Raw genomic sequence first — 57,671 nt, 5'->3', positions numbered from 1 at the left:
AGTTGGGCTCGGTATGGCGGCGCCTGGGTGCTCAGGTGACGGTGGTCGAATTTCTCGATCGGATCTGCCCCGGTGTAGATGGCGAAGCGGGCAAGGCCCTTCAGCGCTCATTGAGCAAGCAAGGCATCAGCTTCAAGTTGAGTTCCAAAGTCACCAGCGCCACGACATCGGCGAGCGGTGTTCAGCTCAGCGTCGAACCGGCCGCGGGTGGCACCGCCGAGTTACTTGAAGCCGATTACGTGTTGGTGGCCATTGGTCGACGCCCTTATACCCAAGGCTTGGGGTTGGAAAACGTCGGTCTCGCCACGGACAAACGCGGGATGCTCGCCAATAAGGGCCACCGCACCGAGGCCGCTGGCGTCTGGGTTATCGGTGATGTGACGTCGGGGCCAATGCTCGCCCACAAGGCCGAAGACGAAGCCATGGCCTGCATAGAACAGATCGTCGGCAAGGCCGGGGAGGTCAATTACGACCTGATCCCCAGCGTGATCTACACCAAACCGGAGTTGGCCAGCGTCGGTAAGACCGAAGAACAGCTGAAGGCCGAAGGTCGCGCCTATAAGGTCGGCAAATTTCCCTTCACCGCCAACAGCCGGGCGAAGATCAACCATGAAACCGAAGGCTTCGCCAAAGTATTGGCCGATGAGCGCACCGACGAAGTCCTCGGCGTGCACCTTGTGGGCCCCAGCGTCAGTGAAATGATTAGCGAATATTGCGTGGCCATGGAGTTCAGCGCCTCGGCCGAAGACATCGCCCTGACCTGTCATCCCCACCCGACCCGCTCCGAAGCCTTGCGCCAGGCGGCAATGGATGTGGAGGGGATGGCGACGCAGATGTAGGGCCGGAGATTGGCGGCAGCTGGTCTACCGCTTGATCGTTCCCACGCAGAGCATGGGAACGATCCTGACTCGGTCTAAAGCGGCAAATGCTCCAACGGCAATGCCCCTGGCGTCTTCACCGTGTGAATCGCAAAGTTGCTGCGGATGTCGCTCACACCCGGCAACTTCAGCAGTCGCCCGGTGAGAAAACGGTCATAGGCGCGCAAATCCGGCACCACCACTTGCAGCAGAAAATCCGACTCTCCTGACACCAGGAACGCCGAAACCACCTCAGGCAATGCCGTCACGGCCAGGCGAAAGGCTTCGGCCTGTTCATCGTTGTGTCGTTCGACTTTGACCCCGACAAACACTGTCAGCCCAAGGCCCACTTCATCTCGATCCAGATTGGCCTGATAGCCGCGAATCACTCCCGCCTCTTCCAGCATCCGTACCCGACGCAAACAAGGCGAGGCAGACAAACCGATTTCGTCAGCCAATTGCACGTTGCTCAGGCGTCCGTCCCGTTGCAGCGCCGCGAGAATCTTGCGGTCGTAGGCGTCCAGTTTCATGGTTTGGCAGATCCCGATGGTTAGATCATCATAAAGTGGCAGGTTATGCCAAATATGGAAGCTTTAGAAGCTGACTACGCAACCACCTGCCCTGCTCTTCAGCCATAGACTGATCCCACCAAATCGACAACGAATGGGGTGCAACATGGCAGGACTCTGGCTGTTTTTCATGGCACTGGCGGTGGTGTACCTGTTGCCCGGCCCGGACATGATTCTGCTGCTGCAGACCGGCGCACGTCAGGGCAAAGGCGCGGCGCTGGCCACGGCGTTGGGGCTGGGCGTGGCGCGTGGTTGTCATGTGGCCTTGGCGGCGTTGGGTTTGGCGGCGCTGTTCAAGACGGCGCCCTGGACTTTTGACGTGGTGCGCCTGGTCGGGGCCGCGTACCTGCTGTGGATCGGCATTCAGTGCCTGCGCACCACGATGCTGCCTGGCTTGAGCGGTTCCGACGCAACCACCGAAAAACCGCATTGGCGCGAGGCGATCCAGCGCGGTTTGCTGACCAACCTGCTTAACCCCAAGGCGCTGCTGTTCTGTTCGGTGCTGTTGCCCCAGTTCATTGAGCCGCATGCCGGGCCAGTGCTCGCGCAATTTGCGACACTGGGCGTGATGCTGGTCGGTGTCGGGTTGTTGTTCGACAGCGCCTACGCGCTGGTCGGCGCCGCACTGGGCCGCTGGCTGCAACGCAGTCCCTCGGCCCAGCGGGTGCAGCAGTGGTTGTTCGGTAGCCTGCTGATTGGCTTCGCGGTGCGGCTGACCTTTGTGCAGCAGGCTTGAGGCTTGAGGGTTATCGCGCTCTACGGCGGCGGCGACTGATCAGCAGCAAAGCCGCCGCCGTGATCGCCACAATAGCGCCTACCTGCACCGGTTTCTTGTAGGGCCGCAGCATCGAACGCGTAGCATCGGTGGCCTGGGTGACATAACGTTTGCTGGCGTTTTCAAAGTCGGGATAAGGGCATTGGTGACCGAAGTTCTCCGCCCAATCCACGTACGGGCCTTCTTTCACATAGCGTTGATAGAAGGCACTTTCCTCTTCAAGGCTGGTGTTCCACCCCGCCGCCGCACACAACACCGCCGCAAAAGCCTGGCTGGTATGGGGCAGATTATCGGCAGCACGACTGGCCAAAGCCGTTGCAACATAACGATAGTGGTAGCGCTCATCGGGTTGAGCAGCGCTGGCTTGCTGACGCAGGACTTCATCTTCAGCCACTAACGGGCCGACCTTTAGCTCACGGCTCTCAAGGCTGTAATTACCACCAAATGTGGCGTAATCCGGCGCCATTTCGTAGCCGAGAAGCTCCATTCCCCATCGGCGTGCCATCCCAGCGGCATTGAACAACGCCGCGGCACGTTTGGTCGGCCACCAGGCAGCGTCCGCCTCCTGACGCAACTGCCCATACGCCTTGGCCTTGTTCTGCAGATCGACGTTGTCGAAGTAAGCCGGGGCTTCGTCGTAACGTTCTTCACGCAGCAGGCGCCGCCCGAGCAAATTGCGCAGGTTCGCAGCCACCGGCAATGGCACATAATTATCGCGATCCTGCTGGCTGAGCGGCGGCGGTACCGGCACCTGAGTGTCGACGTATTGCTTGAGTTCATCGAGGGTCAGCACCCGCTCGGCCACGGTGGCTGCGTCGTACCAGTAAATGCTTTGGCTGCGATAGAGCTGATCAAAGGCTTGCAGATAATCCCCACGCTGCAGGGCCAGGATCGCGCTTTCGCCGTCGACCCGGCACTTGGGCTGCACTGTTTCGTAATCCCAGTCCGGGGTCCGTCGTTCGCCCCAAGACTCGTTCTGCGGGAAGGCCTGGGCTGCCTTGGCATAGGCCGCAGCGGCAGCGTTTTTGTCGCCATCACGCAACGCCAGTTTGGCCCGCAGCCACCACGCGAGGCCGCCGTCACCGGCCAGCTCAAGGAAGGCTTTGGCGCTGGCGTAATCGCCTTGTTGATAATTCATCGCCGCCAGGCGATCAGCGTTATCCAGGCTGCCACGGGTGCTGTTTTGCAGCAGCTTGATCAGTTTCTGTTCGTTCGGCGGCTGATCACCGAATGACCAGCCCAGTCGACTGATCAACGACGCTGTCACCAGTTGCTGCACCGCTTTGCCCTTGAGCAAACCGGCCAATTGATCGTCAGGCATCGCCGCCAGATCGGCCATCAACAGCTTCAGCGAGCTATAACCCACTGCCGAACCGTGGAGGTTCTGCGTGGCGTAGAGTTCAATGGCGCTGTCCCAATCACCCGCAGTGCGGGCTACTCGCGCTTCTTCGCCGAGGCTGGCGACACCCAGCTCCAACGGGTCGCTGAAGCCGTCGATACTCAATTGACGAGTCTGCTCGAAAGCCTTTCGAGATTGAGCCAACAGGTCGGGACCCGCGCCCGCCTCTGAACTCATGGCAAACAGTGCCCGCCCCAACGAGTAAGCCGCCCAGGTACTGCGCAACGCACGTTGATCCGCCGGCAGCGCCAGCACCTTCTGAAAGTATTCGGCGGCCAAACCATGGTCACCGGCGTTGAACGCCACAGCACCCGCCAGATAGAACATGTGCTCGGTCGGCAGATTCGAGCCTTGCTCTTCAACCTGACGGGCATCGGTCAGGCTGCGCAGCTGTTGCACCAGCGCTTGCTGTTCAGGCGTCAGACCGACCTGTTCGGCGGTGTTGCGCTGACCCGCGTAATCCGGCGCATCGCCGTAACCGTCCCCCGGAATGTTGGTGGCTGCGGTGGCATTTTTCAGTCCCGCGATGGGATGCCCGAGGCGGTTGATCTCGACGTTGAAGTTGCCTTCCGGCAGTTCCGCCAGCGACTGGCCACGGTTGTCCAGCAGGCGCATGGGGAAGTCCGGCCCGCAGGCCAGCGCCGAACCCAACGGCAGGCTGAGGCTCAGGCAAAGCACATGGCGGGGCCAGTTACGGGTGAACATTCGAACCTCCTTGATCAATATGTGCGCAGCGTGCCCAACCGATGGCGCGCTGCCCGCCGGCCGGGATTCGACCCTCGCGCAGGCGGGTGAAGGTAAGCAGATCGGGGCGCTGTTGCAACGCATAACCGGCCAATGCATCGGCGCCCTCGCAGCCCTGCACCGCCAGCGTCAGGCGTTCGGGCCAGGCGCTGTCGAGGTTGCCTTGGTTGCTGACGCTAATGTCGTAGAGGCCGTCCTGCGTCGAGAGCTTCAGCCCCACACGAGTGTCGAGCGTATCGCCACGCACCACCGCAATTAGCGTCGTCAGGCTCCAGGCCCTGCGATCATTGGCCAGCGGCAGACGAAACCAGATCAGCCCGGCCAGATGAGCCGGCGGATCGGCGCGTAACTCGGCGCCCAGCTTGCTCAACTGGAGCGGATCCGCCAGTAACTCACGGCGCTTGCCACCCCGCTCGATCGGCACTTCGCTTTCCACGACCGGCGCGCCACCGGCCCCCGGCAACAGCGCCACGCCATAAGCCGGCAGCGCCAGATAAAATGGTTTCGAGGTAATTCGGCTCCAGGCCTTGGCCCACTGCCGCGCCCGATCCGGGTCGAACAGCCCACGCCGTGGATCGCTCACCGCGTGCACCTGCAAGACGCTGCTGTCGACCGTCGCCAGCAGCGCCGGCAATTCAGGGCTGTGGAGCCAGGCCGGCAACGCGGTGATGCTCAGTGGCAATGAAGCCGGCAGAACAGCGCGTAAATGCGTGAGGAATTCGCGGTAGGCCGGTAGCCGGGCGTTACCCGCATCGTGGTCGATTTCCACGCCGGAGACGATCAGCCCCTGCCCTTGCCAATCGCTGAGTACTTGCTGGATTTGCGCGGTGACCTCGTCCTGATCCAGCCCCTTGAGCTGGCCATCCAGACGAATCACTGCAATCAGCGGCCGACCATCACGCTTGAGCAGCGCCGGATCGATCCACGCCCGGCTCCAGCCGGCCTGCGGAAACACCTGCAAAGCCAGCACGCGCAAGGTCGAGAAATCGGCACGGCTGTCGCGCAGCGCAGCGTCATGGGCCGGCGTCCATTGTCGTTGCCAGACATAGAGTTGCTGATCGAGCGGCGGCGCGTCCTGTCGCTCGCAACCGTTGAGCAGCAGCAATGCGGCGAGCAAGGCCGACAGACGAATGAAAAACACAATGACCCCTCATCCTCTGTGGCGAGGGAGCTTGCTCCCGCCGGCCGGTCCGCGTTCGGGCGCAGCAGTCACAAATGCTGCCACGGTGGCGTGTCTGATGAAATGCGGGGCTGCTTCGCAGCCCAGCGGGAGCAAGCTCCCTCGCCACAATTGATCTCTTACGAATTCCCGGCAGCCTACTCAGCCATTGGCTTGCGGGCAATGATCACCTGACTTTTCGCCACCACCGCATCCAGCGCCTGTTTGATCTGCGCGCCCCGCGGCGAGGACAGAACGGCTTGCCAGGTGTTGGCCCAATGGTTGAGCAACGGATGGTCAGCGTTGCTGAGATCAACCTTGGCCTCCCAGAACAACAGCATCCACATCGACCAATAGAACCCGTACTGGCTGTGGCTGATGACTTCCAGGCCGGCGTCGCTGACCATCGCCTTGAACTGCTCTTCGCTGATGATGCGAATGTGGTTGGGCTTCTGGAAATACTCTGGCGCGGCGATGTCTTTTTGCAGGTCTTCGGAGCTCGGGTGCGGAACGCTGAGCAAATACAGCGCCCCGGGCTTGCCGACCCGCACCAGTTCGGCGAGGAACTGCGCCGGATCGTCGACGTGTTCAATGACTTCGGTGGACACCACCCGGGTTGCGGTCGCGTCAGCAATCGGCAGCGGGTTGCAGTCCGTGACGTGGCACTCGATGCCCCGCGCCGGCGTGTCGCTCAAGCGCTTATGAGTCGCTTCAACCTTGGCCGCATCGATGTCGGCGATGATGATCTTCGCCCCGCGCATGCCGCAGAAATGCACGTTGCCACCGTCACCGCAGCCCACGTCCAGCAGGGTGTCCTCAGGGCTGACCGGGAAACCGGTGAATAGCTCACCGGTTTGCTGGTTGAACCAGCCGCTGAGCATCGCGTCGTGCAAGCCGAGCATGTACGGGTCGACTTTGTCCGGGACCGAGGGTACTGGCGTCAGCGGCTGGGTGGCAGCGGGCATGCCCGTGAGTTTCTTCAAAAGGCTCAGCATGAGGTGGCTCCAGAGGATGGGATGGCGGTTCGGGACGTGCCCAAACGTTGCACCAGCGAGGCGCCGCGATTACGCAGGGGCATTTCAATGAAGCGGTAGTTGAACTCACTCAACAGGGCGATCAGCCCGCAAGCGATCAGCAACGTCAGGATCGGCTGGCCGGCCGGGTTGGGCAGACCGACCGCCTGCAAGCGTAAGGTGAATTCACGGACCAGAAAGTAGGCCGGGATGTGGATCAGATAAATCCCGTAGGAACGGCTGCCGACCCAAGTCATCAGATTTTTCAGCAGTCCACGTGGTATCAGGTAGTCGCGGTTGTAGGACGCCACCCAAACCAGCACCGCGCTGAGCATGGCAATCACGCCGACACGGTACTGGGTAGGCTGAAATCGATCGGCCGCCAGCATACTCAGCAGCACGACGATGACCACCAGCACCGAGACGCCAGCCCATGGCCGGCGCAAGAATGTCGGTTCCCAGCGCAGATAACCAGGTCGCACACTCCACATGGCCAACAGCACGCCGAGGGCCAGTGCATCGGTTCGCACCACCATCAGCATCGGCGTGCGTGACGTCAATAGCTGCACCGCCACCAGCGCCAACAGCGCCCAAGCCAGGTACTTGCGGCAGAGCAGAATCATCAACGGAAACAACAGGTAGAACTGCTCCTCCAGAGACAGGCTCCAGTAGACGAAACTGGCACCGTATTCGTAGTGAAGGAAGCTGTCGGCGAAACGGAAATTAGCGTATTGCGCCAGCCCGGCCAGGGTGGCTTGCACATTGGCATGGAGCGAACCGAACGCGCCGGCGCGGTTGAGAAACACACAGGCCAGCAGCGTCAACGTCAACCACAACCACGCTGAAGGCAACAAACGAAAAGCTCGGCGTAGCCAGAAGTTGCGAATCTGCTGCCAGCATTCCTGGCGTGTACTGCAGCCTTGCAATGCCGGTATCAGACTGCGCGCGATGACAAATCCAGAGATGGCAAAAAACAGATCGACGCCCCACCAGAATTGCCCATAGACACTGATGGTCTGCAGCAGTGGCGACGCAAACAAGTTGATGTGCAGGTGATGGAACAGCACACCGAGCACCGCAATGCCCCGCAACAACTCGATATCCATGATCCGTTTGTTGCTCATGCTGTCCTCCTGGACGTCGCCTCAGCCTCCGTCGGTTTGCGGGCGATGATCACCTGACTCTTGGGCATGAACTGATCGAGCATCTGCTTGATCGCCAGCCCATTGGGTTGCGCCAGCAGGTCTTGCCAGGTTCTCGCCCAGCTCTCCATCAGAGGGGGGTATGGCGCGTGAATCCGGTCACGAACGGCACCACTGAGATCGTTGCCCCCGGCGCGTTCGCTGGCCCAGAAAAAAATCATGCCCATGACCCAGAAAAAGCCGCTGGATTGACGGTGCTCGATGACCAGTCCTGCGTTCTCGACAAGCTCGGTAAAGCGTTCACGGGAAAAGATCTGGATATGGTTGGGGGACTGATAGTAGCTCGGCGGCGCGATGCCTTTTTGCAAGTGCTCACCGACCGGATCCGGCACGCTGATCAAATATTGCGCACCCGGGCGCCCCATGCGCACCAGCTCAGCCATGAACTGTTCAGGCTCATCGACATGCTCAAGCACTTCCGTGCACACAATCTTGCTCGCGCAGCCATCGCGCAATGGTAGCGGCAGGCTGTTACTGACCAATCCGAGGCTGGCTACGCCAGATTCCGCCACAACGCGTCGGGCAAGGTCCTGCACCTTGTCCAGCTCGCTGTCGGTGAATATCACTGAAGCACCCTGGCGCACGGCAAACAGCGTTGAACCACCCTCGCCGCATCCCACATCCAGGAACGTGTCCTCTGCCGTGATAGCGAAGCCCTTGAGCAGTTCACCGCTGTCGTTGAGAAACCAGCCATCCAGTACTGCATCGCGCAGGCCACAGTCGCGAGGCGAGGTAGCGCCTTCGAAGACGTTCGCCGCTTGCACGGCTTCCTCCTCCTTGCGCTGGAGCTGGGCCGCCACGCGATCTACAGGTTTGCCGTGCACTTTGTGTTGTTCAAGCACATCGGCGATGAACACTTTCAACCGCGTGCAGGTACGGTCCTGGCTGCAGAATGCCTCCAGGCGGTCTATGGCATGGGCCGACATGATCGCGTAGCGCTCGCTCTCGTGTCGGGCCACTTCATAACTGGCCTGATAGGCCTGGCACAGCGACTCCCAATTGGCGGTATAGCGCAACGTGCGGTAGGCAGAGCGTGGATCATGAGGCCAGTTGGTCAGCTCTTCTGTCGACTCGACGATGAAGGTGTTATCGGCATCGACGTAGTCGCCCATCGCCGTGTTCGACGGTGCCACCGCGGGTTTGCCGCAGGACATGAACTCCATCAGCGGCAGACACTGACCTTCACCGTGGGACGTGTTCACCACGTAACTGGTTGCCTGCACCAACTGCTCGTAATCCACGTCCGCCAGATACCCGTAGATCAATACGATCCGGCAACGATAGGGCTGATTCTGGTACAGCTTGGGCAGCAGATCGCTCAGCGCCTGCCTGGCATCGAAATGGGTCAACTTCAAAACCAGCGTCGCGTCTTCCACATCACGGAATGTGGAGCAAAAAGCGCTGAGCATATCCTCCCAGTTTTTACGGCCATCGCAGGGATTGAACACCGACGTGTAGACAACGCCGTCGAGCGTCAGCTCTCGCTCACCAGCCGGTGCCTTAAAGTCAATGCCTGAGCCTGTGCGCAACGGCGCTGGAGCATAAGCCCGCAGGTCGACTGCCCGGCTATCGACCAACAGCCCCTTGAGCTTGAGTTTGACCTGGCGAGCCAGCGGCCGCCGTTCCAATTGCCGTCCCCGTGCACAGAATCGGTCCCACACCGGAGAAGGTATCGCGGTGATGGGGTAATCGGCGCCCATGGCATTGCGCACCGCATTGACCGTGTAGCTGGAATGGGTAATCGCCGCACCTGTCGAAGCCAGAACATTGCGCCAATCGTTGCGCGGATCGTCGTACCAGCTTTCGTCTGGAATGGTGCTGAATTCCCATGCAAACACCGGAACGGTCGGGCACGCATAGTGAGTGGCAGTGCGGTGGGGAGGCGAGAACGACAGAAACACGCAGGCTTCATCCCGGGCCAGGCATTCACCGTAAAGGCGGTCGACCTCCTCATCGGGGTTGGTGACTTCCAGCACCGTGCCCAGTCGTTCGAGTACCGGGCGAAATTCCTTGAGTACGAAGTAGTAACTGTATTCAGCACGGCCAAGATTCTGGGTGATGGTGCTCTGATTGGTTTCCGAATAAATCAGGATCAGCATGATGCGTTATCCGCCACGTTGACGGCCGAGGCCGTTTCCACCTCGCCCGCCATCGGTTGTCCGAGAAACGCCAGCAGGCGCGGTTGCCAGGAAGTGACCAGGCAGTAATCGTGCATGCGCGCCATGGCAGCACCCGACATGGCCTCGTAGGTCTGCGGGTGTTCCTTGACCATCGCGTAACTTTGCTGGAACGCGATTTTCAGCGAGCCCCAATCCGGCCGATATTGCCGGGTGCGATAAAGCGTGCGGACATCCTGAGGCCAAGCCGCGGGCTCGGCGCTGGACTTGACCACGAACGCCACGGTTTCGTCGATGTAGTCCTCCATGGCACTGTGATTTGGCGCGATGGCCGGCGTGCCGCGGGCCATGAACTCCATCAATGGAAGACACAGTCCTTCGCAATGTGAGGCGTTCACGTAGAAGCTCGCAGCCTGGTAAAGCCGAGCCGATTGCGGCTCATCCAGTTCGCCATGCAACACAACCACTCGACAGGCAAACGGTGAAAGCTGTCTAAGCACGGTGAGCACTTCGACGTAATAAGTCGCAAGATCGGCCTGGGTGATTCTCAACACCAGCGTGGCGTCGGGCGTGTCACGAAACGCCCAACAAAACGCCGAGATCAGTCGCGGCCAATTACTGCGGCCATCCTTGGGGTCGAACGCACTGACATACACCACGCCATCGACCCGGGTTTCGGCCCGCTGGCCGAGGTCCGGCAAATCGAGTGGTGGCGCTGCAGGTATGGGTAACGGACCCGCCACGCCCGGCAGGTACCTGGCCAGCCGCGAACGCAAGGTGTCCGATAAAAGATCTTGAACGCCTTCCCAATACCACTGCTTCAGATACTGGATTCGATGGCCACCCTCCGGCAGTGACGAGCCACGAACAATGTCCCGAACCCAGGCCCGCAGATAGTGCTTGGCAATAATGAAGCGTCGATGTGGCGTCAGGGGTGGAGGCTTCAGCGCCTCAATGCGCGCCAGCTCTTCAGCGGTAGGCACCGGTGGAAGCAGATCGTCGGCGCGCAGCCCAAGCACCCGCGTATCGAGAATGCAGCCGGTGATATCAACGGTGGTCCCGGGGTTAATCGGCACCTGCTGCACGGGTTCGCCAGAGATGGCGAAATCTTGCCAAAGCGGCACGGGCAGGACCAGCACCGGGAAGTCCTCGCCCAACGCTTTACGGATCGCCCGCGCGGCATGGCTCGAGAGCGTGATGACTCGACCGTGAATACCAAGGATACGACGCCAGTCTTGCTGCGGGTCGCTGCTCTCTTGTTCAGCGGGAATCGAGTCGAACTCCCAGGCCACCACGCACACGGTCGGGCAGCTCAGGTCAGTGGGAGTGTCATGTGGCGCGGCGAACGAGAGGAAAAGACTTTCCTGATGCTCTTGCGACAGTCGCCGGGCAAGGGGGTCGACCTCGGCGATCGACGCCACGATATGAACGCTTCCAAAGCTTTCGAGCACCCGTCGGTAAGCCTGGAGGATAAACGCATAATCGTATTGAGGACGACCGACTGTTTGACGAGTCAGGCTATCGTTCACGGCCGAGTAAAGAATGAAATTCATAGCATTCCACAGTGAAACTGCCATCCCGGCAGTCCCACTTCAGGACGGTAGAGCAACGGATAGAGCCAGGTATCGCCTGTGCCCTTCCATCATCTTTTGCCCGTCTACGTTCTTGTTTTAGTGGTCAGTTTCGCGGAGTTTCAGAACAACCCTGCCGAACCCTGGGCGATCGTGACGAGGGGCATTCTAAACACATCCGTTAAGGGTTCGTGAACCGCCCGACGAGAAAAACAGGGCTACGCTAACGAGAACTGACCGGTCACGGCGGGACCTGTTGAAATTGCTTCGTAATTGGCACAGATTGGCTACCAAACAACTACAACAACGACTTCGCCTGTCTTTCGACCCTGTAATCCACCCGGTCTGTAAGACATCTCCATCAAGCCTGTGGGGAATGGACGAGGTTTTATGATCAAGGGAGTCGCTGCTTGAAAAAGCGTCTGTTCGTGACGGGTCTGAGTGGATTCGTAGGACAACACATCCAATCCCGACTGAAGGCTGATACCTCGGAGTGGGAGCTGCTGCCTGCCCCTTCCCGGTACGATCTCGCACAGCCAGAAAGCCTTGAAGGCCTGTGGCCAGAGATGCCCGACGCGGTCATTCACCTGGCCGGCCAGACCTTCGTTCCCGAAGCCTTTCGTGATCCGGCACGTACGCTCAATATCAACCTGCTGGGCACCCTCAACCTGCTTCAAGCCCTCAAGGCCCGCGGCTTCAACGGTACCTTCCTGTACGTCAGCTCCGGTGACGTCTATGGCCAGGTCAACGAAACCGATTTGCCCATCACCGAGCACCAGCCACCCTGCCCGCGCAACCCTTATGCCGTGAGCAAACTGTCGGCGGAGTTTCTGAGCCTGCAATGGGGCCTGAGCGAAAGCTGGCCGGTGCTGGTCGCTCGTCCGTTCAACCACATCGGCACCGGGCAGAAGGACAACTTCGTCATCGCCAGCGCGGCGCGGCAGATCAGCCGGATCAAACAAGGCCTGCAAGCACCGCAACTGGAAGTCGGCGACATCGATGTCACTCGCGACTTCCTCGATGTGGGGGACGTGGTATCGGCCTACCTGGCGTTGTTGGAAAAAGGCGCGCCGGGGCAGGTCTACAACATTTGCTCGGGGCGCGAGCAGAGCATTCGCAGTTTGATCGAACAGCTGGGGGACCTCGCCCAGGTCGATATGCAACTGATTCAGGATCCGGCGCGTCTTCGCCGTGCGGATCAGCGTCGCGTTTGTGGCAGCCACGCCAAGCTTGCCCAGACCACAGGATGGACGCCTGAAATCACAACACAACAATCCCTGCGGGCGATCCTGTCCGACTGGGAGAAGCGAGTACGACAAGAATGACAAAAAGTGCATTGATCACAGGGATCACCGGTCAGGACGGCGCGTATCTGGCCAAACTGCTGCTCGACAAGGGTTACAAAGTCTTCGGCCTGGTGGCGCGGCGCAGCAGCGATTCGCGTTGGCGGCTGCGCGAGACGGGGATCGAGAACGATATCGTCTATCTGGACGGCGACATGGCCGATGCCTGCTCGGTGCAGCGCGCGGTGATCAAGTCGGCGCCGGACGAGGTCTATAACCTGGCGGCACAAAGCTTTGTCGCCGCTTCCTGGGATCAACCGGTGACCACCGGCATCGTCGACGGCCTGGGCGTGACTCATCTGCTCGAAGCGATCCGCCAGTTCAGTCCGCACACCCGCTTCTATCAGGCGTCCACCAGCGAAATGTTCGGCTTGATTCAGGCCGAGCAGCAGGACGAAAACACGCCGTTTTATCCGCGCAGCCCTTACGGCGTGGCCAAACTCTATGGCCACTGGATCACCGTGAACTATCGCGAAAGCTTCAACCTGCACGCCAGCAGCGGAATCCTGTTCAACCACGAATCACCACTGCGCGGCATCGAGTTCGTAACCCGTAAGGTCACCGACGCCGCCGCTCGTATCAAACAGGGCAAACAGCAGGAGCTGCGCCTGGGCAACATTGATGCGAAACGGGATTGGGGATTTGCTGGCGACTATGTCGAAGCCATGTGGCTGATGCTGCAACAGGACAAGCCTGACGATTATGTGGTTGCCACCGGGGTGACCACCACCGTGCGCGAAATGTGCCGCATCGCCTTTGATCACATCGGCCTCAATTACCGCGACTACGTGAAAATCGACCCGGCGTTTTTCCGCCCGGCCGAGGTAGAAGCGCTGCTTGGCAACCCGGCCAAGGCCCAGCGCGTGTTGGGCTGGAAACCAAAAACCGATCTGGACACCTTGATCCGCATGATGATGGATGCGGACATGAAACGCGTTGCCAAGGAGTAGGCCATGCTGATTCCCGTGATTCTCTCCGGCGGTGCCGGGACCCGTTTGTGGCCTGTGTCCCGTGAAGGCCATCCCAAGCCGTTCATGACCCTGCCCGACGGTCAGTCGCTGCTGAGTAAAACTTATCGGCGTGCGGCCGGTTTGCTCGATGGCTGGGGCGATATCGTCACGGTGACCAACCGCGACTATTACTTCCAGAGCAAGGATCACTATCAGGGTGCGCACCTGGAGCGTCATCGCGGGCATTTCCTGCTCGAGCCGACGGGCCGCAATACGGCCCCGGCCATCGCGGCGGCAGCCCTTTCGCTACAAGCCCTGCACGGCGACGAAGCAATCATGGTGGTGATGCCCGCCGATCATCTGATCCTCAACGAAGACGCGTTGAAAAGCGCGGTCGAGCACGCCGTGACGCTAGCCAAGGCCGGTCATCTGGTGACCTTCGGCGTAGTACCGACAGCCCCGGAAACCGGCTTCGGCTACATCGAAACCGGTGCCCCGCTGGATGATAAAGGCGCCGCCAAGGTGCAGCGCTTCGTCGAGAAACCCGACCTGCAAACCGCCACGCATTATCTGGAGAGCGGTAATTTCCTGTGGAATTCGGGGATGTTCTGCTTCTCGATCGCCACACTGCTGGCCGAGTTGCATCTTCATGCGCCCCAACTGCTTGAACAGGCTCGGGCCTGCATGGCCGCCAGTGCACCGGTGGAAACCGCAGGCTGCCTGCAACAGGAATTGTCGCCAACACACTTCGCCGAAATCACCGACATCGCCATCGACTACGCCTTGATGGAACGCTCCGACAAAGTGGTCGTGGTGCCGGCCAGTTTCGACTGGAGCGACATAGGTTCCTGGGGCGCCGTGGCGGCGCTGGTGCCGGCCGATGCACAGAACAATCGCGCCAGCGGCGACGCGATCTTCATCGACAGCCACAACAACTTCATCCAGAGCGAAGACCGGTTGGTCGCCGCAGTGGGTGTGGATAACCTGATCATCATCGACACCGCCGACGCGGTGCTGGTGGCCCACGCCGACCGCGCCCAGGATGTGCGCCGGGTAGCCCGGCAGCTCAAGGACGAAAAACACGAAGCCTATCGCCTGCATCGCACCGTCAGCCGACCTTGGGGCACCTACACCGTGCTCGAGGAAGGGCCGCGCTTCAAGATCAAACGCATCGTGGTCAAACCCGGCGCCAAGTTGTCGTTGCAGATGCACCACCACCGCAACGAACACTGGGTGGTGGTCGAAGGTATGGCCAAGGTCACCAACAACGGTTCCGGGTCGCACCTGGTGGCCAAGAACGAGTCGACGTTCATTGCCGCCGGGCACAGGCACCGCCTGGAAAACCCCGGCGTGATCGACCTGGTGATCATCGAAGTGCAAAGCGGTGAATACCTGGGAGAAGACGATATCGTTCGCTTCGAAGACCAATACGGCAGGACGGTTTGAATGCTGCTTTCCCTGTATCGTTCGCTGTGGAGCTATCGTGGTTTCATCCTCGGTAGCGTCAAGCGAGAGTTTCAAGCGCGTTATCGCAATTCGCTGTTCGGTGCCCTGTGGACCGTACTCAACCCACTGTCGATGATCATCGTCTACACGGTGATTTTCTCCCACATCATGCGCGCACGTTTGCCGGGTGTGGATGACGGCATGGCCTACAGCATCTATCTCTGTGCCGGGTTGCTGACCTGGGGTCTGTTCTCGGAAATCACCCTGCGCAGCCAGAACATGTTTCTGGAAAACGCCAACCTGCTGAAGAAAATCAGCTTCCCCAGAATCTGCCTGCCGGTGATCGTGCTGTTCAATGCCGGCATCAATTTCGCGATCATCATCGGGCTGTTCCTGGGCTTTCTGCTGATCACCGGGCGCCTGCCGGGCATGGCCCTGCTGGCGTTGCTACCGCTGATGGCGCTGCAGGTGATGTTCTGCGCCGGGCTGGGAATGATCCTCGGCGTGCTGAACGTGTTCTTTCGCGATGTCGGGCAACTCTTCGGCATCTGCCTGCAATTCTGGTTCTGGCTCACGCCGATCGTGTACCCGATGAGCATCCTGCCCGAGTGGGTCCAGCGGCTGTTGCAACTCAACCCGCTAACGAACCTGATTGGCAGTTACCAGAACCTGTTCCTCTACGGCCAATGGCCGGTCTGGAGTTCGCTGTTGCCGATCTTCGTGATCGGTCTGTTGTTCTGCGTGATCGGGCTGCGACTGTTTCGTCAGCGGGTCGGCGAAATGGTGGATGAACTCTGATGGGACACATACGCGTGACCGGCCTGGGCAAGGCCTACAAGCAATACGCCACGCGCTGGAGCCGACTGGCCGAGTGGCTGATCCCGTTTTCGCCGATCCGTCATCGCCAGCACTGGGTGCTGCAAGACGTGGCGTTCGAGATCGCTCCCGGTGAAGCGGTGGGCATCGTCGGGGTCAATGGCGCCGGTAAAAGTACCTTGCTGAAGATGATCACCGGCACCACCCAACCCACCTGTGGGCAGATCCAGCTCGAAGGCCGCGTCGCCGCCCTGCTGGAACTGGGCATGGGTTTTCACCCGGAATTCACCGGTCGGCAAAACGCGGTCATGGCCGGGCAATTGCTGGGCATGCAGGTCGAAGAAATCGAAGCCCTGATGCCGGAAATCGAACACTTCGCGGAAATCGGCGAAGCCATCGACCATCCGGTGCGCACCTACTCCAGCGGCATGCAGATGCGTCTGGCGTTCAGCGTGGCCACCGCCCGGCGCCCGGACATCCTGATCGTCGATGAAGCACTGTCGGTGGGCGATGCCTACTTCCAGCACAAGAGCTTCGAACGCATCCGCAGCTTCCGCAAGGCCGGCACCACGTTGCTGATCGTGTCCCACGATCGCTCGGCGATTCAGTCGATCTGCGACTCGGCGATCCTCCTGGAAAACGGTCGCATGGCCATGCACGGCAAACCCGAAGCCGTCATGGATTACTACAACGCCCTGCTCGCCGAGCGTGAAGGCCAGACAGTGCGTCAGGAAATCCTCGCGGACGGCCAGGTGCAAACCGTTTCCGGTACCGGTGAAGCCGGGATCCTCAGCGTACGCATGCTGGATGAGCGCGAACGCGCCATCGATGCCGCCGAAGTCGGCCAGCCGGTGGTGCTTGAGGTGCAAGTCGAAGTGCGCCAAGACATCGAACGCCTGGTACTGGGTTTCATGATCAAGGATCGCCTCGGCCAGGCCATGTACGGCATCAACACCCATCGTCAGGACCTCGCCCTCACCGATCTACAAGCCGGCGAGCGCCTGACCTACCGCTTTGCCTTCGTCATGGGCCTGGGCAAGGGCAACTATTCCGTGGCCCTGAGCCTGTCGCGGCTGGACTCGCACCTGGACCGCAATTTCGAGTGGCGCGACTACGGCCTGGTGTTCCACGTGATCAACAACCGACACGAAGACTTCGTCGGCTGCTCGTGGCTGGCGGCAAAAACCACCATTACTCGCGCGGCCGAATCGATTGTCTCGGAGAACACGCCATGACGCGTCTTCTGGTGGAATGCACGTACGTGTTCCAGCACCCCAAGGTCAATTCGGGCATTCAGCGGGTGGTGCGCAACGTCATCAATCAGTTGCCTGAGCGCGTCGATGGCGTTGAGTGCATCCCGGTGGTGATGCTCAGAGGCAAGCTCTACCGGGTGTTGAGCCTGGCCCCTTTGGACATACCGCTTTTCAATGGGCTGATGGAGTTCGGTGGGCGTCTGGAGCGTTTGGCTCATCGTTTCTGGCAATTGCACCAGCGCCTCGACAAACGCTGCACATCGCGATGGACCCGGCGCGCGCTGTACGCGGCTTACCGCCTCACGGCGCTGGCGGGTTTCAGCGTACCGCTGCGCCTGATCGATCAAATCAATCAATATCAACTGCCCAAACGTTGCTCGCCGCTGCAGCATCAACCGGGCGATCAGTTAGTGCTGCTGGATTCGTCCTGGCACGCCGATTTCTTCCCGTTGGCCGAACAACTCAAACGCGAAGGCGTGGGCATTGTCTCGGTGATCTACGACCTGATTCCCCTGACCCACCCGCAGTTCTACGACACGCGACTGGTGCAGATTTTCAACGAGTGGTTCGACTGGATCACCCAAACCGCCGATGGCTACGTGGCGATTTCCGCCACGGTACGCGATCAGTTACGCGATGAACTGCATCGTCGAGTGGGTCCTGCCAGGGCCGATGCCTTGTGGTTCGACTATTTCCACCTGGGCTCCGAGCTGGACCTGCACGAAAAAAACGCCGCCGTCGAAACACGCCTGACACGGCTGTTCGATACCCCGGAACCGGTGTTCCTGATGGTCAGCACCATCGAGCCGCGCAAGAACCACGACTACTTGCTGGATGCCTTCGAACTCGCCTGGGCCGCCGGCTCGAAAGCCCGGTTGTGCATCGCCGGGCGCATTGGCTGGAAGTGCGATGCCCTGCTCGCCCGGGTGCGCAATCACCCGGAGCTGAACAAACGCCTCTTCATGTTTAACGACCTGAGCGACACCAGCCTCGAACACGCCTATTCCCACGCCAGTGCGCTGGTGTTTCCCTCCTACGTCGAAGGCTTCGGCCTGCCACTGGTGGAAGCCATGCAGCGCGGCTTGCCGGCCATGGGCAGTGACATCCCGGTCTTCCGTGAAATAGGCGGCGAGTTCATGGCGTACTTCGACTTGACCGAACCACAAAGCCTGGCCGATCTGGTTGCTCGATTCGAGCGCAGCCAACAATTCCCGGCCGCCCGCAATGTGGCGGACTGGCGCTGGATCGGCTGGCGTGAAGCCAGTGCGCAACTGGCCGAACGAACCCTGCGCAACCTTGCGCAAACACCCGTGGTGCAAGAGAAGCAACATGCGAATTGCCCTTAACGCCCGAATTCTCCAGGCTCCGCGCACCGGTATCGGCCATTACGTCGCCGAACTGGTGAATGCCCTGGCCGGTGAGCCGGACATCGAGCTGTCGCTGTTCCATGGCTGGGGCTGGAGTTCTTCGTTACCCGATGCGGCCATGCCGGGTTATTCGCGACTGACACCGTTGCTGCGGCAGATACCCGGGGCGTATGAGGCGCGACGCTGGCTGACGCAGAAACGCTTCGATCAAGGACGCTCCCGGGCCATCGATCTTTATCACGAGCCCAGTCTGTGGCCGCTGTCATTCGACGGCCCGACGGTCATCACCCTGCATGACCTGACGCACTTGCACTATCCCGAAACGCAACCACCGGCACGCCTGCGAGAAATCGAGCGGCGACTGGCCGATGGCGTGCAGCAGGCGCAGCTGATTCTCACCGACTCGCAGTACATCGCCGACGAAGCTCAAGACTATTTCGCCCTGCCGGCCGAGCGTTTTGTGGTCGCCCCGCTAGGCGTGGCGGCACGTTTCCACCCACGTGAACCCGAGGCCATCGATGCGGTGCTCAAGGCTCATGGGGTTGAGATGCGGGAATACTTCCTCTGCGTTGGCACTCTGGAGCCACGCAAGAACCTGACCCTGGCCCTGCGCGCCCACGCCCAACTACCGGAAGCGTTGCGTCAGCGTTTTCCGCTGTTGATCGTCGGCATGGCCGGCTGGCAGCGCGAGCAATTCAGCGATGAGCTGCATCAGGCATTGGCAAAAGGTCATGTGTGTTTGCTCGGCTATCTGCCTGACGAGCAGGTCGCGCAGCTGTTGGCGGGCGCCCGGGCGCTGATTTTTCCGTCGCTCTATGAAGGCTTCGGCCTACCGGTGCTGGAGGCCATGGCCAGCGGCACGCCGGTCATCCTGACCCGACGCTCGGCCATGCCCGAAGTCGCAGGCGTTGCGGGCAACTATATTGAACCTGACGATCCCGACGGCTTGCGCGATGTCATGCGCCATCTGATCGACGATCAAACACTTTGGCAGGCATGCCGAAAAGCCGGATTACAGCAGGCAAGGCTTTTTTCCTGGGAGCGTTGCGCGAAGGTCACCGCCCGCGCCTACCGCCAGGCTATGGGAGGTTGAATGCGAGTTCTTCATTTTTTCAAGACGTACCTGCCTGACTCGGTCGGCGGGATCGAACAAGTCATCTTCCAGTTATGTGAAAGCGGCGCCCAGCACGGTATTGAAGGTCAGGTGCTGACCCTCAGTGCCGATCCGACACCGCCGGTGGTGCAGCTCGGGCAGCACGAGGTCCATCGGGCCAAACTCGACATTCAGTTCGCTTCCACAGGCTTTTCTTACAGCGTCTTCAAACAATTTCGCGAAATGGCCGCTGAGGCAGACGTGGTCAATTACCACTTCCCGTGGCCGTTCATGGACCTGGTGCATTTCCTCAGCAACATGAACAAGCCCAGTGTGGTGACCTACCACTCGGACATCATTCGCCAGAAACACCTGCTCAAACTTTACCGGCCACTGATGAACCGCTTCCTCGCCAGCGCTGACCGGATCGTCGCCGCCTCCCCCAACTACCTGCACACCAGTGATGTGTTGCAGCAGTTTCAGGACAAGACCCGGGTCATTCCCTATGGCCTGAACAAGGCCGGTTATCCACAGCCCGACAACGAACGCATGGACCATTGGCGGCAAACGCTTGGGGATAAGTTTTTCCTGTTTGTGGGCGTGATGCGCTATTACAAAGGCCTGCACATTCTGCTCGACGCCTTGAAAGACGTGGATTACCCGGTGGTCATCGTTGGCGCCGGGCCGCTGGAAGCCGAACTGCATGCTCAAGCCGCAGCATTGGGTTTACGCAATATTCACTTTCTTGGGCGTCTGGGGGACGAAGACAAAGTCGCACTGCTGCAACTGAGTTACGCCATCGTATTTCCGTCGCACTTGCGCTCCGAAGCGTTCGGCATCTCGCTGCTTGAAGGCGCGATGTACGGCAAACCGATGATCTCCAGCGAAATCGGCACCGGCACCAGCTACATCAACATCCACAACGAAACCGGGCTGGTGGTGCCGCCAAGTCATCCACAGGCGTTCCGTGAGGCCATGCGCACGCTGTGGGAAAACCCGACGCTTGCAGCCGAAATGGGCGTGAAGGCAGAAGCCCGTTATCGGCAGCTGTTCACGGCTGACGAAATGGGCCGCAAGTGGACGGAGTTGTATCAGGACCTACTGGAAGAGAAATCTCTGTCCTACGCCTAAACCTGCGGGACCGGACTTTTGTGGCGAGCGAGCTTGCTCGCGCTGGGCTGCGTAGCGGCCCCAGGATTCTGGCAATCTATTGCCGAATTTGTGAGTGCTGCGCACTCAAGCGGGAGCAAGCTCCCTCGCCACAAAAGCCATTCCCGCATTGGATCAGCTGTGCGGCGCAGGTTTTGGTACGCCCACGTTATCCAGCATCCGGTTCACCGCCAGTTCGGCCAGCATGACGATCTGTTGAATCGCCATGGCCGTATGCCGGTGCGGCCCTTCCAGATACCCCGCAAAATCACTCGCCATCACACTGGCCTGGGCCAACGATTCACAGGTGTGGGCCAACAGGTCTTCGTCTTTGATATCCGGCGCAATCATATACATCGTGCTCGGTTTGCGGGTCGCGGGTGATTTGAGGGCGGCTGGATTGAGGTAGTGATCGAGCGCGCGGTTAGCGGCATCGTGGAATCTTTTTGAATCGTTGGATTCGTAGGGGGAAACGTCTTCGGTTTCCGGGGGATTCGGTGTTGCTTTGAACATGATGAAACTCCATTCGAGGACTGGAGTTCGCCAACTCTGCGACCAAGCAGAAGGGTGGCGAACCATACGCGGGTTGGTCGACCAGGGAATGGAACCCGGCAGGGCCTAAGCCCTCCCACGCACAGCTCGCCATGAAGCAAGCATAAAAGTGCGCCATTCTAAACCTGGGCGACCAAACCCGATCACTGAATTTGCAGCGCCCCCCAAAGCCTATCCAGCGCATTTCCGACCGACAACCGTCAAAACTTGTCGGAAACCTCCCCCTAAAATCATCGTCTGTAGGACTGCCTGAAGATCAAAAGATCGCAGCCTTCGGCAGCTCCTACGCAGGATTTGTTTACACCCTGTAGGAGCTGCCGAAGGCTGCGATCTTTTTCTAAACCTGAGCTCGCAGACGAGCATTCGCCTGCGCCCAAGTACCGGTCAGCAAACTTTTGGGTGACACACCGTCAAAGCGCCAGCGCAAGGCCAGCGCCGCGGGCCGACGCACCACGCGCTCCACCTCGAATGTCCACAACCGCTCGGCCCCTTGAAAGGCTTCGACCTGAGGGCCTTCGAGGATGATTTGCGTACGACCGCTGAGGTGCAGCAAGTCACCCGAATCGAAATCGATGAATAGCAAACCGGCTCGAGGATTGGTCAGCAGGTTGCCCAAGGTATTGAAGAATAGGTTGCCGGCGAAGTCCGGGATGGTCAGGCGATTGCCCTCTACCTGGACGAAACCCGCCTGTCCACCCCGATGAGAAACGTCCACAGAGCGTTGGCCATCGACGTCCACATAACTGGCGACAAAGAAGGTATCAGCGCCGGCGATCATGGCTTTGGCCGCGTCATCCAGCCCATTGAGGTGCTGCGCGATACGGGTCGTCGGATCCGCCAAGGGAACCGAGCGAAACTGGCGCAATTGAATGTACTGCGGGCAATTGCCGAAAGATTGCTCCACCTTCACCTCGAAGCCGCTCGCCGTTACAGCGCCGATTCGACCATTGAGACGGTTGCGACGTCGGGTGTGCAGCTCGATACCGAGCAGACCGATCGCCGCCCCGTCTTGCAATTGCGCAGGGTCGTCGCGGCCAGGCAGGCTGCCGAACTGCAACAGCGCAGGCTCTGGAGAATGGGCAAAACCCGGCGCCCCTTCAAGAATGCTGGCCCAAGGATTGCCGTCAGCATCCACCGCGCCGTACAGCATGAACGGCAGTTGCTGATAGAACGTGCGGTGCTGATCCGGCATCTCGCTGCGAATCACCCTACGACCTAATTCGTCCATTCGCTCGGCGACACCCACGCGAGCCTGCAACTGTTTCTCGCCTGCGTGCCAAGGTGAACGTTCCATAACGGCTTCTCCCCTGCGCTCCTCGCGCAATAAGAACGGCCCGACCGAGTCGGGTCGTGAACATCAGGCAGTTTTTTGCAAACCGGCGACGGTGCGCGGCATGCCGACAAACCCTGGCAAAGCTTCAATCCGCGCCAGCCACGCGCGAATGTTGGCGTAGTCCTCCAGCGACACATTGCCTTCCGGTGCATGAGCGATGTAGCTGTACGCGGCAATGTCGGCGATGGTCGGCTCGCTACCGACCAGATAGGGCGTTGCACCCAGTTCCTGATCGATCACTTTGAGCCAGGTTTGGGCATAAGCGATCACCTCTTGCGCGTTGTAAGGCGCACCAAACACAGTGATCAGCCTTGCCCTGGCAGGGCCAAAGGCAATCGGCCCGGCGGCGACCGACAACCAACGCTGAACCTTGGCCGCACCGACCGGGTCGGTTGGCAGCCAGTGACCGTTGCCGTATTTCAACGCAAGGTAGACCAGGATCGCGTTGGAATCGGCCAGCACCACGCCTTGATCATCAATCACCGGAACCTGACCAAATGGGTTGAGCGCCAGAAAATCCGCTTGCTTGTGGGCGCCCTTGGCCAAATCGACAAAGATCAGTTCGGTCGGCAGTTGCAACAAAGACAGCATCAGCTCTACCCGGTGAGCATGGCCAGAACGGGGAAAGTTGTAGAGTTTGATGGCTAGCATGGTCGACTCCGCTGGTTAGCTGGTTAGTGGCGCCGTTCAGGAGAGATCAGCGCCGATGGGGGCTATCTTCCACCCACCACCAAAACAACAGAATAACCAGCAAACGCAATCCATTATTTCACCCGGTGAAATAACCCTTCAGCCGTGCAGGGCCGGGTGTTCGCGCAGCACCTTCACCGCGAAGTCCACAAAACTACGGACCCGCACCGGGGCTTTGCGCCCACCCTGGTAGACCACATGAATGGGTAATGGCGGCAATTCGAAGTCAGCCAGAACAATTTCCAGCTCACCGGCGGCGACTTTGCTCGCCACTTGATACGAAAGGACTCGGGTCAGTCCCAGTCCTATCGAGGCGGCAGTAATAGCCGCCTGATTGGCGGTGACCACAAGACGCGGTTCCAGACGAATGCTGATCGGCTCTCCCCCGTCAAGGAACGGCCAGCTTCTGTGCTGCCCGATAGACGAGGTAGCGATGATCGGGGTTGCGCTCAACTCTGCAGGATGCCGGGGCCGACCATGGTCAGTCAGGAATCCAGGGGAAGCACAGATCACCCGCCGCACTTCGCCCACACGAATTGCATGCTGATTGCTGTCAGGCAACTCACCGATGCGCACAGCCACATCGATGCCCTCCTCGACCATGCTCACTACCCGATCGACCAGTAGAGCGTTGATGCTGACTTCAGGGAATTGAGACAAGTAACCGACCATGACCGGCGTAACGAACAAATCACCGAACAATACCGGCGCCGTGATCGTCAGTTGCCCACGGGGTTGGGCATGGCTGCCCGCCGCAGAATCCTCCGCTTCCTGCACCTCGGTGAGAATTCTCCGACAGTCCTCCAGATAACGCTGACCCGCCTCGCTCAAATGCACGCTGCGGGTGGTACGCGTCAGCAATTGGGTGCCGATGCGTTTTTCCAACGCCGCCACTGCCCGAGTGACGCTGGCCGCCGACATCCCCAAACGCCGCGCCGCCGCCGAGAAGCCTTGCTCTTGAGCGACGGCGGCGAAGACTTGCATTTCCTGGAAGCGGTCCATGGATTAACTCCTGAGCACTGAAAAACGCGAGGCCGACAGTTCCCGATTGGACCTGGATATCGCTGGAAGAGGATGAGCCGTGCAGTTTTACTGGCATTCTGATTATTGTGACGTATAACCCTGAACGTTCACGCTTTCAATTGCTGAGACCGTATCCAGATGCCCTCCATCTATCAACTTAAACCCGCCTTCCAGAATCTGTTGCGACCGCTGGTTCAGCGATTGTTCGATAACGGCACCACCGCCAATCAAATCACCGTGCTGGCCGGCATCATTTCGGTCGTGACGGGCATCGGGATTGCCTGTTTCGCCAATCACCTGTGGGTATTTCTGCTGATTCCCGTGTGGATGATCCTGCGGATGGCGCTGAATGCCATCGACGGCATGCTGGCCCGGGAATTCGGCCAGCAGTCGCGCCTCGGCGCCTACCTTAATGAGCTGTGCGATATTGTTGCCGACAGCGCGCTGATCCTGCCTTTTGCCCTGATTCCCGACGTGAGTGTGTTGATTGTGCTGTTGGTCACGCTGCTGGCATTGTTCAGCGAGTACAGTGGCGTCCTCGGGCCGATGGTCGGCGCATCGCGGCGTTATGACGGCCCGATGGGCAAGAGCGATCGCGCGTTTGTATTGGGCGTCTTGGCCACCGGCATTGCCATCGGCTGGATCAACGCGTTGTGGATTAACGTTGTGTTTGCGGTGGTCGCCGTCCTGCTGGCTTACACCTTGGTCAACCGGGTCCGTCTGGGCCTGAAAGAAGTGCAGGAAAACGCTCCCTCGGCATAAGGCCTCAGCGTAAGGCTCCCCAAGCATAAGGAAAGTGCAATGCGTGAAACTCAGAATCAGACCTTCACTACCCACGACGGCGTTGAGCTGTTCTACCGCCATTGGCCGGCCACGGCGGGTAATCCGGGCGAACCGCGCAAGGCAGTGCTGCTGTTTCATCGCGGCCATGAACATTCGGGGCGCATCGCCCACTTGGTGGATGAACTAGACCTGCCAGCGTTCGACTTCTTTGCCTGGGACGCGCGCGGCCATGGTCAGTCGCCGGGAGCTCGCGGTGACAGCCCAAGTTTCGCCACCAGCGTGCGTGACGTGCAGACCTTTTGCGATCACCTGAACGCGACCCACCAGATCGACGAAGAGAACATGGCCGTGATCGCCCAGAGCGTCGGCGCGGTGATTGCCTCGACCTGGGTCCACGACTATGCACCGCGCATCCGCTCGCTGGTGCTCGCGTCGCCCGCATTCAAGGTCAAGCTCTACGTACCTTGCGCCCGTCCGGGTCTGGCGCTGATGCGCAAGTTTCGCGGCAACTTTTTCGTCAACAGCTACGTCAAGGCCAAGTTCCTCAGCCACGACCCGGAACGCGTCGCCTCCTACGACAGCGATCCGCTGATCACCAAGGCGATTTCGGTGAATGTGCTACTCGGCTTGTATGAAGCCGCCGACCGTGTTGTGGCCGATGCGCAGGCGATACAGGTGCCGACCCAGTTGCTGATTTCCGGCTCGGATTTTGTGGTCCACCGCAAACCCCAGGAACAGTTTTTCGAACGCCTGGGCAGCCTGAAAAAGGAAAAACACATTCTCCCGGGCTTCTTCCACGACACGCTTGGGGAACGTGATCGCGCCGTGGCCGTAGCCAGTGCCAAACGCTTTATCCTGCAAAACTTTGAATACCCGCTGGACCGCGCCTCGTTGCTCGATGCCGACAGAATCGGCCTGACCTGCGCCGAATCCGAATCCCTCGCCGCCCCGCTGCCGCGCAACTCGTTGCGTGACCTGTACTGGCGCATGACCCGCGCCAGCATGCGCTTGGGCAGCCGACTGTCAGATGGGGTGAAACTGGGTTTCGACACCGGTTTCGACTCCGGCAGCACCCTGGACTACGTGTACCGCAACCAGCCCACCGGCAAGGGCGGGCTCGGGCGGATGATTGATCAGAACTACCTGAATTCCATCGGCTGGCGCGGCATTCGCCAGCGCAAACTCAACGTCGAAGAACTGCTGCGCCTGACCATGGCCAAACTGCGCGAAGAAGGCCGACCGGTGCGCATTGTCGACATCGCCGCCGGTCACGGCCGCTACATTCTCGAAGCCTTGCAGGGCGTCAGCCCGCTACCGGAATCGATACTGTTGCGCGATTACAGCGACATTAATGTCCGTGACGGTGGTGCGCTGATTCGCGATAAAGGCCTTGGAGACATCGCGCAGTTCGTGAAAGGCGACGCGTTCGACCGCGCCGACCTGGCGGCACTGGACCCAAAGCCGACACTGGCGGTGGTGTCCGGGTTGTATGAACTGTTTGCCGACAATGCACTGGTCGGCGGCTCTTTGGCGGGCCTGGCCGAGGCCGTGGAGCCCGGTGGCTATCTGGTCTACACCGGTCAGCCCTGGCACCCGCAGCTGGAACTGATTGCCCGCGCCCTCACCAGTCACCGTCAAGGCCAGGCTTGGGTAATGCGTCGGCGCAGCCAGGCGGAAATGGATCAACTGGTAGAAGCAGCGGGTTTTCGTAAAATCACCCAGCGAGTGGATGAATGGGGGATCTTCACCGTGTCCCTCGCGCAACGGGTGCAATGATGGGGGCTGCCCCGAGAGAGCCGGGTTTGCTGAAACCCGCCGTGCTCTGGTTGCTGGTGCTGGCGCCGCTGTTTTTCGCCAGCTACGGCTTTGCCACGTGGGTCACGGCCCAGCGCAGCGATGTCGACACCTTCGTTTTCGATTGGGAAACCGCCATGCCCTTCTGGGCCTGGACCATCGTCCCCTACTGGACGATTGATCTGCTGTACGGTTTTTCGCTGCTGCTGCCCGATAGTCGCCATGAACTCAAGCGCCATGCCTTGCGCCTGCTGAGTGCTCAAGTGATCTCAGTCAGTTGTTTCCTGTTATGGCCGCTGCGCTTCACCTTCGAACGGCCTGAACTGGACGGAGTGTTCGGCTGGCTGTTCGCGGTGCTGGCCGGGTTCGACAAGCCGTTCAATCAGGCGCCGTCGCTGCACATCGCTCTGCTGGTGATTTTGTGGGTGATGTACCAACGGCACACGCAAGGCCTGTGGCGCTGGCTGGTGCACGGCTGGTTCGCATTGATCGGGATTTCGGTGCTGACCACTTATCAACATCACTTTATCGACTTACCCACAGGCGCCCTCGCCGGCTGGCTGTGCGTGTGGTTGTGGCCACTGGATCGGCCCAGCCCCTTGAGTAGCCTGCGGTTGGCCAAGGATCCGAAACGCTGGCGCCTGGCCCTGCGTTATGGTATCGGTGCGGCGATATTCGCCATTCCAGCCTTTGGCCTGGGCGGCGGATGGCTGTGGCTGATCTGGCCCGCCGTGGCGTTGCTGTTGGTGGCGCTCAACTACATGCTGCTGGACGCCGCCGGGTTTCAGAAACGCGCCGACGGCCGCCTTAGCCCGGCCGCCCGTTGGTTATTTGCACCTTACGTGGCCGCGGCGTGGATCAATTCACGGCTTTGGACCCGCAAACATCCGCAGCCCAATGAGGTCGTGGATAACGTTTGGCTTGGCAGGCTCCCCAATGCTGATCAGTTGGCGCCGTTCAAAGCAGTGGTTGATCTATGCGCTGAGCTGCCGCTCAACCCGAGAGGCCGCGCCTATCAAAGCGTTCCGATACTCGACCTGACCACGCCCAGCGCTGAGCAATGCCTCGCCGCCGCCCAGGCCATTGAGCACCTGCGCCAGCAAGGTCCACTGCTGGTCTGCTGCGCTTTGGGTTATTCACGCAGCGCCACTGCTATCGCGGCCTGGTTGCTGCACAGCGGTCGAGCGGCCACTGTCGATGCCGCCGTGGCGATGATCCAGGCCGCACGCCCGCAAGTGGTGCTGCATCCGGCCCATCGCCAAGCCCTGGAGAACGCCTATGCCGGTTGATATGGAACTGCACGTGGTCGCCAGCCTGCTGCGCCGGGGCCGCACTCTCGATCAGTTATCCACAGGGCTGACCTTGCTGGGTGTGTTGTTTGGCCTGCTGCAACTGCTGCTGATCACCCCGGCTGCGCCGTTCTTGATCCTCAGCGCCTGGCTGATCATCCTCGGGCTATGGCAAAAATACTGGGCGCTGCGGGTGGCCTTCGACGCTGACCTCTTTACCCTGATGGCCCGCGACGCTGACGCTTTGTCAGACCGCACTCAAGCCCTCGACCAGGCCCTGCAAAACCTCGGCCTGCAACCGGCCAACCGTGCCGGCCGGCCCTGGACCGAACGTCAGCGCGGGGGACTTAAACTGCTGCGCAAACAGGCTGTCCTGCTGGCCGCCCAAGTGCTGCCACCATTGGCTGTCATTCTGGCCAGCCCTTGGCTGCCCTTCGCTGGATAAGGAAATCGTTAATGTTCGAACCTGTGGTCGCCTTCCTCATCACCTCCATGGCCCGAACCGTTACTGGCGCCCGCAGCCTGTGGATGGGTTGCGCGCCGGAACCCGTGCAGCGCATTTATTTTGCCAATCACAGCAGCCACGGCGACTTCGTGCTGCTCTGGGCCTCACTCCCTTCCGCCCTGCGCAAACTTACGCGACCGGTGGCCGGCAGTGACTACTGGAACAAGAGCGCCTTACGCCGTTACATCATCAGCCGGGTGTTCAACGGCGTGCTGATCGATCGCGAGCGCAAGGACCCTGTGGATAACCCGTTGCAGCCCATGCTCGACGCTCTGGAGAACGGTGATTCGTTGATCATCTTTCCCGAAGGCACGCGCAATCTGGAAGAGGGTTTGCTGCCGTTCAAAAGCGGCCTGTATCACTTGGCAAAACGTTACCCACAGGCCCAAGTGATTCCGGTGTGGATCGCCAACCTCAACCGGGTCATGCCCAAGGGCCGAGTGCTGCCACTGCCGCTGCTGTGTACCACCAGTTTCGGCGCGCCCCTGCAACTGACTGAAGGCGAAAGCAAAGAGCTGTTCCTTTCACGCAGCCGCGACGCACTGCTGGCCCTCGCCCCGGAGCATTCCTGACATGGATAGACAAACCCTGATGCTGTTCGGCGGGATCGGCATGATTCTGGTGCTGGCCTCACTGATTGGCCTGATCCTCAAACTGCGCACCCGGGGCACGCCCAATGCAGTCATCGAAAACCTCAACGCCCGCATCAACGCCTGGTGGGTGATGGTGGTGGTGATCGGCATCGCTTTTTGGCTGGGCACCGGCGCGGTGATCCTGCTGTTTTACGCAGTATCGTTCTATGCGCTACGCGAATTCCTTACCCTCATGCCCACTCGACGCAGCGACTACCCGGCGCTGGTGGCAGCGTTTTACCTGGCATTGCCGCTGCAATATCTGCTGATCTATTCCGATTGGTACGGATTGTTCTCGATCTTTATTCCGGTGTACGTGTTTTTGCTGCTGCCGATTCTTGCGTCTCTCGGCGGCGACAGCACGCACTTCCTTGAGCGGGCGTCGAAAGTGCAATGGGGCTTGATGATCGCGGTGTTCTGCGTGTCGTTCGTGCCCGCCCTGCTGACCCTGGACATCGTCGGTTATGAAGGCCGCAACCTGCTGCTGATCGCGTATCTGGTGATCGTGGTGCAGTTGTCGGACGTGCTGCAGTACGTATGCGGAAAGTTGTTCGGCAAACGCAAAATCGCGCCCACTCTGTCACCGTCGAAAACCGTTGAAGGCTTTGTCGGCGGCGTTTTGCTGTCCTCGCTGATTGGTGCAGCCTTGTGGTGGACCACACCCTTCAGCCCGTGGCAGTCGTTCTTGATTGCGCTGCTGATCAACCTGCTGGGCTTTGCCGGCGGCATCGTGATGTCGGCAATCAAGCGTGATCGCGGCGTGAAGGATTGGGGACACATGATCGAAGGCCACGGCGGGATGCTGGATCGGCTGGATTCAGTGTGTTTTGCGGCGCCGATCTTCTTTCATCTTGTACGGTATTGGTGGACTTGAAATAGCTGACCTTCCTCAAAAAAAAAGACCGCAGCCAAAACTGCGGTCTTTCATTTCATTGCTTGTGGATAACTTATTCCACCGTCACCGATTTCGCCAAGTTACGTGGCTGGTCAACGTCAGTACCTTTCAATACGGCGACATAGTACGAAAGCAGCTGCAACGGAATGGTGTAGAGAATCGGCGACAGGATGTCGTGGATGTGCGGCATCTTGACGACATGAGTGCCTTCGCCATTGGTCATGCCGGCCTGCTCGTCGGCAAAGACGATCAGCTCACCACCACGCGCGCGGACTTCCTGGAGGTTGGACTTCAGCTTCTCCAGCAACTCGTTGTTCGGCGCCACGGTGACCACCGGCATGTCGTTATCCACAAGCGCCAACGGACCGTGTTTGAGCTCGCCCGCCGGATAGGCTTCTGCGTGGATGTAGGAGATTTCCTTGAGCTTGAGGGCCCCTTCCATCGCCACCGGGAATTGCGCGCCGCGACCGAGGAACAGCGTGTGGTTCTTCTCGGCAAACAGCTCGGCGATTTTCTCCACGGTGCTGTCCATGGCCAGGGCTTCGCCCAAACGGGTCGGCAGGCGACGCAGTTCTTCGACCAGTGTGGCTTCGACGCCTTCGGCCAACGTTCCGCGAACCTGACCCAGGGACAGGGTCAGCAATAGCAGGCCAACCAATTGAGTGGTGAAGGCTTTGGTCGAGGCGACGCCGATTTCACGACCGGCCTGGGTCAGCAGCGTCAGGTCCGATTCGCGCACAAGAGAACTGATGCCGACGTTGCAAATCGCCAGGCTGGAAAGGAAACCCAGCTCTTTGGCATTGCGCAGGGCGGCCAATGTGTCGGCAGTTTCACCTGACTGGGAGATGCTCACGAACAGGGTGTTTGGCTGTACGACCACCTTGCGGTAGCGGAATTCGCTGGCAACTTCGACCTGACACGGAATGCCGGCCAGTTCTTCGAGCCAGTAACGGGCAACCATGCCGGCGTGATAGCTGGTGCCGCAGGCGACGATCTGTACATTGCGCACCTTGGCGAACAGCTCGGCAGCTCCTGGGCCGAATGCCTCGACCAGCACCTGGTTATGGCTCAGGCGACCTTCGAGGGTGCGCTGTACTACGACCGGTTGCTCGTGAATTTCCTTGAGCATGTAATGGCGGAATTCGCCCTTGTCAGCCGCTTCGGCACCGTCGCGGTATTGAACGCTTTCACGCTCGACGAGCGCGCCATCGATATCCCAGATCTGCACACTGTCGCGGCGAATTTCGGCGATATCGCCTTCTTCCAGGTACATGAAACGGTCGGTCACCTGACGTAGCGCCAACTGATCGGAAGCCAGGAAGTTCTCACCCATACCCAGACCGATCACCAATGGGCTGCCACTGCGAGCCGCCACCAGGCGATCCGGTTGAAGGGCGCTGATCACCGCCAAGCCGTAAGCACCGTGCAGCTCTTGCACGGTCGCTTTCAGGGCAACTGTCAGGTCGGGTTGAAGCTTGAGTTTTTCGTGCAGCAAATGCGCGATGACTTCAGTGTCAGTGTCCGACGTGAATACGTGGCCCAGCGCCTTGAGTTGCTCGCGCAGGGCTTCATGGTTCTCGATGATGCCGTTGTGCACCACCGCCAGATCGCCAGAAAAATGCGGGTGAGCATTGCGTTCACATGGCGCGCCGTGGGTCGCCCAGCGGGTATGGGCAATGCCCAGACGGCCGACCAGCGGCTCTTCGATCAGCGCTTGTTCCAACTCGCTGACCTTGCCCGGACGACGCGTACGCAAAAGCTTCTCATCGTTGGTGTACACCGCCACACCGGCACTGTCATAGCCACGGTATTCCAGGCGCTTGAGGCCTTCGAGCAGGATGGCGGTAACGTTACGTTCTGCGACTGCACCGACAATTCCACACATGCTATTTCTCCTGACTGACGGCGGCGCAAATCAAATTAATGCCGCGGGCCTGAATCTGATCGCGTGCCTCCAGTGGCAGACGATCATCGGTAATGAGGGTATGGACACTGCTCCATGGCAGCTCCAGATTGGGAATTTTGCGGCCGATCTTGTCGGCCTCGACCATCACGATCACTTCGCGGGCAACTTCGGCCATGACACGGCTCAAGCCCAGCAATTCGTTGAACGTGGTGGTCCCGCGCACCAGATCGATGCCATCGGCACCGATAAATAACTGATCAAAGTCATATGAGCGTAGTACTTGCTCGGCCACCTGACCCTGGAAGGACTCGGAATGCGGGTCCCAGGTACCACCGGTCATCAACAGCACCGGCTCGTGCTCGAGTTCGTTCAAAGCGTTGGCGACGTGCAGGGAGTTGGTCATCACCACCAGACCCGGTTGTTGGCCGAGTTCCGGGATCATCGCGGCGGTGGTACTACCGCTGTCGATGATGATTCGCGCATGCTCGCGGATTCGCGTGACGGCGGCGCGGGCAATGGCCTGCTTGTATTTGGAAACCGGTTGGCCGAGATCGGCGACAAGTTCCTGAGGCATGGTGATCGCCCCGCCATAGCGACGCAGCAACAAACCATTGCTTTCAAGCGCCGCCAAATCCTTGCGAATCGTAACTTCCGAGGTTTCGAAGCGCTTGGCCAGTTCGTCCACACTGACTTCCCCCTGCTCATTGAGCAAGGCGAGGATGTTGTGGCGGCGTTGGGGCGTGTTGCGCTTTGACATGGCTTGGTAAGTTTCGATTCGAAAGATAACGCAAGCAATCAAAACCTATTAGCGAAACTTAGTCAAGCCGGCACAAGAAAAATTGTCTGTGGATAAAAACATCGCGGGCAAGTCCACTCCCACGAAACCTTGTGGGAGCGGGGCTTGCCCGCGATTAGATCAATCAGGCTGTGAATAACTAAAGCCGGATACACCTTTGTGGATAACTTAACTCTTCTTGACCTTCTCCGGCCGTTTCCAGCCATCGATGTTCTTCTGCCGAGCCCGACCCACGGCCAACTGAGCCTTATCCACATTCTGGGTAATGGTCGAACCGGCCGCCGTCGTCGCACCCGCTGAGATATCCACAGGCGCCACCAACGAGTTGTTGGAACCGATGAACACATCTTCACCCAACACGGTTTTCCACTTGTTGGCGCCATCATAGTTACAGGTGATGGTGCCCGCGCCGATGTTGGTGCGCGCACCGATCTCAGCGTCGCCCAGATACGTCAGGTGACCGGCCTTGGCGCCCTCGCCCAGGTGGGCATTCTTCAGCTCAACGAAGTTACCCACATGCGCGCGAGCTTCCAGCACCGTGCCCGGACGCAAACGAGCGAACGGACCGGCATCGCTGCCTTCACCGAGCATCGCGCCTTCGATATGGCTGTTGGCCTTGATCACCACGCCTTTACGCAGGGTGCTGTCCTTGATCACGCAGTTCGGGCCAATCACCACGTCATCCTCAATGACCACTTTGCCTTCGAGGATCACGTTGATGTCGATCAGCACGTCCCGACCGACGGTGATTTCGCCACGCACATCGAAACGTGCCGGGTCACGCAGGGTTACGCCTTGAGCCATCAAACGACGAGCGGCGCGCAGCTGATAATGACGCTCAAGCTCGGCCAGTTGCTTGCGATCGTTGGCGCCCTGCACTTCCATAGAGTCAAGGGGTTGCTCGGTAGCCACCACCAGACCATCGCTGACCGCCATTTCGATGACATCGGTCAGGTAGTACTCACCCTGTACATTGTTGTTCGACAGACGGCTCGTCCAGTCGGCCAAGCGATCGGCAGGAACAGCAAGGATGCCGGTATTGCCTTCGTTGATAGCACGTTGAGCCTCGTTGGCGTCCTTGTGTTCAACAATGGCTGCAACTTTACCGTCAGTGTCGCGCACGATGCGGCCATAACCAGTCGCATCGTCCAGTTCAACGGTCAGCAGGCCCATCTGCCCTGGCACGACATGCTTGAGCAAGCGTTGCAGGGTTTCGACTTCGATCAACGGCACGTCGCCGTACAGAATCAGCACCGTGTCGGACTCGATGAACGGCACAGCCTGGGCCACTGCATGACCGGTACCCAGCTGTTGGTCCTGCAGGACGAAATTCAGGTCATCGGCGGCCAGACGCTCGCGCACGACTTCTGCACCATGGCCGATCACCACATGGATGCGCTGGGGATCAAGTTGCCGGGCACTGTGGATAACATGGCCAAGCATCGAATTACCGGCAACAGGATGCAGGACTTTCGGCAAGGCCGAACGCATGCGAGTGCCTTGGCCGGCAGCGAGGATAACGATTTCAAGAGACATGACAGGCTACTAATCCTGGGGGGTCAGCGACTGCGACCGGGTGATGAAAGTCAGAAAAGAAAAAAGGGTAGCCGAGGCTACCCTTTTTAATCAATCGCACAAAAAGTCGAAGGCCGATTTAATGGCCAAACTTCTTGCGGATTTGCTGGACGGTGCGCAGCTGAGCTGCAGCCTCGGCCAGACGTGCGGCAGCAGAACCGTAATCGAATTCCGCGCCCCGCTCATGCAAGGCCTTCTCGGCAGCCTTAACGGCTTCCTGAGCGGAGGCTTCGTCCAGGTCGGCAGCACGTTGCACGGTGTCGGCAAGAACCTTGACCATGTTCGGCTGAACCTCGAGGAAACCGCCGGAGATGTAATACACCTCCTCTTCCCCGCCCTGCTTGATCAAGCGGATAGGACCCGGCTTGAGATTAGTGATCAGCGGCGCGTGACCCAAGGCGATACCAAGATCACCCAGTGCACCGTGCGCAACCACCATCTCGACCAGGCCGGAAAAGATTTCCCCTTCCGCGCTGACGATATCGCAATGGACTGTCATAGCCATCTGATTGCCTCAACCTAAATTAGCGCCCGTTGCCGGGCGCCGGGATTACAGTTTCTTGGCTTTCTCGATCGCTTCTTCGATGCCGCCGACCATGTAGAACGCTTGTTCTGGCAGGTGGTCGTAGTCACCGTTGAGGATGCCTTTGAAGCCAGCAATGGTGTCTTTCAGGGAAACGTATTTACCCGAAGCACCGGTGAAGACTTCAGCCACGAAGAACGGCTGCGACAAGAAGCGCTGGATCTTACGAGCACGGTTTACCAACTGCTTGTCGGCTTCCGACAGCTCGTCCATACCCAGGATCGCAATGATGTCCTTCAGTTCTTTGTAACGCTGCAGAACATACTGAACGCCGCGAGCGGTGTCGTAGTGGTCCTGGCCGATTACGTTCGGGTCCAGCTGACGCGAAGTCGAGTCGAGTGGATCGACCGCCGGGTAGATACCCAGGGAAGCGATGTCACGGGACAGAACGACGGTAGCGTCCAAGTGGGCGAAGGTGGTCGCTGGCGACGGGTCGGTCAAGTCATCCGCCGGTACGTATACCGCCTGGATCGAGGTGATCGAACCTTCTTTGGTCGAAGTGATACGTTCTTGCAGAACGCCCATCTCTTCGGCCAGGGTCGGCTGGTAACCTACTGCAGAAGGCATACGGCCCAGCAGTGCGGATACTTCAGTACCGGCCAGGGTGTAACGATAGATGTTGTCGACGAACAGCAGAACGTCGTTACCTTCGTCACGGAACTTCTCGGCCATGGTCAGGCCGGTCAAGGCTACGCGCAGACGGTTACCCGGCGGCTCGTTCATCTGACCGTAAACCAGTGCCACTTTGTCCAGAACGTTGGAATCCTTCATCTCGTGGTAGAAGTCGTTACCCTCACGAGTACGCTCACCCACACCGGCGAACACGGAATAACCGCTGTGCTCGATGGCGATGTTACGGATCAGTTCCATCATGTTTACGGTTTTGCCTACACCGGCACCACCGAACAGACCGACTTTACCACCCTTGGCGAACGGGCAAACCAGGTCGATAACCTTGATGCCGGTTTCCAGCAGGTCGTTGCCGCCCGCTTGTTCAGCGAAGGATGGCGCAGGACGGTGAATGCCCCAGCGCTCTTCGGTGTCGATCGGGCCAGCTTCGTCGATCGGGTTACCCAGAACGTCCATGATCCGGCCCAGGGTCGCTTTACCGACGGGTACGGAGATGGCTGTGCCGGAGTCGATGACGTCCAGACCGCGCTTCAAGCCTTCGGTGGAACCCATCGCAATGGTACGAACCACGCCGTCGCCCAGCTGCTGCTGAACTTCCAGGGTGGTCCCGGCCGCGCTTTGAACTGTCAGCGCGTTGTAGATGCTCGGTACGCTGTCGCGTGGAAATTCCACGTCGATAACGGCGCCGATGATTTGAACGATACGTCCGCTACTCATAGCTGGATCCTCTGAATATTTGAACCGTTAAACCGCGGCAGCGCCGCCGACGATTTCCGAGATCTCTTGGGTGATCGCAGCCTGACGCGCCTTGTTGTAGACCAGCTGCAAATCGCTGATCAAATCACCGGCGTTGTCGGTAGCGTTCTTCATCGCGATCATCCGCGCAGCTTGTTCAGCCGCGTTGTTCTCGACCACCGCCTGGTAGACCTGCGACTCCACGTAACGGACCATCAAGCCGTCAAGCAGCTCTTTGGCGTCCGGTTCGTACAGATAATCCCAGTGGTGCTTGAGTTCTTGATCCGGGGTTGCCACCAGTGGAATCAACTGCTCCACGGTAGGCTGTTGCGTCATGGTGTTGATGAACTTGTTGGACACCACGGACAGGCGGTCAATACGGCCGTCCAGGTAGGCATCCAGCATCACCTTGACGCTGCCGATCAGGTCATTGATCGACGGCTCTTCACCCAGGTGGCTGATAGCTGCAACGACGTTACCGCCGAAGTTGCGGAAGAAAGCCGCACCCTTGCTACCCACTACACACAGATCAATCTCGACGCCGTTTTCGCGGTTTACCGCCATGTCCTTGACCAGGGCCTTGAACAGGTTGGTGTTCAAGCCACCACACAGACCACGGTCACTGCTCACCACAACGTAACCGACGCGCTTTATTTCACGGTCGATCATGAATGGGTGGCGATATTCCGGGTTGGCGTTGGCCAGATGGCCAATAACCTGGCGGATGCGCTCCGCGTAAGGACGGCTAGCAGCCATGCGCATTTGTGCCTTGCGCATTTTGCTGACCGCCACTTTTTCCATGGCGCTGGTAATCTTTTGCGTGCTTTTGATGCTCGCAATCTTACTGCGAATCTCTTTTGCGCCTGCCATGTAACACCTATCAGGTTAGCAAGCGGGAGCCTTGCGGCTCCCGCTGCGGCTTACCAGGTTTGGGTGGCCTTGAACTTCTCGATACCGGCTTTCATGCCAGCGTCGATTTCGTCATTGAAGTCACCCTTCACGTTGATCTTCGCCATCAAATCGGCGTGATCGCGGTTGAAGAAAGCAATCAGCGCTTGTTCAAAGCTGCCGATCTTGGTGATTTCGACGTCAGTCAGGAACCCACGCTCAGCGGCATACAGCGACAGCGCCATGTCAGCGATCGACATTGGTGCGTATTGCTTCTGCTTCATCAGCTCGGTAACGCGCTGACCATGCTCAAGTTGCTTACGGGTCGCTTCGTCCAGGTCAGAAGCGAACTGGGCGAATGCCGCCAGTTCACGGTACTGAGCCAGAGCGGTACGGATACCACCGGACAGCTTCTTGATGATCTTGGTCTGAGCGGCACCACCCACACGGGATACCGAAACACCGGCGTTCACAGCAGGACGGATGCCCGAGTTGAACATGGCCGATTCCAGGAAGATCTGACCGTCGGTGATGGAAATCACGTTGGTCGGAACGAACGCGGAAACGTCGCCAGCCTGGGTTTCAATGATCGGCAGTGCGGTCAGGGAACCGGTTTTGCCGGTCACTGCGCCGTTGGTGAACTTCTCTACGTATTCTTCCGAAACGCGGGATGCGCGCTCCAGCAGACGGGAGTGGAGATAGAACACGTCGCCTGGGTAAGCTTCACGGCCCGGTGGACGGCGCAGCAGCAGGGAAATCTGGCGGTAAGCCACTGCTTGCTTGGACAGATCGTCATAAACGATCAGCGCGTCTTCACCGCGGTCGCGGAAGAATTCACCCATGGTGCAACCGGAGTACGGTGCCAGGAACTGCAGCGCAGGAGATTCCGAAGCACTGGCAGCCACGATGATCGTGTTGGCCAGAGCGCCGTTTTCTTCCAGCTTGCGAACCACGTTGGCGATGGTCGATTGCTTCTGACCGATCGCTACGTAGACGCAGAAAATGCCGCTGTTTTTCTGGTTGATGATCGCGTCGATCGCCAGAGCGGTTTTACCGATCTGACGGTCACCTATGATCAGCTCACGCTGGCCACGGCCGACAGGGATCATGGCATCGACAGCCTTGTAGCCAGTCTGTACAGGCTGGTCTACCGACTTACGCCAGATCACGCCCGGTGCAACTTTCTCGACCGCGTCGGTCAAGGTGTTGCCCAGTGGACCTTTGCCGTCAACAGGGTTACCCAGTGCGTCGACTACGCGACCCAGCAGTTCCTTACCAACCGGAACTTCGAGGATGCGGCCAGTGCACTTGGCGCTCATGCCTTCAGCCAGAGACTGGTAAGCGCCCAATACAACGGCACCTACAGAGTCTTGCTCGAGGTTGAGAGCCATACCGAAGACGCCGCCCGGAAACTCGATCATCTCGCCGTACATGACGTCGGCCAGACCGTGAATCCGCACGATACCGTCAGATACGCTGACGACAGTGCCTTCGTTACGGGCTTGGGAGGTCACATCGAGCTTGTCGATGCGGCCCTTGATAATTTCACTTATTTCGGAAGGATTGAGTTGCTGCATTGCTCTGCTGCCCCTTCAAACTCAAGATTTCAATGCTTCGGCAAGGTTTGCGAGTTTGCCGCGAACCGAGCCATCGATAACCAGGTCGCCGGCGCGGATGACAATGCCCCCAATCAGGGATTTGTCTTCCTCGACTTGCAGGCGCACTTCCCGGTTGAGTCGTGCACTGAGAACCTTGGCGAGTTTGTCTTGCTGTTCTTGGTTCAATGCAAAAGCACTGGTCACTTCAACGTCTACCGACTTCTCTTGTTCGGCCTTGTACAGGTCGAACAGAGCGGATATCTCCGGCAAAAGCGGGAGACGGTCGTTTTCGGCAACGACGTTAATGAAGTTCTGTGCCTTGGCATCAAACTTGTCGCCGCACACGTCAATAAACGTGGCGGCCTTGTTTGCGCTCGTCAGTCGCGGGGCCTTGAGCACGCGCTGCATGGTGTCGTCTTGCGACACTGCTGCAGCCAGGCCGAGCATGGCTGACCAAGAGGCCAGTTGCTGGTGGGCCTGGGCGTGCTCGAAGGCTGCCTTAGCGTAAGGTCGGGCCAACGTGGTCAATTCTGCCATGATCGCCCTCGCTTAAATTTCAGCAGCCAGTTTGTTTACCAGCTCCGCGTGCGCGTTTTGATCGATTGTGGCACCCAGGATCTTCTCGGCGCCGCCGACAGCCAGTGCACCCAGTTGGGCACGCAGCACGTCTTTGACACTGTTCAGTTCCTGCTCGATCTCGGCCTGAGCCTGAGCCTTCACACGGTCAGCGTCGATACGGGCTTTTTCAACAGCCTCTTCGACGATCTGGTTACCGCGTTTCTTGGCTTGCTCAATGATTTCGGCTGCCTGAGCTTTCGCTTCGCGCAGTTGCTGACCCACTTTCTCATGGGCCAACTCCAGGTCGCGAGCTGCTCGGCTGGCAGCGTCCAGTCCATCCGCGATCTTCTTCTGACGTTCGTGCAAAGCCGCGATGACCGGAGGCCACACGAACTTCATGCAAAACAGTACAAAAATGAAGAACGCAACGGACTGGCCAATCAGGGTTGCATTAATGTTCACGCCAACACCTCGCTCGTTCGTTGCACATCACACCAATCAACTCGAAGGTTCGAGTGATTAGCCAGCGAGTTGACCAACGAATGGGTTCGCGAAGGTGAAGAACAAAGCGATACCAACACCGATCATGGTTACGGCGTCGAGCAGACCGGCAACGATGAACATTTTGACTTGCAGCATTGGAACCATTTCTGGCTGACGCGCTGCGCCTTCCAGGAACTTGCCGCCCAACAGGCCGAAACCAATTGCGGTACCCAGTGCGCCCAGGCCGATCAACAGTGCAACAGCGATAGCGGTTAGACCAACTACAGTTTCCATCTTTCCTCCCGACTTTTACGTCGTATGGTTTAGGTTTTTTAGATTTTAAAGCGGTAAAACAAATCGTTTCATAGCCCTGTTCGGGCACCCACCCGTTTTACCGGGTGGGACATCAGACCAGTCGAGACTGGTCTTAATGGTTCTCTTCGTGCGCCATCGACAGGTAAACGATGGTCAGCATCATGAAGATAAACGCCTGCAGGGTGATGATCAGGATGTGGAACACAGCCCACGCCCACTGCAGAACTACGCCCAGGCCACTAAGCCAGAGCAGACCGCTGCCGAACATCACAGCAATCAGAATGAAGACCAGCTCGCCGGCGTACATGTTGCCGAACAGACGCAGTGCCAGAGAGATTGGCTTGGCCACCAGCGTCACGAACTCCAGCAGGAAGTTCACCGGGATCAGCAGGGCTTGAACGAAGATGTTCTTGCTGCCGAACGGGTGCAGGGTCAGTTCGCCGATGAAACCGCCGATACCCTTGACCTTGATGCTGTAGAAGATGATCAGCGCGAATACCGACAGGGACATGCCCAGGGTCGCATTCGGGTCAGTGGTCGGAACGGCACGGAAGACCAGATGCGGGTCGCCGGAAATGATGGCGGCCACCTGCGGAATCCAGTCGACCGGTATCAGGTCGACGGCGTTCATCAGGAACACCCAGACAAAAATCGTCAGGGCCAATGGCGCGATCAATGGATTGCGGCCGTGGAAAGTATCTTTCACGCTGCCGTCGACGAACTCGATCAGAACTTCGACGAAGTTCTGCAGGGCGCCTGGTTGACCGGAAGTCGCCTTTTTCGCCGCCATGCGGAAAAGAAGAACGAAAATCAGACCCAACGCGACCGACCAGCCGAGAGTATCGACGTGGAAAGCCCAGAAGCCCATTTCTTTGGCTTCTGCTGCGGTGTGGGCAAAACCCCACCCGCCAGTTGGGTGCTGACCGAAGGTCAGGTTCTGCAAGTGGTGCTGGATATAGCCCGAAGCGGTTGTCTCTGCCATGGTTGCCTCAAACGCCCTAAGGTCTCGAAAGTCTTGTTCTCATTAGCAGGGGAGCGAACCAGCTAACCAGTTGGGTCAGCACGAAGACGCCGAATACTGCTAACGGCGCCAATGGCTTCACACCTGCAAACGTCAATGCAAACAGCACTGCCGTCAAAATCAGTTTGCCCGCCTCGCCGGCATAAAAAGACCGGACGATGGCTTGAGCTGCTCGGGCGCCGGAAAACCGAAATGCCCTGTGAGCGAAATAAATATTGGGAAGCAAGGCTATCAGGCCTCCGCAGAGTCCTGAGTACCCGGCAACGACTCCATGCCATTGCCAGAGCGCCAAAGCGGCAATCAGCAAAACGACAAATTGAGCCATTAACACCGGAAAAACTGCCAGGCGATGGAACGGCAAGCGGTCTGGCGTGCGGTTTTCCATCTCTTTTGCTCCCCAATGGTCGGCTGCCAGAATTCAATAACCTGGCATAATTTGTGCCGACAAAATGCGCGCAGAGTATAGGGGCGGTTCTGCCCCTATTCAACTGTCAGGTAGTGATTTCCGACTTCACGCTACATGAGGAATTGTTTCAGCGGATGTGTGCAAGCACACCTTGAAGCTCATCAAGAGAGTTGTAGCCGATCACTAGCTGCCCCTTACCCTTCTTTCCGTGGCGGATCTGCACCGCAGAGCCTAGGCGCTCGGCCAGGCGCTGCTCGAGTCGGGCGATATCCGGGTCCGGTTTTGCAGGTTCCACAGGCTCCGGTTTGCCACTCAACCACTGGCGAACCAGTGCTTCAGTCTGGCGCACAGTCAGACCCCGTGCGACAACGTGTCGCGCCCCTTCAACTTGTTGATTTTCCGGCAAACCGAGCAAGGCACGGGCATGACCCATTTCCAGGTCACCGTGAGACAGCATGGTTTTGATGACTTCCGGCAACGCAATCAGACGCAACAGGTTGGCGACGGTGACGCGGGACTTACCCACTGCCTCGGCCACTTGTTGCTGAGTCAGCTGGAATTCCTGCTGCAAACGCTGCAGGGCCACCGCTTCTTCGATCGGATTGAGGTCTTCGCGCTGGATGTTCTCGATCAGCGCCATGGCGATGGCGGTTTCATCCGATACATCGCGAACCATTGCCGGGATGGTTTCCTGACCAGCCTGCTGGCTCGCGCGCCAGCGGCGTTCGCCAGCGATGATTTCGAAGCGGCCGCCGCCGATCGAACGAACCACGATCGGCTGCATCACGCCCTGGGCCTTGATCGATTGCGCCAGCTCCTCAAGCGCTTGTGAGTCCATGTCCCGCCGCGGCTGGTATTTGCCACGCTGGAGCAGGTCCAGCGGCAGGTGCTGCAGTTCACGTTGATCGGCCTGTACGGCCTGTTCTTCCAGCGCGCTGACAGTCGGACCACTCAGCAGTGCATCCAGTCCACGTCCGAGACCTCGTTTCTTGACGGCCATGGGGATTCCTTAAGTTGCCTGAGCAGCGGCGGTGCGTGAGTTTTTGCGTTGACGGCGAACCATCTCGCCGGCCAATGCCAGGTAGGCAATCGCGCCCCGCGATGATTTGTCGTACGCAAGCGCCGGCATCCCATAGCTTGGCGCTTCGGCCAGACGGATGTTGCGCGGAATCACGGTGTCGTAGAGCTGATCGCCGAAGTGTTCCTTGAGCTGCGCCGATACGTCGTTCATCAGGCTCAGACGCGGGTCGTACATGGTCCGCAACAGGCCTTCGACTTTCAGGTTCGGGTTCAGCAGTTCGGCAATGCGTTTGATGTTATCCACAAGGTCGCTCAACCCTTCGAGCGCGAAGTACTCGCACTGCATGGGGATAATCACCCCGTCGGCGGCAACCAGTGCGTTGAGTGTCAACATCGACAGCGACGGCGGGCAGTCGATCAAAATGTAATCGTAGTTTTCACGGATCGGCGCCAACGCACTGCGCAGACGACTTTCCTTCATCTGCATTTCCAGCAGAACGACTTCGGCCGCGGTCAGGTCACGGTTGGCCGGCAGCAACTGGTAACCACCGTGTTCGGAATAATGCATGGCCTGGGCCAGATCGCATTCACCGATCAGCAGGTCGTAGACCGAATTTTCCAGGCCGTGTTTATCCACACCGCTACCCATGGTGGCGTTGCCCTGTGGATCAAGATCGATCAACAGCACCCGACGCTTGGTAGCAACCAGGGAAGCTGCGAGGTTGATGCAGGTGGTGGTCTTGCCCACACCACCCTTTTGGTTCGCTATCGCGAATACCTTAGCCATTCTTGCTTGTGTTCCCAATCATGCCGTGCGGCGCAGTATCAGCAGATGGCGTTGGCCTTGGCAACCAGGTACGGCCAGGGCGTGTTCGCTATCGAGGTGGAAGTCTGTCGGCAATGCTACCAGCTCATCAGCGGGATGAACGCCCTTCATTGCCAGCCAACGTGTATCGGCATCGCCTAAATGGCGAGTCCAGTTGCTGAAGTTCTCCATGCTGCTGAACGCCCGGGAAATGATCCCGTTGAATGGCAGTTCCGGCTGGAAGGCTTCTACGCGACTGTGGATAACTTGCAGGTTATCCAGTTTGAGTTCGAGTTTGACCTGGGTCAGGAAGCGGGTTTTCTTGCCGTTGCTGTCCAGGCAGGTCACTTGCGACTCGGGAAACAGGATCGCCAAGGGAATCCCTGGCATGCCGCCGCCACTGCCCACATCCAGCCAACGACCGTTTTCGATGAAGGACATAACGCTCAGGCTGTCGAGCAAATGCCTTGAAACCATTTCGTCTGGATCGCGCACGGCGGTGAGGTTGTAAGCCTTGTTCCATTTTATCAACAGGGCCAGATAACCCAGCAGCTGTGCATGCTGGGCTTCCGTCAGGTTGACACCGAGCTGGCGAGCACCTGTGGATAACTCTTCGGCGTGTTGCGAGGTGACCAACGAACTCAAGCGCTTTGCTCCAACTGACGGCCCGCGCCGCGTTTTTTCAAATGAATCATCAACAGCGAAATCGCTGCCGGGGTCACGCCCGGAATACGCGACGCCTGCCCCAATGTCTCTGGACGGGTCGCGCCGAGCTTGCTCTGGATCTCTTTCGAGAGACCGGAGATGTTCGTGTAATCGATATCCACAGGCAGTTTGGTGTCTTCGCTGGCCCGCAGGCGCGCGATTTCATCTTGCTGACGATCGATGTAACCGGCGTATTTGGTCTTGATTTCGACCTGTTCGGCGACCTGTGGATCTTCTGCGCCCCCACCGGTCACGGCGATCAAACCAGCGTAGTCGATTTCCGGACGGCTCAGCAGGTTGAGCAAATTGTATTCGTGGGTCAGCGGTGTGCCGAACTTTTCGGAAATCGCATCGCCCTGCTCGGTGCCCGGGCGAACCCAGGTACTTTTCAGGCGTTGCTCTTCCAGATCGATGCTTTCGCGTTTCTTGCAGAACGCTGCCCAACGCACGTCATCCACCAGACCCAATTCGCGACCTTTTTCGGTCAAGCGCAGGTCGGCGTTGTCTTCGCGCAGGATCAAACGGTATTCGGCGCGGGACGTGAACATCCGATACGGTTCCTGGGTACCCAGGGTAATCAGGTCGTCGACCAAAACGCCGATGTACGCCTCGTCGCGACGCGGGCACCAGGCATCTTTGCCCTGAGCACGCAGTGCGGCGTTGGCTCCGGCCAGCAAACCCTGGGCGCCGGCTTCTTCGTAACCGGTGGTGCCGTTGATTTGCCCGGCGAAGAACAAACCGCCGATCACTTTGGTTTCCAGGCTGTATTTCAGGTCACGCGGGTCGAAGTAGTCGTACTCGATGGCGTAGCCCGGACGAACGATGTGCGCGTTTTCCATGCCGCGGATCGATTGCACGATCTGCAGCTGCACGTCGAACGGAAGGGAAGTGGATATCCCGTTCGGGTACAGCTCGTGCGTGGTCAAACCTTCCGGCTCGATGAAGACCTGATGGCTTTCCTTGTCGGCAAAGCGGTGAATCTTGTCTTCGATCGATGGGCAATAACGCGGGCCGATGCCTTCGATCAACCCAGCATCGGAATACATCGGCGAACGGTCGAGGTTGGCGGCAATGATTTCGTGGGTACGGGCATTGGTGTGGGTAATCCAGCAGCTGACCTGTTTCGGATGCTGCTCTTTGGAGCCCATGAACGACATCACCGGAATCGGCGTATCGCCTGCCTGCTCGGTCATCACCGAGAAATCCACAGTACGACCGTCGATACGCGGCGGTGTACCGGTTTTCAGGCGACCGACCCGCAATGGCAGTTCGCGCAGGCGATGAGCCAGAGCAATCGACGGCGGATCACCGGCGCGACCGCCGGAATAATTCTGCATGCCGATGTGGATAAGTCCACCAAGGAAGGTGCCAGTGGTCAACACCACGGAATCTGCGAAGAAACGCAGGCCCATTTGGGTGACAACACCGCGCACTTGTTCCTGCTCGACGATCAGGTCGTCAGCAGCCTGTTGAAATATCCACAGGTTCGGCTGGTTTTCCAGAGCTTCGCGGACAGCGGCCTTGTACAGAACCCGATCTGCCTGAGCGCGGGTTGCACGCACGGCTGGGCCTTTGCGGCTGTTCAATACGCGAAACTGAATACCGCCTTTATCGGTAGCCATGGCCATCGCGCCGCCCAGGGCATCGATTTCTTTAACCAAATGGCTTTTGCCGATCCCACCAATGGCGGGGTTGCAACTCATGGCACCGAGGGTTTCCACGTTATGCGTCAGCAACAGGGTTTTTGCCCCCATACGTGCTGACGCCAGTGCTGCCTCGGTACCGGCATGACCGCCGCCGATGACGATCACTTCAAAACGGGAAGGGAAATCCACCACGCACCTCGTGCCTGCTTCAGTCAGGTAATCCGGAAATAGTTTGAGCTCAGGTTTTTGGACCTGGTCGGCAAGTATAGGGACTTCGCCCTTCCTAAAGAACCCTTTGCACAAAATTTAACCAGCTGTGGAGAAGTCGAGGTTATAGAAATTAAAAAGAGAGAAATTTATTAAATCTTTGTTTTTATGTTTATTTCTACTGACCAACCTTTCTGTGGATAGATTGATACAGCCCTTTATTTTCAATGTGTACAGAGATTCAAAACCCTGTGGTCATGTGCCAAGGAGGCCCTTGGATAACCGGTGTAAGCCTGTGGATGAAAGGGATGGTTATCCACAGAGGTGGTTATCTTCAGTTTTCAGGCCTTGTTATCAACTGCCCTCAGCGGCACTTATTCACAGGGCTTAATCCACAGAAAAGTCGCCGAATGAGTAAATCCCGGGCAAGGAAAAACCGCTCAAGGGAAGAATCTGCTCGGCACTGGGCGAAAATTTCAGAAAAGGAGAGAACAGACAGGCCCGAACGGCCTGTCTGTGGACAGCGAAAGGGATTATTTACCGATACAGAAGCTGGAAAAGATCCTTCCCAGCAGATCATCGGAGCTGAACGCGCCGGTGATCTCACCCAAAGACTGCTGCGCCTGCCGCAAATCTTCAGCCAGCAGTTCACCAGCACCCGCTAATGTCAGCTGCGCTCGGCCATGCTCGAGGGACGCACTCGCATGACGCAGTGCCTCCAGGTGACGCCTGCGAGCACTGAAGCTGCTTTCGGAGGTCTGCTCGTAACCCATGCAGGCCTTGAGATGTTCGCGCAACAGTTCCAGTCCCATGCCGGCGGATTTGGCACTGAGGCTGATTGTGACATGGCCATCGTCACTGACCTCCAGGGCAATCGCTTCGCCCGTCAGGTCAGCTTTATTACGGATCAGCGTAACTTTTGCCGGGTCAGGGCGGGTTTCGAGGAATTCAGGCCACAAGGAAAATGGATCAAGGGCCTCGGGAGCTGTGGCATCGACCACCAGCAGTACCCGATCTGCCTCGCCAATAGCTTTCAATGCCCGTTCGACACCAATTTTCTCCACCTGATCATCGGTATCCCGCAGGCCGGCAGTGTCGACCACGTGCAACGGCATGCCATCGATGTGGATATGTTCGCGAAGAATGTCTCGGGTAGTGCCCGCAATTTCGGTGACGATCGCGGCTTCTCGTCCAGCCAAGGCATTCAGCAGGCTGGACTTGCCGGCATTCGGCCGGCCCGCGATCACCACGGTCATGCCGTCACGGAGCAAGGCCCCTTGCCCGGCTTCACGCAGCACTGTGGATAATTCGTCGCGTACTTTGTCGAGCATGCTCAGCACGTGGCCATCGGTGAGGAAGTCGATTTCTTCTTCGGGGAAGTCGATGGCTGCTTCGACGTAAATGCGCAGGCCTATCAGTTGCTCGGTGAGGTTATGCACACGCTGGGAAAACGCCCCCTGCAACGATCGCAGGGCATTTCGTGCCGCCTGTGCAGAACTGGCCTCGATCAAGTCGGCAATGGCTTCGGCCTGAGCCAGATCGAGCTTGTCGTTGAGGAAGGCGCGCTCGCTGAATTCACCCGGCCGAGCCAGACGACAGCCCAGTTCCAGGCAACGCTTGAGCAGCATGTCCAGAACGATCGGGCCACCGTGACCCTGCAGCTCAAGCACATCTTCGCCGGTGAACGAATTCGGTCCCGGGAAATATAGCGCGATGCCTTCGTCCAGCACCTCTTCGTTTGCACTGAGGAACGGGCCGTAATGGGCAAACCGCGGTTTCAGTTCGCGACCGCTGATGGCTTTGGCTGCCAGACTCGCCAGCGGCCCGGAAATACGGACGATGCCCACACCGCCGCGACCTTGAGCGGTAGCGACGGCAGCGATGGTTTCACGAGGAATGCTCATAAACCGGTATCCAGACAAAAGTGACAGATAGCAAAACGCCCCACTAGGGGGCGTTTTGAGTGGTTATCCACAGAGTAAGTTACGCCTCGGCTTTTTTGGCAGCCGCTTCGATCTTACGCGTGATGTACCACTGTTGTGCGATGGACAGCACGTTGTTCACAACCCAGTACAGCACCAGGCCCGCCGGGAACCACAGGAAGAAGAAGGTGAAGATGATTGGCATCATTTTCATGACCTTCGCCTGCATCGGATCCGGAGGAGTCGGGTTCAACTGCTGCTGGATGAACATGGTTGCGCCCATGATGATCGGCAGAATGAAGAACGGATCCTTGATCGACAGGTCAGTAATCCACAGCATGAACGGCGCCTGACGCATTTCCACGCTTTCCAGCAGAACCCAGTACAGCGAAAGGAAAACCGGCATCTGCACGAGGATTGGCAAGCAGCCACCCAGTGGATTGATCTTCTCTTTCTTGTACAGCTCCATCATGGCTTGCGACATTTTCTGCCGGTCGTCGCCATGTTGCTCTTTCAGCGCGGCCAGTTTCGGTGCTACTGCACGCATGCGCGCCATGGATTTGTAGCTGGCAGCCGACAGCGGGAAGAAAATCCCCTTGATCAGCATGGTCAGGAAGATGATCGACCAGCCCCAGTTACCAACCAGTGCGTGGATATTTTGCAGCAACCAGAAGATTGGTTGGGCAATGAACCACAGAATGCCGTAGTCGACAGTCAGTTCCAGACCTGGGGACAACTCTTTCAGCACAGCCTGGCTTTTCGGACCTGCGTACAGAACGGCGCTGGTTTCAGCTTTTGCACCTGGCGCAACAGTCATTGCCGGGGCGGTGTAGCCGATGATGTAGTTGCCTTTGCTGTCTTTACGGGTCTGGACGATGTTGTTTTCGCCCTTGACCGGAATCCATGCAGTCACGAAGTAGTGCTGCAACCAGGCAACCCAACCACCGGTGACAGTTTCTTTCAGCTGAGCCTTGTCCATGTCGCTCATCGACACTTTCTTGTACGGCTCGTTACTTGTCCACAGGGCGGCGCCGAGGTAAGTCGCGGTGCCGGTGGCGGTGCTGGAAGAAGGATCGGAGCTGGCATCGCGCTTCAGTTGCGCGAACATTGCACCGGACCAGGGCTGAGCGCTCTGGTTGTCGATCAGGTAGGAAACGGTTACGTCATACAGGCCACGTTTCAGTGTGAAACGCTTGATGTAGTTGACGCCGTCTTTGCTGAACTTGAGGTCCACGACCAATTGGTCCTGACCGTCAGCCAGTTGATAAATCTTCTTCTCGGAGGAGTAAACCGGACGACCGGCAGGACTTGCGTCCGGACCGTTGGTGCCGATCAGGCCGCTCTGTGCCAGATAAGTCCGCTCGTTGCCGTTATCGAACAGCTGGAATGGAATTTCCGGATGGTCCTGGCGACGTGGATATAGCGGCAACGTCAACTGGGCAACATCACCACCTTGTGGATCGATGGCCAGGTTGAGCACATCCGTTTTGATCTGGATGAGGTCTTTGCTTGCAGCCACTGGCGTTTCAGCAGGTGCAGTTGCACTGGTATCGCTTGTGGCGCGTGGAATGTCGTCACTGACAGAAGCATTATTGCCAGTCGCCGTGTCCGGTAGGCCCGGTGCGGTAGTACTGGAAGCAACATTCTGAGTCGGCAGGGCAGCCTGGCCATAGTCCTGGTTCCATTTAAGAACCATAACGTAGGACACGATTGCCAGGGCGACGATCAGGATCGTGCGTTTGATATCCATGATTACTCGGCCATCGAAGAAGAACGGGAGGTAGGGATAGATGGAACCGGGTCATAACCACCGGGATTCCACGGATGACAGCGACCTAAACGACGAAAGGTCAGCCAGCCACCGCGCAGAAGGCCATGATTTTCAATGGCTTCATACGCGTAGCAGGAACAACTGGGGTAGAAACGACAGTGACTGGCCATCAAAGGACTAATGGCATAGCGATAAAACTGGATCGGAACGAGCGCCAGTTTACGCATCGGGACTGTCTACCCCTACTGTTTCGGTTTTGGCTGCTGGTACCGGCTTGCTGCGTGCCAGACGTTTCCAGAGTTTGCCGAAATGCTGAATCAATTCGGGGCTTTCTACGTCACCCAAACCTTTGCGCGCGACAATAACGATGTCCCAACCGACCAGTAAATCCTGGTTCAGGCGAAACGATTCGCGCATCAGACGTTTGAGGCGATTGCGCTCGACGGAGAGCTTTACGCTCTTTTTCCCGATAACCAGCCCGAGACGGGGGTGATCAAGATCGTTGTTGCGCGCAAGGAGCAGGAGATTTTTCCCCGGAACCTTGCCGGTAGGGGAGTCAAAGACTGCCTTGAAATGCCGGGGGGTAAGCAGACGCTTTTCCCGACTGAAGTCCTGACTCACCTCCAGTGCCGGATTATCAAACTGCCAGACGCGCACGACCTTTGGCGCGACGACGCGACAGGACGGCACGACCGTTCTTGGTGGCCATGCGAGCACGGAAACCGTGGGTACGAGCGCGTTTGATAGTGCTTGGTTGGAAAGTACGTTTCATTGTCGTGTTACCTGGTTCGTCCACAACGGGCCGGAATGGCCCCCGTTTTAAGAGACCGGGGATTCTAGAGAAAGCAAGCCTCTAGGTCAATTTCCAACCAGCGTTTCCTTATAAATAGATCTCCAGACGATTTGCTCGCCGAAGGTCGCTGGCTAGATATAGAAATAAAGAAGGAAATTATTTAAAGCTTTTCTGTAAAGCTTATAAAAGCTAGGCACACGATCATCTGTGGATAACTGGCTTTAGCCCCTCTAAACCGTGATGTACAGAGAATGACAACTACGGTGGAAAACAGTGGTCAGCCTGTGCTGCACTGTCGGATAAGCTGTGTGTGAAAAGGCTAGTTATCCACAGGCAGGTTATCCACTGAGTTTCGCCCCCACTTGTCCAGTGCCCTCATGGGTGGTTATCCACAGAGCTTATGCACATACCGTTGGTCTTCTTTTCCAGGGTTAACGCATTGATAAATCATGCCCTGTGCGCAACCTGCATGTGGATAAGTGGACGACTGGTCGCTACAATGACCGCTTGTTTTTGCCTCACCGGCTTTCAACTTAGGGGATATCCGTGTCAGTGGAACTTTGGCAGCAGTGCGTAGAGCTTCTGCGCGATGAGCTGCCTGCCCAACAATTCAACACTTGGATCCGTCCACTACAGGTCGAAGCCGAAGGCGACGAGCTGCGTGTCTACGCGCCGAATCGTTTTGTTCTCGACTGGGTCAATGAAAAGTACCTGGGACGCGTCCTTGAACTGCTGGATGAGCATGGCAATGGCCTGGCGCCGGCGCTTTCCTTATTAATAGGCAGCAAACGCAGTTCGACACCGCGGGCGGCACCCAATGCCCCGTTGGCTGCTGCGGCGTCCCAGGCTCAGGCCGCTCAAGCGCCTGTCAGCGCTCCAGCACCAGTTCCGGCAGCTGCTCCGACCAAACGCGCGACACAAAAAGTTGCTGAAGTCAGTGAAGAGCCGTCCCGCGACAGCTTCGATCCAATGGCCGGCGCCAGTTCGCAACAGGCCCCGGTCCGCTCCGAGCAGCGCACGGTCCAGGTCGAAGGCGCGCTCAAGCACACCAGCTACCTGAACCGCACCTTTACCTTCGAGAACTTCGTCGAAGGCAAGTCCAACCAACTCGCCCGGGCTGCGGCCTGGCAGGTTGCGGACAACCCCAAGCACGGCTACAACCCGCTCTTCCTTTATGGTGGTGTCGGCTTGGGTAAAACCCACTTGATGCATGCTGTGGGTAACCACCTATTAAAGAAGAATCCGAATGCCAAGGTTGTGTACCTGCATTCCGAGCGTTTTGTCGCGGACATGGTCAAGGCTTTGCAGCTGAATGCGATCAATGAGTTCAAGCGCTTCTACCGCTCGGTGGATGCCTTGCTGATTGATGACATTCAGTTCTTCGCCCGCAAGGAACGCTCCCAGGAAGAGTTTTTCCACACCTTCAACGCCCTGCTTGAAGGTGGCCAGCAGGTCATTCTTACCAGTGACCGCTACCCGAAAGAAATCGAAGGCCTTGAAGAACGTCTGAAGTCACGTTTCGGCTGGGGCCTGACGGTTGCCGTCGAGCCACCGGAGCTGGAAACCCGCGTGGCGATCTTGATGAAAAAGGCCGACCAGGCCAAAGTCGATCTGCCACACGACGCGGCGTTCTTCATTGCCCAGCGTATTCGCTCCAACGTTCGTGAGCTGGAAGGCGCGCTCAAACGCGTGATCGCCCACTCGCACTTCATGGGCCGCGATATCACCATCGAGCTGATTCGCGAATCCCTGAAAGACTTGTTGGCGCTGCAAGACAAACTGGTCTCTGTGGATAACATTCAGCGCACCGTCGCCGAATATTACAAGATCAAGATCTCCGACCTGTTGTCCAAGCGTCGTTCACGCTCGGTGGCACGTCCGCGTCAGGTCGCCATGGCGTTGTCAAAGGAACTGACCAACCACAGCTTGCCGGAAATCGGCGATGTGTTTGGCGGCCGCGACCACACGACTGTTTTGCACGCCTGCCGCAAGATCAACGAGCTTAAGGAATCCGACGCGGACATCCGCGAGGACTATAAGAACCTGCTGCGTACACTGACTACTTGATGAACACCAGCGCAGCTTATTAAGGCAAGGGACTAGACCATGCATTTCACCATTCAACGCGAAGCCCTGTTGAAACCCCTGCAACTGGTCGCAGGCGTCGTCGAGCGCCGACAGACCTTGCCGGTGCTCTCCAACGTGCTGCTGGTTGTCGAAGGCCAGCAACTGTCGCTGACCGGTACCGACCTGGAAGTCGAGCTGGTCGGTCGTGTGCAACTCGAAGAGCCTGCGGACCCGGGTTCCATCACTGTGCCTGCGCGCAAGCTGATGGACATCTGCAAGAGCTTGCCGAACGATGCGCTGATCGACATCAAGGTCGATGAGCAGAAGCTCGTGGTGAAGGCCGGCCGTAGCCGCTTCACCCTGTCGACCCTGCCGGCCAATGACTTCCCGACAGTGGAAGAAGGCCCAGGCTCGCTGACCTGTAGCCTCGAGCAAAGCAAACTGCGTCGTCTGATCGAACGCACCAGCTTCGCGATGGCGCAGCAGGACGTACGTTACTACCTCAACGGCATGCTGCTGGAAGTCTCGGCCGGGATCATCCGCGCCGTAGCCACCGACGGTCACCGTCTGGCCATGTGCTCGATGCAGGCCGATATCGGTCAGCCAGACCGTCATCAGGTGATCGTACCGCGCAAAGGTATTCTGGAACTGGCGCGTCTGCTGACCGAACCGGACGGCAACGTCAGCATCGTGCTGGGCCAGCACCATATCCGTGCCACCACCGGCGAGTTCACTTTCACTTCGAAACTGGTCGACGGTAAATTCCCTGACTACGAGCGTGTTCTGCCTAAAGGCGGCGACAAGCTGGTACTCGGCGATCGCCAGGCGCTGCGTGAAGCGTTCAGCCGTACCGCGATTCTGTCCAACGAGAAGTACCGTGGCATCCGTCTGCAACTGGCTAATGGTCAGCTGAAGATCCAGGCGAACAACCCGGAGCAGGAAGAAGCGGAAGAAGAAGTAGGTGTTGAGTACAACGGTGGCTCGCTGGAAATCGGCTTCAACGTGAGCTATTTGCTCGACGTCCTGGGCGTGATGACCACCGAGCAGGTTCGCTTGATCCTGTCCGACTCCAACAGCAGTGCGCTGGTGCAAGAGTCCGACAACGACGACTCGGCCTACGTTGTCATGCCGATGCGTCTGTAATCATGCTTAGCAGAAGCTAGATGTCCTTAAGTCGCGTCTCGGTCACCGCGGTGCGCAATCTGCACCCGGTGACCTTCTCCCCCTCCCCCCGAATAAACATTCTTTACGGCGCCAACGGCAGCGGCAAAACCAGTGTTCTGGAAGCCATTCATCTGCTGGGGCTTGCCCGTTCGTTTCGTAGCAGCCGTCTGTTACCCGTCATTCAATACGAGCAATTGGCGTGCACGGTGTTTGGCCAAGTCGAGTTGGCCGAGGGTGGACACAGCGCGTTGGGGATATCTCGCGACCGCCAGGGTGAGTTCCAGATCCGCATCGACGGGCAGAACGCACGAAGTGCAGCGCAACTGGCGGAGATCCTGCCGCTGCAATTGATTAACCCGGACAGCTTCCGCCTGCTGGAGGGCGCGCCGAAGATTCGCCGGCAGTTTCTCGACTGGGGAGTGTTCCACGTGGAGCCCCGATTCATGTCCACGTGGCAGCGCTTGCAGAAGGCCTTGCGCCAGAGAAACTCTTGGCTACGACATGGTACACTTGACGCCGTTTCGCAAGCGGTTTGGGACAGGGAACTGTGCCAGGCCAGCGCTGAAATAGATGAATACCGCCGCGCTTACATCAAAGCCTTGAAACCAGTCTTTGAACAGACCTTGAGCGAACTGGTTGAGCTTGAGGGCTTAACGCTCAGCTATTACCGAGGTTGGGACAAAGACCGTGAGTTGAGCGCGGTACTCGCCGGGTCCCTTCAGCGGGATCAGCAAATGGGTCATACCCAAGCCGGACCACAACGCGCTGATTTGCGCCTTAGATTGGGCGCACACAACGCCGCGGACATATTGTCTCGCGGTCAGCAGAAGTTAGTGGTCTGTGCATTGCGGATCGCCCAAGGGCATTTGGTTAGCCAGGCCCGACGCGGCCAGTGTATTTATCTGGTGGATGACCTGCCGTCCGAACTGGACGAGCACCACCGTCGCGCGCTTTGCCGCTTGCTGGAAGACTTACGCTGCCAGGTCTTTATCACCTGTGTAGATCACGAATTATTGAGGGAAGGCTGGCAGACGGAAACGCCAGTCGCTCTGTTCCACGTGGAACAGGGCCGTATCACCCAGACCCACGACCATCGGGAGTGAAGGCATTGAGCGAAGAAAATACGTACGACTCAACGAGCATTAAAGTGCTGAAAGGCCTGGATGCCGTACGCAAACGTCCCGGTATGTACATTGGTGACACTGACGATGGCAGTGGTCTGCACCACATGGTGTTCGAGGTGGTCGATAACTCGATCGACGAAGCTTTGGCCGGCCATTGCGACGACATCAGCATCATCATCCACCCGGACGAATCCATCACCGTTCGCGATAACGGTCGTGGCATCCCGGTAGATGTGCACAAAGAAGAAGGCGTCTCGGCGGCCGAGGTCATCATGACCGTGCTGCACGCTGGCGGTAAGTTCGACGACAACTCCTACAAAGTATCCGGCGGTCTGCACGGTGTAGGTGTGTCGGTGGTGAACGCACTGTCCAAAGAGCTTGTTCTTACAGTGCGCCGCAGCGGCAAGATCTGGGAACAGACTTACGTCCACGGTGTTCCGCAAGAACCGATGAAAATCGTCGGCGAGAGCGAGACAACCGGTACCCAGATTCACTTTAAGCCATCGGCTGAAACCTTCAAGAATATCCACTTCAGCTGGGACATTCTGGCCAAGCGGATTCGCGAACTGTCCTTCCTCAACTCCGGTGTCGGCATCGTCCTCAAGGACGAGCGCAGCGGCAAGGAAGAGCTGTTCAAGTACGAAGGTGGTCTGCGTGCGTTCGTTGAATACCTGAACACCAACAAGACTGCGGTCAACCAGGTGTTCCACTTCAACATCCAGCGTGAAGACGGCATCGGCGTGGAAATCGCCCTGCAGTGGAACGACAGCTTCAACGAGAACCTGTTGTGCTTCACCAACAACATTCCGCAGCGCGATGGCGGTACTCACCTGGTGGGTTTCCGTTCCGCCCTGACGCGTAACCTGAACACCTACATCGAAGCTGAAGGTCTGGCGAAGAAGCACAAAGTCGCCACCACCGGTGACGATGCCCGTGAAGGCCTGACGGCGATCATTTCGGTAAAAGTGCCGGATCCGAAGTTCAGCTCCCAGACCAAAGACAAGCTGGTGTCTTCCGAAGTGAAGACCGCGGTCGAACAGGAAATGGGCAAGTACTTCTCTGACTTCCTGCTGGAGAACCCGAACGAAGCCAAGCTGGTCGTCGGCAAGATGATCGACGCGGCGCGTGCGCGTGAAGCTGCGCGTAAGGCTCGTGAGATGACCCGCCGCAAAGGCGCGCTGGATATCGCCGGCCTGCCGGGCAAATTGGCTGACTGCCAGGAAAAAGACCCTGCCCTCTCCGAACTGTACCTCGTGGAAGGTGACTCTGCTGGCGGCTCCGCCAAGCAGGGACGCAACCGCAGGACTCAGGCCATTCTGCCGTTGAAGGGCAAGATTCTGAACGTCGAGAAGGCGCGCTTCGACAAGATGATCTCTTCGCAAGAAGTAGGCACCTTGATCACCGCGCTGGGCTGCGGCATTGGCCGCGACGAGTACAACATCGAGAAGTTGCGTTACCACAACATCATCATCATGACCGATGCTGACGTCGACGGTTCGCACATCCGTACCCTGCTGCTGACCTTCTTCTTCCGTCAGTTGCCGGAGCTGATCGAGCGCGGCTACATCTACATCGCTCAGCCTCCGCTGTACAAGGTCAAGAAAGGCAAGCAAGAGCAATACATCAAAGACGACGACGCCATGGAAGAGTACATGACGCAGTCGGCCCTGGAAGATGCGAGCCTGCACCTGAATGACGAAGCCCCGGGTATCTCCGGTGAAGCCCTCGAGCGTCTGGTGAATGATTTCCGTCTGGTGATGAAGACCCTCAAGCGTCTGTCGCGCCTGTACCCACAGGAACTGACCGAGCACTTCATCTACCTGCCAGCCGTCAGCATGGAGCAATTGTCCGATCATGCAGCGATGCAGGATTGGCTGGCTCAATACGAAGTTCGCCTGCGCACCGTCGAAAAATCCGGTCTGGTTTACAAAGCCAGCCTGCGAGAAGATCGTGAGCGTAACGTCTGGCTGCCAGAGGTCGAATTGATCTCCCACGGTCTGTCGAACTACGTCACCTTCAACCGCGACTTCTTCGGCAGCAACGATTACAAGACCGTCGTCTCCCTGGGCGCTCAGCTGAGCACCTTGCTGGACGAAGGCGCTTATATTCAGCGTGGTGAACGCAAGAAAGCCGTCACCGAGTTCAAGGAAGCCCTTGAATGGCTGATGGCCGAAAGCACCAAGCGTCATACCATCCAGCGCTACAAAGGTCTGGGCGAGATGAACCCGGATCAGCTGTGGGAAACCACCATGGATCCGGGTTCGCGCCGCATGCTCAAAGTGACCATCGAAGACGCCATTGGCGCAGACCAGATCTTCAACACCCTGATGGGTGATGCGGTCGAACCTCGCCGTGACTTCATCGAAAGCAACGCTTTGGCGGTTTCCAACCTGGACTTCTGATCCGGTGTAGGTTCACAAAATAGTTGATCATTTTCACAAATAGATGATCCGACGACCGTCCGGAAACGACTCAAAAGGCCAATTCTCTGAATTGGCCTTTTTTGTGGTGCGCCAGGCATGGCGCGTTGCGCGCAAGCGCAACCCGCTTGGCTGTGGTGGCCAAGCGGGTGACTTGGAGGTGCAAGTCCTCTACACACCCGGCAAGGGGAAGTGTTAGCCAGAGGCAAGGGTG

At 58.5% G+C, this 57,671-nt stretch carries 51 protein-coding genes and 2 pseudogenes (1 of these 53 running past the window's edge); 20 read left to right on the top strand and 33 right to left on the bottom strand.

The window, feature by feature from the left end:
• Positions 1-839, top strand: the 3' portion of a protein-coding gene (gene lpdA / locus CKW20_RS07070) for a dihydrolipoyl dehydrogenase (protein ID WP_095052309.1). Its footprint begins 562 nt before the window's first position; the window shows 839 of its 1,401 coding nt (coding positions 563-1,401); its start codon lies beyond the left edge, outside the window; it ends in the stop codon at positions 837-839.
• A gap of 74 nt (positions 840-913) precedes the next feature.
• Here the strand turns inward: lpdA and CKW20_RS07065 are convergent, their stop codons facing one another.
• Complete coding sequence (locus CKW20_RS07065) at positions 914-1,387, bottom strand: Lrp/AsnC family transcriptional regulator (RefSeq protein WP_095052308.1); 474 nt, start codon at positions 1,385-1,387, stop codon at positions 914-916.
• 145 nt (positions 1,388-1,532) lie between these two features.
• Between CKW20_RS07065 and CKW20_RS07060 the strand changes: the two genes are divergently transcribed.
• On the top strand, positions 1,533-2,162 hold the full coding sequence (locus CKW20_RS07060) for a LysE family translocator (RefSeq protein WP_095052307.1): 630 nt from the start codon (positions 1,533-1,535) through the stop codon (positions 2,160-2,162).
• 10 nt (positions 2,163-2,172) lie between these two features.
• On the opposite strand, the gene CKW20_RS07055 is transcribed toward CKW20_RS07060, so the two are convergent.
• From CKW20_RS07055 to CKW20_RS07025, 7 genes and pseudogenes are all read right to left on the bottom strand, one after another.
• On the bottom strand, positions 2,173-4,305 hold the full coding sequence (locus CKW20_RS07055; protein WP_095052306.1) for a hypothetical protein: 2,133 nt from the start codon (positions 4,303-4,305) through the stop codon (positions 2,173-2,175).
• Positions 4,292-5,488, bottom strand: coding sequence for a DUF3142 domain-containing protein (locus CKW20_RS07050; protein ID WP_095052305.1), 1,197 nt, complete (start codon positions 5,486-5,488; stop codon positions 4,292-4,294). The genes CKW20_RS07055 and CKW20_RS07050 overlap by 14 nt, the downstream gene beginning before the upstream one ends.
• A 173-nt stretch (positions 5,489-5,661) precedes the next feature.
• The gene (locus CKW20_RS07045) at positions 5,662-6,498 is read right to left on the bottom strand and encodes a class I SAM-dependent methyltransferase (RefSeq protein WP_095052304.1); all 837 of its coding nucleotides are present in this window, start codon (positions 6,496-6,498) and stop codon (positions 5,662-5,664) included.
• Positions 6,492-7,640, bottom strand: a complete 1,149-nt coding sequence (locus tag CKW20_RS07040) for an acyltransferase (RefSeq protein ID WP_095052303.1) — start codon at positions 7,638-7,640, stop codon at positions 6,492-6,494. Before CKW20_RS07040 ends, CKW20_RS07045 begins: the two co-directional genes overlap by 7 nt.
• Positions 7,637-8,482 (bottom strand): class I SAM-dependent methyltransferase, encoded by an 846-nt coding sequence (locus CKW20_RS07035; RefSeq protein WP_256585010.1) that lies wholly within the window; start codon positions 8,480-8,482, stop codon positions 7,637-7,639. Before CKW20_RS07035 ends, CKW20_RS07040 begins: the two co-directional genes overlap by 4 nt.
• A 57-nt stretch (positions 8,483-8,539) precedes the next feature.
• Positions 8,540-9,817: pseudogene (locus tag CKW20_RS07030) on the bottom strand (glycosyltransferase); the annotation flags it as partial.
• Entirely contained in the window at positions 9,811-11,388 is a 1,578-nt protein-coding gene (locus tag CKW20_RS07025) for a glycosyltransferase (protein ID WP_371857408.1), read from the bottom strand. The gene CKW20_RS07025 and the pseudogene CKW20_RS07030, both read right to left, overlap by 7 nt.
• Positions 11,389-11,816: 428 nt before the next feature.
• Between CKW20_RS07025 and CKW20_RS07020 the strand changes: the two genes are divergently transcribed.
• From CKW20_RS07020 to CKW20_RS06985, 8 genes are read left to right on the top strand one after another with little or no spacing between them, the layout of a single operon-like run.
• Positions 11,817-12,731: a GDP-mannose 4,6-dehydratase gene (locus tag CKW20_RS07020; RefSeq protein WP_095052301.1), complete on the top strand. Its 915-nt coding sequence runs from the start codon at positions 11,817-11,819 to the stop codon at positions 12,729-12,731.
• Positions 12,728-13,699, top strand: a complete 972-nt coding sequence (gene gmd, locus CKW20_RS07015; protein ID WP_095052300.1) for a GDP-mannose 4,6-dehydratase — start codon at positions 12,728-12,730, stop codon at positions 13,697-13,699. The genes CKW20_RS07020 and gmd overlap by 4 nt, the downstream gene beginning before the upstream one ends.
• Before the next feature lie 3 nt (positions 13,700-13,702).
• Positions 13,703-15,145, top strand: coding sequence for a mannose-1-phosphate guanylyltransferase/mannose-6-phosphate isomerase (locus tag CKW20_RS07010; protein WP_095052299.1), 1,443 nt, complete (start codon positions 13,703-13,705; stop codon positions 15,143-15,145).
• Positions 15,146-15,943: an ABC transporter permease gene (locus tag CKW20_RS07005; RefSeq protein ID WP_095052298.1), complete on the top strand. Its 798-nt coding sequence runs from the start codon at positions 15,146-15,148 to the stop codon at positions 15,941-15,943.
• On the top strand, positions 15,943-17,196 hold the full coding sequence (locus tag CKW20_RS07000; RefSeq protein WP_095052297.1) for an ABC transporter ATP-binding protein: 1,254 nt from the start codon (positions 15,943-15,945) through the stop codon (positions 17,194-17,196). Before CKW20_RS07005 ends, CKW20_RS07000 begins: the two co-directional genes overlap by 1 nt.
• Positions 17,193-18,560, top strand: a complete 1,368-nt coding sequence (locus tag CKW20_RS06995; RefSeq protein ID WP_095052296.1) for a glycosyltransferase family 1 protein — start codon at positions 17,193-17,195, stop codon at positions 18,558-18,560. Before CKW20_RS07000 ends, CKW20_RS06995 begins: the two co-directional genes overlap by 4 nt.
• Positions 18,544-19,674 (top strand): glycosyltransferase family 1 protein, encoded by a 1,131-nt coding sequence (locus tag CKW20_RS06990; RefSeq protein WP_095052295.1) that lies wholly within the window; start codon positions 18,544-18,546, stop codon positions 19,672-19,674. The genes CKW20_RS06995 and CKW20_RS06990 overlap by 17 nt, the downstream gene beginning before the upstream one ends.
• Positions 19,675-20,805 carry a glycosyltransferase family 4 protein gene (locus CKW20_RS06985; protein ID WP_095052294.1) on the top strand — a complete coding sequence of 377 codons (1,131 nt, stop codon included), beginning with the start codon at positions 19,675-19,677 and terminating at the stop codon, positions 20,803-20,805.
• 153 nt (positions 20,806-20,958) lie between these two features.
• Here the strand turns inward: CKW20_RS06985 and CKW20_RS06980 are convergent, their stop codons facing one another.
• The 4 genes and pseudogenes from CKW20_RS06980 to CKW20_RS06965 form a co-directional block, all read right to left on the bottom strand.
• On the bottom strand, positions 20,959-21,336 hold the full coding sequence (locus CKW20_RS06980; RefSeq protein ID WP_095052293.1) for a DUF6124 family protein: 378 nt from the start codon (positions 21,334-21,336) through the stop codon (positions 20,959-20,961).
• A 382-nt stretch (positions 21,337-21,718) separates the two neighbouring features.
• Positions 21,719-22,669: pseudogene (locus tag CKW20_RS06975) on the bottom strand (pyridoxamine 5'-phosphate oxidase family protein); the annotation flags it as partial.
• A gap of 63 nt (positions 22,670-22,732) precedes the next feature.
• Complete coding sequence (locus CKW20_RS06970) at positions 22,733-23,359, bottom strand: glutathione S-transferase family protein (protein WP_095052291.1); 627 nt, start codon at positions 23,357-23,359, stop codon at positions 22,733-22,735.
• A 138-nt stretch (positions 23,360-23,497) separates the two neighbouring features.
• Positions 23,498-24,400 (bottom strand): LysR family transcriptional regulator, encoded by a 903-nt coding sequence (locus CKW20_RS06965; RefSeq protein ID WP_095052290.1) that lies wholly within the window; start codon positions 24,398-24,400, stop codon positions 23,498-23,500.
• 159 nt (positions 24,401-24,559) lie between these two features.
• Here CKW20_RS06965 and CKW20_RS06960 point away from each other — a divergent pair, with 159 nt between their 5' ends.
• The 6 genes from CKW20_RS06960 to CKW20_RS06935 are packed head-to-tail and all read left to right on the top strand — an operon-like array spanning position 24,560 to position 30,298.
• Positions 24,560-25,183, top strand: a complete 624-nt coding sequence (locus CKW20_RS06960) for a CDP-alcohol phosphatidyltransferase family protein (RefSeq protein ID WP_095052289.1) — start codon at positions 24,560-24,562, stop codon at positions 25,181-25,183.
• A gap of 39 nt (positions 25,184-25,222) precedes the next feature.
• Positions 25,223-26,980 (top strand): bifunctional alpha/beta hydrolase/class I SAM-dependent methyltransferase, encoded by a 1,758-nt coding sequence (locus tag CKW20_RS06955; RefSeq protein ID WP_095052288.1) that lies wholly within the window; start codon positions 25,223-25,225, stop codon positions 26,978-26,980.
• On the top strand, positions 26,977-28,287 hold the full coding sequence (locus CKW20_RS06950; RefSeq protein WP_095052287.1) for a phosphatase PAP2/dual specificity phosphatase family protein: 1,311 nt from the start codon (positions 26,977-26,979) through the stop codon (positions 28,285-28,287). The genes CKW20_RS06955 and CKW20_RS06950 overlap by 4 nt, the downstream gene beginning before the upstream one ends.
• Positions 28,277-28,732, top strand: coding sequence for a hypothetical protein (locus tag CKW20_RS06945; protein WP_095052286.1), 456 nt, complete (start codon positions 28,277-28,279; stop codon positions 28,730-28,732). The genes CKW20_RS06950 and CKW20_RS06945 overlap by 11 nt, the downstream gene beginning before the upstream one ends.
• 11 nt (positions 28,733-28,743) lie before the next feature.
• Entirely contained in the window at positions 28,744-29,364 is a 621-nt protein-coding gene (locus CKW20_RS06940) for a 1-acyl-sn-glycerol-3-phosphate acyltransferase (protein WP_095052285.1), read from the top strand.
• Position 29,365: 1 nt separating this feature from the next.
• A complete protein-coding gene (locus CKW20_RS06935; protein WP_095052284.1) occupies positions 29,366-30,298 on the top strand; it encodes a phosphatidate cytidylyltransferase in 933 nt (310 codons plus the stop codon).
• A 73-nt stretch (positions 30,299-30,371) separates the two neighbouring features.
• On the opposite strand, the gene glmS is transcribed toward CKW20_RS06935, so the two are convergent.
• The 21 genes from glmS to rpmH all read right to left on the bottom strand — a co-directional run bounded on the left by glmS (position 30,372) and on the right by rpmH (position 50,661).
• Positions 30,372-32,204, bottom strand: a complete 1,833-nt coding sequence (glmS, locus tag CKW20_RS06930) for a glutamine--fructose-6-phosphate transaminase (isomerizing) (protein WP_095052283.1) — start codon at positions 32,202-32,204, stop codon at positions 30,372-30,374.
• 1 nt (position 32,205) lies between these two features.
• A complete protein-coding gene (locus CKW20_RS06925) occupies positions 32,206-32,982 on the bottom strand; it encodes a DeoR/GlpR family DNA-binding transcription regulator (protein ID WP_095052282.1) in 777 nt (258 codons plus the stop codon).
• Positions 32,983-33,189: 207 nt separating this feature from the next.
• A complete protein-coding gene (glmU, locus tag CKW20_RS06920) occupies positions 33,190-34,557 on the bottom strand; it encodes a bifunctional UDP-N-acetylglucosamine diphosphorylase/glucosamine-1-phosphate N-acetyltransferase GlmU (RefSeq protein WP_095052281.1) in 1,368 nt (455 codons plus the stop codon).
• Positions 34,558-34,675: 118 nt separating this feature from the next.
• Entirely contained in the window at positions 34,676-35,101 is a 426-nt protein-coding gene (locus tag CKW20_RS06915; RefSeq protein WP_010465460.1) for a F0F1 ATP synthase subunit epsilon, read from the bottom strand.
• 45 nt (positions 35,102-35,146) lie between these two features.
• A complete protein-coding gene (gene atpD, locus CKW20_RS06910; RefSeq protein ID WP_095052280.1) occupies positions 35,147-36,526 on the bottom strand; it encodes a F0F1 ATP synthase subunit beta in 1,380 nt (459 codons plus the stop codon).
• 27 nt (positions 36,527-36,553) lie between these two features.
• Positions 36,554-37,414, bottom strand: a complete 861-nt coding sequence (gene atpG, locus CKW20_RS06905; protein ID WP_095052279.1) for a F0F1 ATP synthase subunit gamma — start codon at positions 37,412-37,414, stop codon at positions 36,554-36,556.
• A gap of 50 nt (positions 37,415-37,464) precedes the next feature.
• Positions 37,465-39,009: a F0F1 ATP synthase subunit alpha gene (gene atpA, locus CKW20_RS06900; RefSeq protein WP_095052278.1), complete on the bottom strand. Its 1,545-nt coding sequence runs from the start codon at positions 39,007-39,009 to the stop codon at positions 37,465-37,467.
• A gap of 21 nt (positions 39,010-39,030) precedes the next feature.
• Complete coding sequence (locus CKW20_RS06895) at positions 39,031-39,567, bottom strand: F0F1 ATP synthase subunit delta (protein ID WP_007903030.1); 537 nt, start codon at positions 39,565-39,567, stop codon at positions 39,031-39,033.
• Between the two features lie 12 nt (positions 39,568-39,579).
• Complete coding sequence (locus CKW20_RS06890; RefSeq protein WP_095052277.1) at positions 39,580-40,050, bottom strand: F0F1 ATP synthase subunit B; 471 nt, start codon at positions 40,048-40,050, stop codon at positions 39,580-39,582.
• A 57-nt stretch (positions 40,051-40,107) separates the two neighbouring features.
• Positions 40,108-40,365, bottom strand: coding sequence for a F0F1 ATP synthase subunit C (gene atpE, locus CKW20_RS06885; RefSeq protein ID WP_002555987.1), 258 nt, complete (start codon positions 40,363-40,365; stop codon positions 40,108-40,110).
• Positions 40,366-40,498: 133 nt separating this feature from the next.
• Positions 40,499-41,368: a F0F1 ATP synthase subunit A gene (atpB, locus tag CKW20_RS06880; protein ID WP_095052276.1), complete on the bottom strand. Its 870-nt coding sequence runs from the start codon at positions 41,366-41,368 to the stop codon at positions 40,499-40,501.
• A 16-nt stretch (positions 41,369-41,384) separates the two neighbouring features.
• Positions 41,385-41,792: a F0F1 ATP synthase subunit I gene (locus CKW20_RS06875; RefSeq protein WP_007903021.1), complete on the bottom strand. Its 408-nt coding sequence runs from the start codon at positions 41,790-41,792 to the stop codon at positions 41,385-41,387.
• Between the two features lie 148 nt (positions 41,793-41,940).
• Positions 41,941-42,813 carry a ParB/RepB/Spo0J family partition protein gene (locus CKW20_RS06870; protein WP_095052275.1) on the bottom strand — a complete coding sequence of 291 codons (873 nt, stop codon included), beginning with the start codon at positions 42,811-42,813 and terminating at the stop codon, positions 41,941-41,943.
• Positions 42,814-42,822: 9 nt separating this feature from the next.
• A complete protein-coding gene (locus CKW20_RS06865) occupies positions 42,823-43,620 on the bottom strand; it encodes a ParA family protein (protein ID WP_007934331.1) in 798 nt (265 codons plus the stop codon).
• Between the two features lie 18 nt (positions 43,621-43,638).
• Positions 43,639-44,283, bottom strand: a complete 645-nt coding sequence (rsmG, locus tag CKW20_RS06860; protein ID WP_095052274.1) for a 16S rRNA (guanine(527)-N(7))-methyltransferase RsmG — start codon at positions 44,281-44,283, stop codon at positions 43,639-43,641.
• Positions 44,280-46,178 (bottom strand): tRNA uridine-5-carboxymethylaminomethyl(34) synthesis enzyme MnmG, encoded by a 1,899-nt coding sequence (gene mnmG, locus CKW20_RS06855; RefSeq protein WP_007903012.1) that lies wholly within the window; start codon positions 46,176-46,178, stop codon positions 44,280-44,282. Before mnmG ends, rsmG begins: the two co-directional genes overlap by 4 nt.
• A gap of 551 nt (positions 46,179-46,729) precedes the next feature.
• A complete protein-coding gene (mnmE, locus tag CKW20_RS06850; RefSeq protein WP_095052273.1) occupies positions 46,730-48,100 on the bottom strand; it encodes a tRNA uridine-5-carboxymethylaminomethyl(34) synthesis GTPase MnmE in 1,371 nt (456 codons plus the stop codon).
• 79 nt (positions 48,101-48,179) lie between these two features.
• A complete protein-coding gene (gene yidC / locus CKW20_RS06845; RefSeq protein WP_095052272.1) occupies positions 48,180-49,868 on the bottom strand; it encodes a membrane protein insertase YidC in 1,689 nt (562 codons plus the stop codon).
• Positions 49,869-49,870: 2 nt separating this feature from the next.
• A complete protein-coding gene (gene yidD, locus CKW20_RS06840; RefSeq protein WP_052966011.1) occupies positions 49,871-50,116 on the bottom strand; it encodes a membrane protein insertion efficiency factor YidD in 246 nt (81 codons plus the stop codon).
• Positions 50,109-50,510, bottom strand: a complete 402-nt coding sequence (rnpA, locus tag CKW20_RS06835; protein ID WP_030132561.1) for a ribonuclease P protein component — start codon at positions 50,508-50,510, stop codon at positions 50,109-50,111. The genes yidD and rnpA overlap by 8 nt, the downstream gene beginning before the upstream one ends.
• A 16-nt stretch (positions 50,511-50,526) precedes the next feature.
• Positions 50,527-50,661, bottom strand: a complete 135-nt coding sequence (gene rpmH / locus CKW20_RS06830) for a 50S ribosomal protein L34 (RefSeq protein ID WP_003213577.1) — start codon at positions 50,659-50,661, stop codon at positions 50,527-50,529.
• A gap of 567 nt (positions 50,662-51,228) precedes the next feature.
• Here rpmH and dnaA point away from each other — a divergent pair.
• Genes dnaA through gyrB form a run of 4 tightly spaced genes read left to right on the top strand, consistent with a single transcriptional unit; the run spans position 51,229 to position 57,439 of the window.
• Positions 51,229-52,749 carry a chromosomal replication initiator protein DnaA gene (dnaA, locus tag CKW20_RS06825; RefSeq protein ID WP_095052271.1) on the top strand — a complete coding sequence of 507 codons (1,521 nt, stop codon included), beginning with the start codon at positions 51,229-51,231 and terminating at the stop codon, positions 52,747-52,749.
• Positions 52,750-52,788: 39 nt separating this feature from the next.
• Entirely contained in the window at positions 52,789-53,892 is a 1,104-nt protein-coding gene (gene dnaN / locus CKW20_RS06820) for a DNA polymerase III subunit beta (protein ID WP_007903001.1), read from the top strand.
• A 20-nt stretch (positions 53,893-53,912) separates the two neighbouring features.
• Positions 53,913-55,016, top strand: coding sequence for a DNA replication/repair protein RecF (gene recF / locus CKW20_RS06815; RefSeq protein ID WP_008007898.1), 1,104 nt, complete (start codon positions 53,913-53,915; stop codon positions 55,014-55,016).
• 5 nt (positions 55,017-55,021) lie between these two features.
• Positions 55,022-57,439 (top strand): DNA topoisomerase (ATP-hydrolyzing) subunit B, encoded by a 2,418-nt coding sequence (gene gyrB, locus CKW20_RS06810; RefSeq protein ID WP_095052699.1) that lies wholly within the window; start codon positions 55,022-55,024, stop codon positions 57,437-57,439.
• Positions 57,440-57,671 lie beyond the last annotated feature (232 nt).

This window comes from Pseudomonas sp. Irchel s3b2, from assembly GCF_900187445.1.
Taxonomy (GTDB): domain Bacteria; phylum Pseudomonadota; class Gammaproteobacteria; order Pseudomonadales; family Pseudomonadaceae; genus Aquipseudomonas.
This window is presented reverse-complemented; position numbering and strand designations above follow the sequence as displayed.

Coding starts and splice junctions, on each gene's coding strand:
- CKW20_RS07065 (WP_095052308.1), bottom strand. CDS start 1,387: ATGAAACTGGACGCCTACGACCGCAAGATTCTCGCGGCGCTGCAACGG.
- CKW20_RS07060 (WP_095052307.1), top strand. CDS start 1,533: ATGGCAGGACTCTGGCTGTTTTTCATGGCACTGGCGGTGGTGTACCTG.
- CKW20_RS07055 (WP_095052306.1), bottom strand. CDS start 4,305: ATGTTCACCCGTAACTGGCCCCGCCATGTGCTTTGCCTGAGCCTCAGC.
- CKW20_RS07045 (WP_095052304.1), bottom strand. CDS start 6,498: ATGCTGAGCCTTTTGAAGAAACTCACGGGCATGCCCGCTGCCACCCAG.
- CKW20_RS07040 (WP_095052303.1), bottom strand. CDS start 7,640: ATGAGCAACAAACGGATCATGGATATCGAGTTGTTGCGGGGCATTGCG.
- CKW20_RS07025 (WP_371857408.1), bottom strand. CDS start 11,388: ATGAATTTCATTCTTTACTCGGCCGTGAACGATAGCCTGACTCGTCAA.
- gmd (WP_095052300.1), top strand. CDS start 12,728: ATGACAAAAAGTGCATTGATCACAGGGATCACCGGTCAGGACGGCGCG.
- CKW20_RS07010 (WP_095052299.1), top strand. CDS start 13,703: ATGCTGATTCCCGTGATTCTCTCCGGCGGTGCCGGGACCCGTTTGTGG.
- CKW20_RS07005 (WP_095052298.1), top strand. CDS start 15,146: ATGCTGCTTTCCCTGTATCGTTCGCTGTGGAGCTATCGTGGTTTCATC.
- CKW20_RS07000 (WP_095052297.1), top strand. CDS start 15,943: ATGGGACACATACGCGTGACCGGCCTGGGCAAGGCCTACAAGCAATAC.
- CKW20_RS06995 (WP_095052296.1), top strand. CDS start 17,193: ATGACGCGTCTTCTGGTGGAATGCACGTACGTGTTCCAGCACCCCAAG.
- CKW20_RS06990 (WP_095052295.1), top strand. CDS start 18,544: ATGCGAATTGCCCTTAACGCCCGAATTCTCCAGGCTCCGCGCACCGGT.
- CKW20_RS06985 (WP_095052294.1), top strand. CDS start 19,675: ATGCGAGTTCTTCATTTTTTCAAGACGTACCTGCCTGACTCGGTCGGC.
- CKW20_RS06980 (WP_095052293.1), bottom strand. CDS start 21,336: ATGTTCAAAGCAACACCGAATCCCCCGGAAACCGAAGACGTTTCCCCC.
- CKW20_RS06970 (WP_095052291.1), bottom strand. CDS start 23,359: ATGCTAGCCATCAAACTCTACAACTTTCCCCGTTCTGGCCATGCTCAC.
- CKW20_RS06965 (WP_095052290.1), bottom strand. CDS start 24,400: ATGGACCGCTTCCAGGAAATGCAAGTCTTCGCCGCCGTCGCTCAAGAG.
- CKW20_RS06960 (WP_095052289.1), top strand. CDS start 24,560: ATGCCCTCCATCTATCAACTTAAACCCGCCTTCCAGAATCTGTTGCGA.
- CKW20_RS06955 (WP_095052288.1), top strand. CDS start 25,223: ATGCGTGAAACTCAGAATCAGACCTTCACTACCCACGACGGCGTTGAG.
- CKW20_RS06950 (WP_095052287.1), top strand. CDS start 26,977: ATGATGGGGGCTGCCCCGAGAGAGCCGGGTTTGCTGAAACCCGCCGTG.
- CKW20_RS06945 (WP_095052286.1), top strand. CDS start 28,277: ATGCCGGTTGATATGGAACTGCACGTGGTCGCCAGCCTGCTGCGCCGG.
- CKW20_RS06940 (WP_095052285.1), top strand. CDS start 28,744: ATGTTCGAACCTGTGGTCGCCTTCCTCATCACCTCCATGGCCCGAACC.
- CKW20_RS06935 (WP_095052284.1), top strand. CDS start 29,366: ATGGATAGACAAACCCTGATGCTGTTCGGCGGGATCGGCATGATTCTG.
- glmS (WP_095052283.1), bottom strand. CDS start 32,204: ATGTGTGGAATTGTCGGTGCAGTCGCAGAACGTAACGTTACCGCCATC.
- CKW20_RS06925 (WP_095052282.1), bottom strand. CDS start 32,982: ATGTCAAAGCGCAACACGCCCCAACGCCGCCACAACATCCTCGCCTTG.
- glmU (WP_095052281.1), bottom strand. CDS start 34,557: ATGTCTCTTGAAATCGTTATCCTCGCTGCCGGCCAAGGCACTCGCATG.
- CKW20_RS06915 (WP_010465460.1), bottom strand. CDS start 35,101: ATGGCTATGACAGTCCATTGCGATATCGTCAGCGCGGAAGGGGAAATC.
- atpD (WP_095052280.1), bottom strand. CDS start 36,526: ATGAGTAGCGGACGTATCGTTCAAATCATCGGCGCCGTTATCGACGTG.
- atpG (WP_095052279.1), bottom strand. CDS start 37,414: ATGGCAGGCGCAAAAGAGATTCGCAGTAAGATTGCGAGCATCAAAAGC.
- atpA (WP_095052278.1), bottom strand. CDS start 39,009: ATGCAGCAACTCAATCCTTCCGAAATAAGTGAAATTATCAAGGGCCGC.
- CKW20_RS06895 (WP_007903030.1), bottom strand. CDS start 39,567: ATGGCAGAATTGACCACGTTGGCCCGACCTTACGCTAAGGCAGCCTTC.
- atpE (WP_002555987.1), bottom strand. CDS start 40,365: ATGGAAACTGTAGTTGGTCTAACCGCTATCGCTGTTGCACTGTTGATC.
- atpB (WP_095052276.1), bottom strand. CDS start 41,368: ATGGCAGAGACAACCGCTTCGGGCTATATCCAGCACCACTTGCAGAAC.
- CKW20_RS06875 (WP_007903021.1), bottom strand. CDS start 41,792: ATGGAAAACCGCACGCCAGACCGCTTGCCGTTCCATCGCCTGGCAGTT.
- CKW20_RS06870 (WP_095052275.1), bottom strand. CDS start 42,813: ATGGCCGTCAAGAAACGAGGTCTCGGACGTGGACTGGATGCACTGCTG.
- CKW20_RS06865 (WP_007934331.1), bottom strand. CDS start 43,620: ATGGCTAAGGTATTCGCGATAGCGAACCAAAAGGGTGGTGTGGGCAAG.
- mnmE (WP_095052273.1), bottom strand. CDS start 48,100: ATGAGCATTCCTCGTGAAACCATCGCTGCCGTCGCTACCGCTCAAGGT.
- yidC (WP_095052272.1), bottom strand. CDS start 49,868: ATGGATATCAAACGCACGATCCTGATCGTCGCCCTGGCAATCGTGTCC.
- yidD (WP_052966011.1), bottom strand. CDS start 50,116: ATGCGTAAACTGGCGCTCGTTCCGATCCAGTTTTATCGCTATGCCATT.
- rpmH (WP_003213577.1), bottom strand. CDS start 50,661: ATGAAACGTACTTTCCAACCAAGCACTATCAAACGCGCTCGTACCCAC.
- dnaN (WP_007903001.1), top strand. CDS start 52,789: ATGCATTTCACCATTCAACGCGAAGCCCTGTTGAAACCCCTGCAACTG.
- recF (WP_008007898.1), top strand. CDS start 53,913: ATGTCCTTAAGTCGCGTCTCGGTCACCGCGGTGCGCAATCTGCACCCG.